The 52534-nt window shown below is 73.4% G+C and carries 49 protein-coding genes; 23 read left to right on the top strand and 26 right to left on the bottom strand.

Going from position 1 to position 52534, the window contains the following annotated elements; genetic code table 11:
* The first annotated feature begins 215 nt into the window (after positions 1-215).
* On the top strand, positions 216-1505 hold the full coding sequence (locus tag ACFUC1_RS05905) for a thymidine phosphorylase (RefSeq protein WP_379117597.1): 1290 nt from the start codon (positions 216-218) through the stop codon (positions 1503-1505).
* Here the strand turns inward: ACFUC1_RS05905 and ACFUC1_RS05900 are convergent.
* Both ACFUC1_RS05900 and ACFUC1_RS05895 read right to left on the bottom strand, forming a co-directional pair.
* The gene (locus ACFUC1_RS05900) at positions 1486-2412 is read right to left on the bottom strand and encodes an alpha/beta fold hydrolase (protein WP_379117595.1); all 927 of its coding nucleotides are present in this window, start codon (positions 2410-2412) and stop codon (positions 1486-1488) included. The genes ACFUC1_RS05905 and ACFUC1_RS05900 overlap by 20 nt on opposite strands.
* 89 nt (positions 2413-2501) lie before the next feature.
* Positions 2502-3101 (bottom strand): TetR/AcrR family transcriptional regulator, encoded by a 600-nt coding sequence (locus ACFUC1_RS05895; RefSeq protein ID WP_379117593.1) that lies wholly within the window; start codon positions 3099-3101, stop codon positions 2502-2504.
* A gap of 66 nt (positions 3102-3167) precedes the next feature.
* On the opposite strand from ACFUC1_RS05895, the gene ACFUC1_RS05890 reads away from it, so the two are divergent.
* Positions 3168-3530 carry a cupin domain-containing protein gene (locus tag ACFUC1_RS05890; protein ID WP_379117591.1) on the top strand — a complete coding sequence of 121 codons (363 nt, stop codon included), beginning with the start codon at positions 3168-3170 and terminating at the stop codon, positions 3528-3530.
* A 74-nt stretch (positions 3531-3604) separates the two neighbouring features.
* Positions 3605-4726: an adenosine deaminase gene (locus ACFUC1_RS05885; protein WP_379117601.1), complete on the top strand. Its 1122-nt coding sequence runs from the start codon at positions 3605-3607 to the stop codon at positions 4724-4726.
* Here the strand turns inward: ACFUC1_RS05885 and ACFUC1_RS05880 are convergent.
* Entirely contained in the window at positions 4705-5604 is a 900-nt protein-coding gene (locus ACFUC1_RS05880) for an RDD family protein (protein ID WP_379117590.1), read from the bottom strand. The two genes, ACFUC1_RS05885 and ACFUC1_RS05880, sit on opposite strands and share 22 nt — an antisense overlap.
* A gap of 41 nt (positions 5605-5645) precedes the next feature.
* Here ACFUC1_RS05880 and ACFUC1_RS05875 point away from each other — a divergent pair, with 41 nt between their 5' ends.
* Together ACFUC1_RS05875 and cysM are read left to right on the top strand one after the other, a co-directional pair.
* Positions 5646-6641: a stage II sporulation protein M gene (locus ACFUC1_RS05875; protein ID WP_379117588.1), complete on the top strand. Its 996-nt coding sequence runs from the start codon at positions 5646-5648 to the stop codon at positions 6639-6641.
* Between the two features lie 139 nt (positions 6642-6780).
* The gene (gene cysM, locus ACFUC1_RS05870) at positions 6781-7668 is read left to right on the top strand and encodes a cysteine synthase CysM (protein WP_379117599.1); all 888 of its coding nucleotides are present in this window, start codon (positions 6781-6783) and stop codon (positions 7666-7668) included.
* 78 nt (positions 7669-7746) lie between these two features.
* Here cysM and ACFUC1_RS05865 read toward each other — a convergent pair whose 3' ends face one another.
* The 11 genes from ACFUC1_RS05865 to ACFUC1_RS05815 form a co-directional block, all read right to left on the bottom strand.
* The gene (locus ACFUC1_RS05865) at positions 7747-9039 is read right to left on the bottom strand and encodes a DUF58 domain-containing protein (protein WP_379117586.1); all 1293 of its coding nucleotides are present in this window, start codon (positions 9037-9039) and stop codon (positions 7747-7749) included.
* 2 nt (positions 9040-9041) lie between these two features.
* Positions 9042-10148 carry an AAA family ATPase gene (locus ACFUC1_RS05860; RefSeq protein ID WP_379117584.1) on the bottom strand — a complete coding sequence of 369 codons (1107 nt, stop codon included), beginning with the start codon at positions 10146-10148 and terminating at the stop codon, positions 9042-9044.
* Entirely contained in the window at positions 10145-11380 is a 1236-nt protein-coding gene (locus ACFUC1_RS05855; RefSeq protein ID WP_379117581.1) for a DUF4350 domain-containing protein, read from the bottom strand. The genes ACFUC1_RS05860 and ACFUC1_RS05855 overlap by 4 nt, the downstream gene beginning before the upstream one ends.
* Complete coding sequence (locus tag ACFUC1_RS05850; protein ID WP_379117578.1) at positions 11377-12051, bottom strand: DUF4129 domain-containing protein; 675 nt, start codon at positions 12049-12051, stop codon at positions 11377-11379. The genes ACFUC1_RS05855 and ACFUC1_RS05850 overlap by 4 nt, the downstream gene beginning before the upstream one ends.
* A complete protein-coding gene (locus ACFUC1_RS05845; protein ID WP_379117576.1) occupies positions 12048-13217 on the bottom strand; it encodes a glycerophosphoryl diester phosphodiesterase membrane domain-containing protein in 1170 nt (389 codons plus the stop codon). The genes ACFUC1_RS05850 and ACFUC1_RS05845 overlap by 4 nt, the downstream gene beginning before the upstream one ends.
* Before the next feature lie 113 nt (positions 13218-13330).
* Positions 13331-13933, bottom strand: coding sequence for a uridine kinase (locus ACFUC1_RS05840; RefSeq protein ID WP_379117574.1), 603 nt, complete (start codon positions 13931-13933; stop codon positions 13331-13333).
* Positions 13930-14850 (bottom strand): aldehyde dehydrogenase family protein, encoded by a 921-nt coding sequence (locus ACFUC1_RS05835; RefSeq protein WP_379117572.1) that lies wholly within the window; start codon positions 14848-14850, stop codon positions 13930-13932. The genes ACFUC1_RS05840 and ACFUC1_RS05835 overlap by 4 nt, the downstream gene beginning before the upstream one ends.
* On the bottom strand, positions 14847-16295 hold the full coding sequence (locus ACFUC1_RS05830) for an aldehyde dehydrogenase family protein (protein ID WP_379117570.1): 1449 nt from the start codon (positions 16293-16295) through the stop codon (positions 14847-14849). Before ACFUC1_RS05830 ends, ACFUC1_RS05835 begins: the two co-directional genes overlap by 4 nt.
* Positions 16296-16372: 77 nt before the next feature.
* Positions 16373-17377, bottom strand: a complete 1005-nt coding sequence (gene deoC, locus ACFUC1_RS05825) for a deoxyribose-phosphate aldolase (protein WP_379117568.1) — start codon at positions 17375-17377, stop codon at positions 16373-16375.
* A 66-nt stretch (positions 17378-17443) separates the two neighbouring features.
* Positions 17444-18727, bottom strand: coding sequence for a S1C family serine protease (locus ACFUC1_RS05820; RefSeq protein ID WP_379117566.1), 1284 nt, complete (start codon positions 18725-18727; stop codon positions 17444-17446).
* 144 nt (positions 18728-18871) lie between these two features.
* Positions 18872-19234 carry a response regulator transcription factor gene (locus tag ACFUC1_RS05815; RefSeq protein WP_379117564.1) on the bottom strand — a complete coding sequence of 121 codons (363 nt, stop codon included), beginning with the start codon at positions 19232-19234 and terminating at the stop codon, positions 18872-18874.
* Between the two features lie 158 nt (positions 19235-19392).
* Between ACFUC1_RS05815 and ACFUC1_RS05810 the strand changes: the two genes are divergently transcribed.
* Complete coding sequence (locus tag ACFUC1_RS05810; RefSeq protein WP_379117562.1) at positions 19393-19884, top strand: hypothetical protein; 492 nt, start codon at positions 19393-19395, stop codon at positions 19882-19884.
* Between the two features lie 82 nt (positions 19885-19966).
* Here ACFUC1_RS05810 and ACFUC1_RS05805 read toward each other — a convergent pair whose 3' ends face one another.
* Positions 19967-21676, bottom strand: a complete 1710-nt coding sequence (locus ACFUC1_RS05805; RefSeq protein ID WP_379117560.1) for a phospho-sugar mutase — start codon at positions 21674-21676, stop codon at positions 19967-19969.
* Positions 21677-21688: 12 nt separating this feature from the next.
* Positions 21689-22540: a purine-nucleoside phosphorylase gene (locus ACFUC1_RS05800; RefSeq protein WP_379117558.1), complete on the bottom strand. Its 852-nt coding sequence runs from the start codon at positions 22538-22540 to the stop codon at positions 21689-21691.
* Positions 22541-22623: 83 nt separating this feature from the next.
* Between ACFUC1_RS05800 and ACFUC1_RS05795 the strand changes: the two genes are divergently transcribed.
* The 5 genes from ACFUC1_RS05795 to ACFUC1_RS05775 all read left to right on the top strand — a co-directional run bounded on the left by ACFUC1_RS05795 (position 22624) and on the right by ACFUC1_RS05775 (position 28691).
* On the top strand, positions 22624-23535 hold the full coding sequence (locus tag ACFUC1_RS05795; protein ID WP_379117556.1) for a polysaccharide deacetylase family protein: 912 nt from the start codon (positions 22624-22626) through the stop codon (positions 23533-23535).
* Positions 23532-24833, top strand: coding sequence for a YncE family protein (locus ACFUC1_RS05790; RefSeq protein WP_379117554.1), 1302 nt, complete (start codon positions 23532-23534; stop codon positions 24831-24833). Before ACFUC1_RS05795 ends, ACFUC1_RS05790 begins: the two co-directional genes overlap by 4 nt.
* 91 nt (positions 24834-24924) lie before the next feature.
* Complete coding sequence (locus tag ACFUC1_RS05785) at positions 24925-26340, top strand: NAD(P)H-quinone dehydrogenase (protein WP_379117552.1); 1416 nt, start codon at positions 24925-24927, stop codon at positions 26338-26340.
* A 188-nt stretch (positions 26341-26528) separates the two neighbouring features.
* Positions 26529-26996 carry an Rv0909 family putative TA system antitoxin gene (locus ACFUC1_RS05780; protein ID WP_379117550.1) on the top strand — a complete coding sequence of 156 codons (468 nt, stop codon included), beginning with the start codon at positions 26529-26531 and terminating at the stop codon, positions 26994-26996.
* Positions 26997-27233: 237 nt separating this feature from the next.
* On the top strand, positions 27234-28691 hold the full coding sequence (locus ACFUC1_RS05775) for a DUF2142 domain-containing protein (protein ID WP_379117547.1): 1458 nt from the start codon (positions 27234-27236) through the stop codon (positions 28689-28691).
* 130 nt (positions 28692-28821) lie between these two features.
* On the opposite strand, the gene ACFUC1_RS05770 is transcribed toward ACFUC1_RS05775, so the two are convergent.
* On the bottom strand, positions 28822-30594 hold the full coding sequence (locus ACFUC1_RS05770; protein WP_379117545.1) for an acetyl/propionyl/methylcrotonyl-CoA carboxylase subunit alpha: 1773 nt from the start codon (positions 30592-30594) through the stop codon (positions 28822-28824).
* A gap of 112 nt (positions 30595-30706) precedes the next feature.
* Here ACFUC1_RS05770 and kynA point away from each other — a divergent pair, with 112 nt between their 5' ends.
* Positions 30707-31564 (top strand): tryptophan 2,3-dioxygenase, encoded by an 858-nt coding sequence (gene kynA / locus ACFUC1_RS05765; RefSeq protein ID WP_379117543.1) that lies wholly within the window; start codon positions 30707-30709, stop codon positions 31562-31564.
* Here kynA and ACFUC1_RS05760 read toward each other — a convergent pair.
* Positions 31561-32310 carry a lysophospholipid acyltransferase family protein gene (locus tag ACFUC1_RS05760; RefSeq protein ID WP_379117541.1) on the bottom strand — a complete coding sequence of 250 codons (750 nt, stop codon included), beginning with the start codon at positions 32308-32310 and terminating at the stop codon, positions 31561-31563. The two genes, kynA and ACFUC1_RS05760, sit on opposite strands and share 4 nt — an antisense overlap.
* 79 nt (positions 32311-32389) lie before the next feature.
* Here ACFUC1_RS05760 and ACFUC1_RS05755 point away from each other — a divergent pair, with 79 nt between their 5' ends.
* Positions 32390-33313, top strand: a complete 924-nt coding sequence (locus ACFUC1_RS05755) for a PfkB family carbohydrate kinase (RefSeq protein ID WP_379117539.1) — start codon at positions 32390-32392, stop codon at positions 33311-33313.
* Between the two features lie 8 nt (positions 33314-33321).
* Here ACFUC1_RS05755 and ACFUC1_RS05750 read toward each other — a convergent pair whose 3' ends face one another.
* Positions 33322-34023, bottom strand: coding sequence for a M50 family metallopeptidase (locus ACFUC1_RS05750; RefSeq protein ID WP_379117537.1), 702 nt, complete (start codon positions 34021-34023; stop codon positions 33322-33324).
* Between the two features lie 167 nt (positions 34024-34190).
* Between ACFUC1_RS05750 and ACFUC1_RS05745 the strand changes: the two genes are divergently transcribed.
* A complete protein-coding gene (locus ACFUC1_RS05745) occupies positions 34191-35120 on the top strand; it encodes a glycosyltransferase (protein WP_379117535.1) in 930 nt (309 codons plus the stop codon).
* 1 nt (position 35121) lies between these two features.
* A complete protein-coding gene (locus ACFUC1_RS05740) occupies positions 35122-36480 on the top strand; it encodes a hypothetical protein (protein WP_379117533.1) in 1359 nt (452 codons plus the stop codon).
* A 30-nt stretch (positions 36481-36510) separates the two neighbouring features.
* On the opposite strand, the gene ACFUC1_RS05735 is transcribed toward ACFUC1_RS05740, so the two are convergent.
* On the bottom strand, positions 36511-36909 hold the full coding sequence (locus ACFUC1_RS05735) for a MerR family DNA-binding transcriptional regulator (protein ID WP_379117531.1): 399 nt from the start codon (positions 36907-36909) through the stop codon (positions 36511-36513).
* A 101-nt stretch (positions 36910-37010) separates the two neighbouring features.
* Here ACFUC1_RS05735 and ACFUC1_RS05730 point away from each other — a divergent pair, with 101 nt between their 5' ends.
* Both ACFUC1_RS05730 and ACFUC1_RS05725 read left to right on the top strand, forming a co-directional pair.
* Positions 37011-38192 carry an acyl-CoA dehydrogenase family protein gene (locus ACFUC1_RS05730; protein ID WP_379117529.1) on the top strand — a complete coding sequence of 394 codons (1182 nt, stop codon included), beginning with the start codon at positions 37011-37013 and terminating at the stop codon, positions 38190-38192.
* 65 nt (positions 38193-38257) lie between these two features.
* The gene (locus ACFUC1_RS05725) at positions 38258-39880 is read left to right on the top strand and encodes an acyl-CoA carboxylase subunit beta (protein WP_379117527.1); all 1623 of its coding nucleotides are present in this window, start codon (positions 38258-38260) and stop codon (positions 39878-39880) included.
* An 18-nt stretch (positions 39881-39898) separates the two neighbouring features.
* Here the strand turns inward: ACFUC1_RS05725 and ACFUC1_RS05720 are convergent, their stop codons facing one another.
* From ACFUC1_RS05720 to ACFUC1_RS05710, 3 genes are all read right to left on the bottom strand, one after another.
* Positions 39899-40570 (bottom strand): Maf family protein, encoded by a 672-nt coding sequence (locus tag ACFUC1_RS05720; protein ID WP_379117525.1) that lies wholly within the window; start codon positions 40568-40570, stop codon positions 39899-39901.
* 31 nt (positions 40571-40601) lie between these two features.
* Positions 40602-42473, bottom strand: coding sequence for a Na+/H+ antiporter (locus ACFUC1_RS05715; RefSeq protein WP_379117524.1), 1872 nt, complete (start codon positions 42471-42473; stop codon positions 40602-40604).
* Positions 42474-42545: 72 nt separating this feature from the next.
* Positions 42546-44252: a DUF885 domain-containing protein gene (locus ACFUC1_RS05710; protein WP_379117522.1), complete on the bottom strand. Its 1707-nt coding sequence runs from the start codon at positions 44250-44252 to the stop codon at positions 42546-42548.
* Positions 44253-44338: 86 nt separating this feature from the next.
* Here ACFUC1_RS05710 and ACFUC1_RS05705 point away from each other — a divergent pair, with 86 nt between their 5' ends.
* Positions 44339-45025: an MOSC domain-containing protein gene (locus ACFUC1_RS05705; protein ID WP_379117520.1), complete on the top strand. Its 687-nt coding sequence runs from the start codon at positions 44339-44341 to the stop codon at positions 45023-45025.
* Between the two features lie 26 nt (positions 45026-45051).
* Here ACFUC1_RS05705 and ACFUC1_RS05700 read toward each other — a convergent pair whose 3' ends face one another.
* The 3 genes from ACFUC1_RS05700 to ACFUC1_RS05690 form a co-directional block, all read right to left on the bottom strand.
* A complete protein-coding gene (locus ACFUC1_RS05700; protein ID WP_379117518.1) occupies positions 45052-45537 on the bottom strand; it encodes a C40 family peptidase in 486 nt (161 codons plus the stop codon).
* Positions 45538-45887: 350 nt separating this feature from the next.
* On the bottom strand, positions 45888-46121 hold the full coding sequence (locus ACFUC1_RS05695; protein ID WP_379117516.1) for an acyl-CoA carboxylase epsilon subunit: 234 nt from the start codon (positions 46119-46121) through the stop codon (positions 45888-45890).
* Positions 46122-46195: 74 nt separating this feature from the next.
* A complete protein-coding gene (locus tag ACFUC1_RS05690) occupies positions 46196-47839 on the bottom strand; it encodes an acyl-CoA carboxylase subunit beta (RefSeq protein WP_379117514.1) in 1644 nt (547 codons plus the stop codon).
* 24 nt (positions 47840-47863) lie between these two features.
* Between ACFUC1_RS05690 and ACFUC1_RS05685 the strand changes: the two genes are divergently transcribed.
* The 5 genes from ACFUC1_RS05685 to ACFUC1_RS05665 are packed head-to-tail and all read left to right on the top strand — an operon-like array spanning position 47864 to position 52407.
* Complete coding sequence (locus ACFUC1_RS05685; protein ID WP_379117512.1) at positions 47864-48646, top strand: biotin--[acetyl-CoA-carboxylase] ligase; 783 nt, start codon at positions 47864-47866, stop codon at positions 48644-48646.
* A 9-nt stretch (positions 48647-48655) separates the two neighbouring features.
* Positions 48656-49876 (top strand): adenylate/guanylate cyclase domain-containing protein, encoded by a 1221-nt coding sequence (locus tag ACFUC1_RS05680; RefSeq protein ID WP_379117510.1) that lies wholly within the window; start codon positions 48656-48658, stop codon positions 49874-49876.
* The gene (locus tag ACFUC1_RS05675) at positions 49873-50664 is read left to right on the top strand and encodes an enoyl-CoA hydratase/isomerase family protein (protein ID WP_379117508.1); all 792 of its coding nucleotides are present in this window, start codon (positions 49873-49875) and stop codon (positions 50662-50664) included. Before ACFUC1_RS05680 ends, ACFUC1_RS05675 begins: the two co-directional genes overlap by 4 nt.
* 30 nt (positions 50665-50694) lie before the next feature.
* The gene (locus ACFUC1_RS05670) at positions 50695-51369 is read left to right on the top strand and encodes a response regulator transcription factor (RefSeq protein ID WP_310149621.1); all 675 of its coding nucleotides are present in this window, start codon (positions 50695-50697) and stop codon (positions 51367-51369) included.
* Between the two features lie 9 nt (positions 51370-51378).
* Positions 51379-52407 carry a sensor histidine kinase gene (locus tag ACFUC1_RS05665; RefSeq protein ID WP_379117506.1) on the top strand — a complete coding sequence of 343 codons (1029 nt, stop codon included), beginning with the start codon at positions 51379-51381 and terminating at the stop codon, positions 52405-52407.
* The last annotated feature ends 127 nt before the right edge of the window (positions 52408-52534 follow it).

Raw genomic sequence — 52534 nt, 5'->3', positions numbered from 1 at the left:
GCGCGGCACACCTCCGCGGTGCTGCCGTCGAGGGCGACTGGTGCCGGAAACGTCACGAGGCGCCCCGGACTCATGCCGCGGCCGGCCATTGCTGCCGGAAACGTCACGAGTCGCCCGAGATGCGGGGGCGGTAGGCGACGGGCGTCGGCGACTTGCCCCGGAGCACGCGTCGGAGCGCGTGTCGGCGGGGGTCGCCGGTCTGACACGATGAGGCCATGAGCGAGTCCTTCGACGCCGTCGACGTCATCATCACCAAGCGCGGCAAGCAGGAGCTGTCGGACGCGCAGATCGACTGGGTGATCGACGCGTACACCCGCGGGGTCGTCGCCGACGAGCAGATGTCCAGCCTGGCCATGGCGATCCTGCTCAACGGCATGAACCGGCGCGAGATCTCCCGGTGGACGGCGGCCATGATCGCGTCCGGCGAGCGGATGGACTTCTCGTCGCTGTCGCGTCCCACCGCCGACAAGCACTCGACCGGCGGCGTCGGCGACAAGATCACCCTGCCGCTGGCCCCCCTCGTGGCGGCCTGCGGCGTCGCGGTGCCGCAGCTGTCGGGCCGGGGCCTCGGCCACACCGGCGGCACCCTCGACAAGCTCGAGTCGGTGCCCGGGTGGCGGGCAGCCCTCAGCAACGACGAGATGATGCGCCAGCTCGAGGACGTCGGTGCAGTGATCTGCGCCGCCGGGGCCGGCCTGGCTCCCGCCGACAAGAAGCTCTACGCGCTGCGCGACGTGACCGGCACGGTCGAGGCGATCCCGCTCATCGCCTCGTCGATCATGAGCAAGAAGATCGCCGAGGGCACGGGCGCGCTGGTCCTCGACGTCAAGGTCGGCAGCGGCGCCTTCATGAAGACGGTCGAGGACGCGCGCGAGCTCGCCCGGACCATGGTCGACCTGGGCACCGACGCAGGCGTGAACACCGTCGCGCTGCTCACGAACATGCAGGTGCCGCTCGGCCTCACGGCGGGCAACGCCCTCGAGGTCCGCGAGTCGGTCGAGGTCCTGGCCGGCGGTGGGCCCGAGGACGTCGGCGAGCTCACCCTGGCGCTGGCTCGCGAGATGCTGGCTGCGGCAGGGCGCGACGACGTGGACCCGGCCGACGCCCTCAAGGACGGCCGCGCGATGGACGCCTGGAAGGCGATGATCCGCGCGCAGGGCGGCGACCTGGATGCCGAGCTGCCCGTCGCGAAGGAGACGCACGAGGTGCTCGCGCCGGCCGACGGTGTGCTCACCGAGCTCGACGCCCTCAAGGTGGGTGTCGCGGCCTGGCGCCTCGGCGCCGGTCGGGCCCGCAAGGAGGACCCGGTGCAGGCCGGCGCAGGCGTGGAGATGCACGCCAAGCCCGGAGCGGTCGTCCGCGGTGGGGAGAAGCTGCTGACGCTGCACACCGACACCCCGGAGCGGTTCGAGCGGGCCCTGGAGGCGCTCGACGGCGCGTTCACGATCGCACCCGAGGGCTCGCGCCCCGACCTGCTGCCACTGGTCATCGAGCGGATCGCCTGACCTCCTCGGCGGCCTCACCCGCAAGCCCGGCGACGCGGGCGACCACGTCCGGGTGCCACATGACCCGGTGGTGACCGAGGTCGTCCGTGATGACCAGCCTCGCGCCGTGCCAGGCGGTGACGAGCTCGACTGCGCCCGCCAGGGGCGCCTCGCGGTCGCGGCGGTCGTGCACCACGAGCAGCCGGGGGAGGGAGCGCTGGCGTGAGGCGAGGTCGACGAGGTCCAGGGCCTGCATCGGCAGGCCCACGCGGCGCTCGGCGCGCTCGCGCATGACCCGCTCGGAGCGCGGGCCGACCCCCAGCGACGTCGCGACCAGGCGCTGGATCGGGTCGACCGAGACCGGTGGCGCGATCAGGGCCAGCGCCCCGACGTCGAGCCCGCCGTCGATCGCCAGCAGCGACGCCATCGACCCGGCGGAGTGCGCGACCACGACGGCGGGACGGCCGAAGTCGGCGGCGACCGCCGCCAGCGCCTCGCCCATCTCGACGAACGTGGTCGACCGGCTGCCGAAGCGGCCGGCGTCCGAGCCGCCGTGGCTGGGCGCGTCGAACGCGACGACGCACAGCCCGCGGTCGAGCAGCGGCTGGACGTGCGCGGACAGCTGCTGCCACCAGCCGCCCCAGCCGTGGACGAGGTATGCCGTGGGCAGCCCCCAGTCGCCGTAGACCCGTCCGCGGACGACGCCCTCGGACCACTCGGTCTCGAACGGCTCACCGCCCGGTGGGGTCCGGCGCTCGCGCTCGGCCGCGGAGGGCGGTGCGGGAAGGCGGAACCAGAGCCGCTCGGCGAGCCAGCCGCCGACCGCGGGCGTGCGCTCGAGCCGGTCGAACGCCAGGCGCAGCAGCGGGGGCGTGGCCGGCGGCGGGGTCCGCCGTGCGCGTTGCCTGGGCACGGCCGGCGCGGGCACGCGCGCGGGGATCGCAGCCGAGATACTGAAACGATCGATCGTGCTTTTTTCTGCCGACATGGCAGCTCCTCGGGACGGTGACCGGCAGGTCAGGCGCGGATGTGGTCGACCAGGCGGTCGAAGGCCGCCCGGGCACGCGCGGCGGCTGCGTCGTCGCGCAGCAGCCGCGCGGAGAAGTTGTAGCCGAGGACGATCGCCAGCATGTCCTGGGCGAACGCGCCGGCGTCGGTGTCCGTCGCGAACTGGCCCTCGGCGACACCGCCGCGCACGATGGTCTCGATGGTGTCGAGGAGGTCGCGCTCGGTGGTCACGACCTTGTCCCGGACGGGTGTGTCGGGTTCGTCGTCGAACTCGCTCGCGACGGAGACGAAGATGCAGCCGCCGGGCAGGGCGTAGTCGCTGTACCCGCCCCAGCCGAGCCAGCGCTCGAAGAGCATGCGCAGGCGGGGCTCGCCCCGCGGCTCGCGCAGCGCGGGCCGGATGACGAGGCGGGCGAAGTGGTCCGCAGCGAACTCGAGGACCGCGGTCTGCAGTCCCTCCTTGGAGCCGAAGTGCGAGAACAGCCCGCTCTTGGACATGCCCATCGCGTCGGCGAGGCCGCCGATGGTGATCCCCCGCAGGCCGACCCGGCTCGACTGCGCCAGCGCCTCGGCCAGCACCGCCTCCCGCGTCTCCTCGCCCTTGCTCACCCGCTCATAAAAGCACGACCGTTCGCATACGACAAGTCCCTGGAGGCCACGCACTAGGGTGGGCTCGTGCCAGAGCTGATCGCGTCCCCCACCACCATCCCCGTCCCCGGCGGTAAGGTCATCGACGAACACGTGGGTCGGGTGAACACCGGCTCCGAGGGCGTCTCGATCGCCCACATGAAGGCCCCGGCGGACTGGACCGAGCCGTTCCAGGCGCCGGCCTTCGACGAGTACACCCTGGTCCTGGCCGGAGCGGTCCTCGTCGACCACGACGGTGGCCGGCTGCGGGTCGAGGCAGGGCAGAGCGTCCTGACCCGGGCGGGGGAGCGGATCCGCTACTCCACCGGCCCGGAGGGCGCCGAGTACGTCGCTGTCTGCCTGCCGGCGTTCTCGCCGGAGACGGTCAACCGCGAGGAGGAGGGCGCGTGATCTTCGGTCGCAGGGACGGCAGGGACGGCACTGGCGACGAGTACGCCGAGGGCGCCGAGGGCGGGACCGCCGCGCTGACGACCGAGGAGCTCATCGCCCGCGCCCCCAAGGCGCTGCTGCACGACCACCTCGACGGAGGCCTGCGCCCGCAGACCATCCTCGAGATCGCCGACGAGGTCGGCTACACCGGCCTCCCGGCGGGGGACGCCGAGGCGCTGGGCGACTGGTTCCGCGAGAGCGCGGACTCCGGCTCGCTGGTGCGCTACCTCGAGACCTTCGACCACACCCTGGCGGTGATGCAGACCGCCGACGGCCTGCGCCGGGTCGCGCGCGAGTGCGTCGTCGACCTCGCCGCCGACGGGGTCGTGTATGCCGAGAGCCGCTACGCGCCCGAGCAGCACCTGACCCAGGGCCTCGAGCTCGAGGACGTCGTCGAGGCGGTCAACGCCGGCTTCCGCGAGGGCGAGGAAGAGGCGGCGAAGGCCGGCAACCCCATCCGTGTCACCGCCCTCCTCACCGCCATGCGGCACGCCGCCAAGAGCACCGAGATCGCCGAGCTGGCCGTGCGCTACCGGGACCGCGGGGTCGCCGGGTTCGACATCGCCGGGGCAGAGGCCGGGTTCCCACCCACGCGGCACCTCGACGCGTTCGAGTACCTGCGCCGCGAGAACGCCCACTTCACCATCCACGCCGGCGAGGCGTTCGGCCTGCCGAGCATCTGGGAGGCGATCCAGTGGTGTGGCGCCGACCGTCTCGGGCACGGTGTGCGCATCGTCGACGACCTCGTGGTCAAGGGCCGTCCCTTCGGCGACGACGTCGCGGCGGCGATCGCCGCGGACCCGGCCGACGTGCACCTCGGCCGGCTCGCGGCATACGTCAGGGACATGCGCATCCCGCTCGAGATGTGCCCGAGCAGCAACGTCCAGACGGGGGCAGCGGAATCCATTGCGCTGCACCCGATCTCGCTGCTCAAGCGACTGCGGTTCCGGGTCACGGTCAACACCGACAACCGGCTCATGAGCGGCACGTCGATGAGTCGGGAGATGGGGCTGCTCGTGCAGGAGGCCGGCTGGTCGCTGGAGGACCTGCGCTGGGTCACGATCAACGCGATGAAGTCGGCGTTCATCCCGTTCGACGAGCGGCTCGCCATCATCGACGAGGTCGTGAAGCCGGGTTACGCCGAGCTGCTGGCCTGAGTCGACGTGCCGCCGGGGCCCGTCCCGGCAGCGGGTGCGGGCGCCTGCGGCCGGGAGGGGAGGGAGCCCGCTGGGTCGGGCGGCAGGAGCCGCTCGCGCAGCCGGGCCTCGCGGGCCAGCCGGTCGGCGTCACGGGTGCGGCGCTCGGCGAGCATCGCCATGAGGACGTACTCGGCGTGGTGGCCGGGCGGCGGTGCCGGTGCGACGTAGGGGCGCGCCTCCTCCAGCAGGCGCGAGCCGAGCTGCTCGCGCACGGGCGGCGCGAAGGTGTGCGCCCGCGCGAGGAACTGGCGGACGGCGACGGCCAGCGGGTCGGGCAGCGGTGGGAGGTCTGCGGTGGCCGCCCAGCCGGCGAGCTGCTGCGGCATCTGGGTGGGACTCGGCAGCTTGATCCGCTGCCGGTCCCGCACGACGTAGGTGCCGGCCAGCAGGTCCCCGAGGCGCTTGCCCCGCGAGGACACGGCCGCGCACACCAGCGCGGGGACGCCGCTGCACCCGTACACCTCGACCACCCCGAGCATCGCCCGGGTGAGGGCCTGCCGGAAGCCGATGGGGCCCGCGTCGTCGCGCACGGTCCGCAGCCCGAGCGCCAGGTGTCCCAGGGTCTTTCCGCGGGTGAGGGTCTCGAACGTCGTGGGCAGGGCCACGAGCGCCGCGATGGTCGCGAGGGTCGTCATCGCCAGGGCCAGCGCCGTGTCCACGCCACCGAAGACGGCGTCGGCGCCGATCTGCAGCGCGATGAGGACGAGGATGCCGACGACGTAGTCGATGAGGCCCGAGACGATGCGCAGGCCGATGCCCGCGCTCGGCAGGTCCAGGGCGACGGCCTCACCCGTCACCAGGTCGTCCGCACCGACCCCCACGGTGCTGCTGCTCATGTCGGCCACTGTAACGGCGGCCGGCGGCTAGGGTGGCCGATGTGGACCTGGACGCCTTCGTGGCCGCCCACCGGGGGGAATGGGAACGGCTCGACGAGCTGACCAGGCAGCGACGGCTGACCGGGGCGGACGCCGACGAGATCCTCGACCGATACCAGCGCGTCGCGACGCACCTGTCGATGATCCGCTCGACCGCGCCCGACGCCTCGCTCGTCGGCTACCTGTCGATGCTGCTGGCCCGTGCCCGCTCGCGGTCGGCCGGCACGCGGACGCTGTCGTGGTCGGACGCCGGTCGGTTCGCCGCCGTGTCGTTCCCCGCCGCCCTGTACCGGATGCGCTGGTGGTGGCTCACCGTCCTGGTGGTCGACGTCGTCCTCGCGTTCGTCATCGGCTGGTGGCTGCTCGACCACCCCCGCGTGGAGAGCTCGTTCGCCACCCCGCAGGAGATCGACCAGCTCGTCAACAACGACTTCGCCAGCTACTACAGCGAGTACGCCGCGACGTCGTTCGCGCTGCACGTGTGGACCAACAACTTCTGGCTCGCCGCGCTGTGCATCGCCCTCGGCGTGTTCTGCCTGCCCGTGGTGTTCCTGCTCGTCACGAACGTGCTCAACGTCGCGGTCGTCGGCTCGATCATGGTGCGCCACGGCCGGGGGGACCTGTTCTTCGGCCTGATCCTGCCGCACGGGATGCTCGAGCTCACCTGTGTCTTCGTGGCGGCCGGGGTGGGGCTGCGGCTGTTCTGGGCATGGGTGTCGCCGGGTCCGCGGTCGCGGGTGCGGGCGCTGGCGGAGGAGGGCCGGGCCGCCCTGGGGGTGTCCCTCGGGCTCGTCGTGCTGCTGCTCGTGTCCGGGCTGATCGAGGCGTTCGTGACGCCGTCCGGCCTGCCCACCTGGGCGCGTATCGGCATCGGCCTGCTCGCAGAGGGCGCGTTCCTGACCTACGTCTTCACCCTCGGCCGGTGGGCGCACCACCGGGGCGAGACCGGCGACCTCGCCGAGTCCGAGCGCGGCTTCGACGTCCCTGTCGCCGGCTGACGCCGCGCCCTTCCGCTGAAGCCGGCTCGCGGACCGGTTCGTGCTCGGTGGACAGGGGGTGGTCGAGGACTCGGCTGCGGCTACCCGGTGGCCGCCGCCGTAGACTCCGGCGGTGAGCAATCCTGCGCCCTACCCCACGATGGAAGACGTCATCGGCGACACCCCGCTCGTGCGTCTGCAGCGTCTGCCGGGGCCGGAGAACGAACGCCGCGGCAACGTGCTGCTCGCCAAGCTCGAGGGGAACAACCCGGCCGGCTCGGTGAAGGACCGGCCCGCGATCAGCATGATCCGGGGTGCCGAGGCGCGAGGGGAGATCTCCCCGGGCGACACGCTCCTGGAAGCCACGTCCGGGAACACGGGCATCGGGTTGGCGATGGCGGCGGCGATCAGCGGGTACCCGCTGGTCATCGTGATGCCCGAGGACGCCTCCACCGAGCGGATCCAGACGATGAAGGCGTACGGAGCCCAGCTGGTCCTCACCTCGGCGGAGGGCGGGATGGAAGAGGCCCGCGACGTCGTGACCCGGATGGAGCGGGAGGGTCGCGGCCGGGTCCTTGACCAGTTCGGCAACCCGGACAACCCCCGGGCCCACGAGGAGGGGACCGGCCCGGAGCTGTGGCGCCAGACCGACGGTCGGATCACGCACTTCGTCTCGGCGATGGGCACGACCGGCACGATCACCGGGGTCTCGCGGTTCCTGAAGTCGCGCAACCCCGGCGTCCAGGTCGTCGGGGCGCAGCCCGCGGAGGGATCCAAGATCCCCGGCATCCGCGCCTGGCCACCGGAGTACGTGCCGAGGATCTTCGACCCGTCGGCCGTGGACCGGACCATGGAGGTCACGCAGGCCGACGCCGAGGAGACGGCCCGCCAGCTGGCCCGCCAGGAGGGCATCTTCGGCGGTGTCTCCGCGGCCGGCGCCTGCTGGGCTGCCCTCCAGGTGGCCCGGGAGGTCGAGGGAGCGACGATCGTCTTCGTGGTCTGCGACCGCGGGGACCGGTACCTCTCCAGCGGTGTGTTCCCCGCCTGAGCGCTGCGGCTGACGCCGCTGGAGAACGAGGAGCACGGCCTCGCCCAGACTGGTCCCTCCGTGGCCGGCACGGTCCCCTCAGAGCAGGCCGCGGGACTTCAGCAACAGGTAGTGGTCGGCCAGGGCGACGGGCAGCTGCTCGGGGTCGGCGTCGAGGACGTCCACCCCCAGCCGCCCGAGGGCGGCCCCGGTGCGCTCGCGCAGCGCGATCGTCCGCGCTGCAGCCGCGGCGTCGTAGGCCGTGCGGCCGTCGTCGTGCGCCTCCACCATCGCCGTGAGCGCCGGGTCCGACACCGACGCGAGCACCACGCGGTGGCGCTGGGCGAGGACGGACAGCGGCGCGAGCAGCGACTCCTCGACGGCGGACGGCTCGAGCGGCGTCAGCAGCACCACGAGCCCGCGCTGGCGGCTCACCCGCGAGACCTCCGAGACGAGCAGGGGCCAGTCCGCCTCGACGAGGGCCGGCTCGAGCGGGGCCATCGCGGTGACGAGGTCCGGGAGCAGCTCGGTACGGCTGGCCCCGACCACCTTGCGGTGCACCCGGCGGTCACCGGCGACGAGGTCCACCCGGTCGCCCGCCCGGGAGGCCAGGGCAGCGAGCAGCAGCGCGGCGTCCATGGCCGAGTCGAGGCGCGGGACGTCGCCGACCCTGCCCGCCGACGTCCGTGACGTGTCGAGCACGAGGATGATGTGGCGGTCCTTCTCGGGCTGCCAGGTGCGCACGACCGTGGTGCGGCGCCGGGCCGTGGCGCGCCAGTCGATGCTGCGGACGTCGTCGCCGTCGACGTAGTCGCGCAGCGAGTCGAACTCCGTGCCCTGGCCGCGGGTGCGCACGGCCGAGCGGCCGTCGAGCTGGCGCAGCCGGGCCAGCCGGGACGGCAGGTGCTTGCGGGAGTGGAACGGCGGCAGCGCGCGGACGTGGCCGGGGACGGCGAACGACGCCTGCCGGCCGACGAGGCCGAGCGGGCCGAGCCGGCGGACCGTCACGCGGTCCGCCAGCCGGTCGCCCCGCCGGGTGGGCAGCAGCGACGTGGTCACCTGCCTGCGCTCGCCGCCGGGCACCGCGAGGCGGTGGCGCGTCCCCGTGGCGCCGGCCGACGGCTGCCACGCGTCGCGCAGCGAGCCACGGAACCGCCGGTTGCCCGGGTTGTCGACGAGCAGGGTCGTCGACGTGCCCTCGCCGAGGCGCACGGGCGCGACCGGCACACGGTCGACCCGCAGCGCGCGCGGCGACCCGGTGAGCGCCAGGTCGAGCGCGGCCGCGACGAGGCACACCCCGACCCAGGCCCACACGGTGGTGGTGTCCGGGCGCACGAGGACGGGCACGGCTCCGAGGAGCACGAGCGCGAGGAGGCGGCCGGTGACGAACACGGTCAGCGGGGCACCGGCACCGAGCCGATGGCGGCGTCGAGCACGGCCGACACCGCGACACCCTCCAGCTCGGCCTCGGGGCGCAGCGAGAGACGGTGCGCGAGCGTCGCCTGCGCGAGCGACTTCACGTCGTCCGGCGTGACGAAGGTGCGGCCGTTGAGCCACGCCCAGGCGCGGCTCGTGGCCAGCAGTGCGGTGGCTCCGCGCGGGCTCACCCCGAGGGAGAGGGACGGTGAGGTCCGCGTCGCCCGGGCGATGTCCACGATGTATGCCGCGACCTCCGGGCTCACCTGGACGTGCCGGACCCGGGCGGCGCCGGCCTCGACGTCATCGGCGCTCGCGACCGCGCGCAGGCCGGCTGCCGCGAGGTCGCGGGGGTCGAAGCCGGCCGCGTGGCGGCTGATCACCGAGATCTCGTCCTCGCGGGGCGGCAGCGGCAGGACCGCCTTGAGCAGGAACCGGTCGAGCTGCGCCTCGGGCAACGGGTAGGTGCCCTCGTACTCGACGGGGTTCTGGGTGGCGGCCACGAGGAACGGCGTCGGCAGCCGGCGCGGGCTGCCGTCGACGGAGACCTGGCGCTCCTCCATCGCCTCGAGCAGGGAGGCCTGCGTCTTGGGCGGTGTCCGGTTGATCTCGTCCGCCAGCAGCAGGTTGGTGAAGACCGGTCCCTCGCGGAACGAGAACTCCGAGGTGGCGTTGTCATAGACCAGGGACCCGGTGACGTCGCCCGGCATGAGGTCGGGGGTGAACTGCACCCGCTTCGTCTGCACGTCCAGGGCCGCGGCGACGCTGCGCACGAGCAGGGTCTTGGCCACGCCGGGCACCCCCTCGAGCAGGATGTGCCCGCGGCACAGCAGCGCGATGAGGATGCCTGCGACGGCGGCGTCCTGGCCCACGACGGCCTTGCCGACCTCGGTGCGCACCGCCATGAGGGCGGCGCGGGCGTGCTCGTCCCGCTCGTCGCGGGCCCCCGAGGGCGTGTGCACTGCGCCTGCCGGGACGCTGCCTGCCGGGACGCTGCCTGCGGGGACGGCGCCGGCGGCTGCGGCACCGGCTGGTGCCGCAGCGGTCCCGGTGGGCGGGGCGGGGGTGGTCGGGTGGTCGGTCATGCGCGGCGCACATCCTTCTCGAGTTGCGACAGGTCGTGGGCGAGGTCGACCAGGGCCGACTCCGAGGTGGGGGGAGGCCCGGCCAGCGTGGCCGAGACGTGGGCCGCGTCCTGGCCGGTGGCCTCGGCCGCGGCCCGGGCCACGGCCGCCGCGGACGCGCCCGCGGGCAGGCCGAGCCGGGCGGCGAGGCGGCGGACGGTCCGGGCGCGCAGGGCCTCGCCGGCGCGACCGGCGTCACCCGCCTTGCGGTAGAGGCGGCCGCGGCTCTGGGTCGTCTCGATCGCCTTCACGACGGCGGGCAGCGGCTCGGTCACCAGCGGCCCGAAGCGACGACCGCGCCAGACCATCAGCACCAGCAGCGCCCACAGTGCCAGGAACACCAGCGGTCCGATCGCCTTCGGGACCGGAGAGGTGGCCGTGGTGTCACTGCTCGTGACGTCGAGGAACGACGGGACGTACCAGACCACCGAGTCGCCACGGGTGAGCAGCCGGACGGCCACACCCGCGGCGTCGAGGCGGGTGACCGAGTCGTTCCGCAGCAGGCGGGTGTCGCCGAGGACCACGACCTCGGGGTGGCCGCCGGACGGCGGCAGGGAGACCAGCCCGGAGCCGTCGCCGACGGTGAAGCACGGGGTGGCTCCGGGGGCCTCGGACGAGTACAGGTCGGCGCCCCCCGCCACCGTGTCGGTCGGGGAGAGGCCGTCGAGGTTGCACCCCGCCCGCACCGCGCGTGGACCGGTCGCCGGCGCGACGGGCACGACCGGCAGCGCGAGCTCGGTCAGCAGGAACCGGCTGGGGGCGACGAGCACGAGCCGCCGCGCGCCGCGGGCGTGGTCGAGCATCGAGCGTGCCGTCTCGGCGGACAGCGCGTCGGTGCGGGTCACGACCACCGTGGTGCGGCCGTCGACCTCGGCGCCGTCGAGCGCGCCCTCGCTCCGGACGACCCGCACCCGCGTGCCCTTGTCGTCCACGACGCGGGCCACGGCACGCGCCCCCTCGGGGCCGGTGTTCTGCGGGTCCAGCTCCTGGCCGCGGTGGGCCGACCGGGCCAGCCCCACCTGGACCGCGAGCGCGACCAGGGCGAGCGCCACCAGCACCGCCCCGGCCCAGAGCAGCCGCCCGCGCGCGCGTCGCCGGCCGCGAGCCGGTGCCCCGCCAGCACTCGGCGCGCCCGAGGAGGCGTCCAGCGTAGCCTCGCGCGCGGCCGCGCGCTCCCAGACCTGCAGCGTCACGGCAGCACCACCGCACCGGCGGGTTCGGGCTCGACGCGCACCGGACGGGTCGCGGACACCGACCGCTCCAGCCGCAGCAGCTCCTCCGCCTCCTGGCGGGACGCGGGCTGCTCGCCGTAGGCCACGGCGTCGAAGAGGTCGGCCGCAGAGCGCAGCCCGGTCGCGTGCTGAGGGAAGACCGGTCCGAGTCGCGCGGCGATCTCGCGGGCCGTGAGCGACGGCGCGTCCTGCAGGAGCGTCCGCTCGACGGCCCCGGCCGCGACGGCGCGCACGGCGTCGAGGACGCACGCGGCATACCCGCCCTCCTCCAGCGCGCGGGTGGCGCGGGCGCGGTACTCGGCCGCGGTGAGGGCCTCGGTGCCCAGCACCGGCAGGGGGCTGTCGTCGGCCCGTCGGGCGGTGCGGCGCACGTACCGCAGGGCAACGATCCCGAGCACCAGCAGCAGCACCGCGACGAGGCCGGCGACCACCGACGGCAGTGGCGTCGACGGCCCGTGGACCCCGCTGAGCAGGTCCGACAGCCACCGGCCGAACGCGTCGAGCGCGCGCTGGAGCGGGTCGCGGGTGTCGCGGTATGCCGGGTCGGACAGCTCCTGGCGCAGCCACGCGCGGGCCTCGTCGTTGCCGGGGTCGAGCCGCGCGGGCAGCGCGGCGAGGGCCGACAGCGTCACAGACCCACCGGGGCGCCGGAGACCGCGCGGGCCAGGGCGAGGTCGAAGCCCTCGGCCCGGATGCGCGCGTCGGTGTAGAGCAGGGCGGAGACCGCCGCCGAGAACGGCTGGGTGAGCAGGGCCGCCAGGCCGGCACCGAGCACGGAGGTGCCGACGGTGGCGAGCGCGAAGAGCGGTCCGTTGGGGTCGCCGTGCGTCGTCGACACCAAGCCGAACCCGAGTGCCATCCCGGCGAACTGGAAGCCGAAACCGAGCACCTGCTGGACGATCCCGACGAGCAGCCCGGTCACAACGAGGACGCCGAGGGTCCGCCAGAACCGCCCCTCGGTCAGCCGCCACGAGCGCTTGAGCGACGCCACGACGCCGAGGTCCTCGAGCACCAGCGCCGGCGTGGCCAGCACCACGCGGATCGTCAGGTAAGCGGTGAGCCCCACGGCCACGAGCACCGCAAGCAGCGCCACCACCCCGCCGGCGTCCGACCCGCGGCTGAACGCGAGGACGACCAGGGCGACGAGGCCGCCGAAGACGACGACGACGGGGACGAGCATCAGCAGGCAGAGCCCCGTCAGCCGGGGGATCATCCGTCGCGTGTGCCGCCACACCTCGCCGGTGGTCGGCTTGCGGCCCAGGACCGCCTCGCCGACGGGGTAGGACAGCATGCCGGTGAGGACGACGCCGGTGACGGCGGTGAGCACGTAGAGCAGGCTGAGGCCACCGACGGCACCCACTGCGAGCACGGCGTCGCTGGCGGAGCCGCCGAACGTCGTCGCGGCGAGGTAGCCGAGGGCGCCGAGGGTGCCGAGCAGGACGACGACGGCGAGGGTCACGAGCAGCGCGAGCCCGAAGAAGGTGCGCGGGTTGCGCCGCATCGCCGCGAAGCCGCCCTCGATCATGTCGCCGAGCCCCAGGGGCCGCAGCGGGATGATGCCCGGCTTGTGCGCGGTGAGGGCCGAGGACCAGTGGGCCGGCGGGAGCGCCGTGCCGGGCGCACCGCTGCCGGCGTATGCCGGGGGCTGCGGCGGGGCGTACTGCGCCTGCGGGGGGACGGGGGACCCAGGCGGGGCGGCGGCTCCGGGCGCGACCGGCGCCTCGGGAGGGGTGGGGGACCCGGGCGCGGACCAGCCGGGCGTCGCGGCACTCCCGTTGCCGCCCGCGGGTTGCGTCATCCGACCTGCCCCCTCCTGCTCCACCCCGTGCGTGGTGCGAACCTACCAACTCCGCGGGCGTTCCCGGAGCCGTTCGGGGACCTCGTCAGGGAGGTTCCGGCAGGTGCGTCCCGTCAGCGGGCCAGGGCGGACAGCAGCGGCTCGAGCTCGCTGGCCCGGGCCGGGCGGGCACCCAGGGCCTCCTGGCGGGCGACGACGCGTGGCTCGTCGCGCATGAGCGCGAGCCCGCGGCGGACCAGCGTCCACGGCGGCTTGCGGCGCTCGGACAGGTCCCGCAGGAGGCGGTAGGCGAAGGTCAGCAACCGGTGGTGGTGGACGCAGTACGCCCCGGCGAGCAGGCCGCGCTCGCTCAGGTCGGCGATGATCTCGGCGGCGAAGATGCCCTCGGTGAGGACGAGGTCGTCAGGCCCGGCGCTGACCACCGTGGTGCCGACGGCCCGGCTGAGGCCGATGTCGTAGACCGGGGTCGCGGCAGACCCCGTGGAGACCAGCGTGGCCAGCGCCTCCACGGCGGCCTCGCGGTTCCACGAGTCGGGGTGGTCCCAGTCGACGATGCCGAGCTCGGCCGACCGCGGCATCGCCGGGTCGTCCTCGTCGCGGTAGAAGTCGTCCAGCCGAACGATGGGCCACCCGTGGGCGTCGTGGAGCCGCGCGGCGAGGCGCGACTTGCCGGCCCCGCTGGGGCCGGCGAGGACGACGACGCGGGCCGAGGTCAACGGCCCTTGGGGTGCCAGACCGTCTTGGTCTCGAGGAAGGCGGTGACGCGGGACAGGTCGGGCTCGCGGGTCCAGTCCGGCTCGACGGCCTCGGCACCGTCACCGGCGGGTCGCACGACCCGCTTGAGGTTCTCGGCCGCGGCGAGCTCGAGGTCGCCCCAGCTCACGCCGTCGGCGTCGGCCGCGCCGGCGAGGTCGATCGCGTTGACGTCGCGGTGCGAGGCGATCCACGGCGCCACCTCGGCGGTGCGCCCGGTGACGATGTTGACGACCCCACCGGGGACGTCGGAGGTCGCCAGGGCCTCGGACAGCGTGATCGCCGGCAGCGGTCGCTGCTCGCTCGTGAGCACGACGGCGGTGTTGCCGGAGACGATGACAGGGGCGAGGACCGACACGAGGCCGAGCAGCGAGGACCGTTGCGGGGCGAGCGCGCCCACGACGCCGGTCGGCTCGGGGGCGGAGATGTCGAAGTACGGCCCGGCCACGGGGTTGAGCCCGCCGAGGACCTGCGCGAGCTTGTCGGCCCACCCGGCATACCAGACCCAGCGGTCGATGGACGCGCTGACGAGCGCCTCCGCGCGGCGCTCGGTGACGCCCTCGCCGGCACGCACCTCGGCGACGAACTGGGCGCGACGTCCCTCCATCACCTCGGCGATGCGGTAGAGGACCTGGCCGCGGTTGTATGCCGTGGCGCCGGCCCAGCCGGCGAACGCGCCGCGGGCCGCGACGACGGCGTCCCGGGCGTCCTTGCGTGAGCCCTGCGCCGCGTTGGCGAGGAACCGGCCGCGGGAGTCGACGACCTCGTAGGAGCGGCCGGACTCCGAGCGGGGGAACTTGCCGCCGATGTAGAGCTTGTAGGTCTTGCGGACGTCCAGGCGGGTGTCCGCGGCGGCGGACCTCTGGGCGGTGGGGCTCACTTGGCGTCTCCCGTCGTGACGTAGGCGGACAGGCCGTGGCGCCCGCCCTCACGGCCGTAGCCGGACTCCTTGTAGCCGCCGAAGGGGCTGGTCGGGTCGAACTTGTTGAACGTGTTGGCCCACACGACGCCGGCCCGGAGCTGGTCGGCCATCCACAGGATGCGCGAGCCCTTCTCGGTCCAGATGCCGGCGGACAGGCCGTACGGGGTGTTGTTCGCCTTGGCGACCGCCTCGTGGGGGGTGCGGAAGGTCAGCACCGACAGCACCGGCCCGAAGATCTCCTCCTGGGCGATCCGGTGCGTCTGGCTGACGCCGGTGAAGACGGTCGGGCGGAACCAGAAGCCCTTGCTCGGCAGCTCGCAGCCGTTGTCCCAGCGCTCGGCACCCTCGGCCTCGCCGACGGCGGTCAGCTCGGTGATGCGGTCGAGCTGGGCGCGGGAGTTGATCGCGCCCACGTCGGTGTTCTTGTCGAGCGGGTCGCCGACGCGCAGGGTGGCCAGGCGCCGCTTGAGCCGCTTGTCGACCTCGTCGGCGATGGACTCCTGGACGAGCAGGCGGGAGCCGGCGCAGCAGACGTGGCCCTGGTTGAAGAAGATGCCGTTGACGATGCCCTCGACCGCCTGGTCGATGGGGGCGTCGTCGAAGATGATGTTCGCGGCCTTGCCCCCGAGCTCGAGGGTGGCCTTCTTGCGGGTGCCGGCGATCGAGCGGGCGATCATCTTGCCGACGCCGGTCGAGCCGGTGAACGCGAGCTTGTCGATGCCCGGGTGGTCGACGATGGCCTGGCCGGTCGCGCCGGCGCCGGTGACGATGTTGACCACGCCCGCCGGGAGCTCGGCCTGCTGGAGCACCTCGGCGAACAGCAGCGCCGACAGCGGCGTGGTCTCGGCCGGCTTGATGACGACGGTGTTGCCGGTGGCCAGCGCGGGTGCGATTTTCCACGCGAGCATGAGGAGCGGGAAGTTCCACGGGATGACCTGGCCGACGACGCCGTGCGGTCGCGGGTTCGTGCCGAGGCCGGCGTAGTCGAGCTTGTCGGCCCAGCCCGCGTGGTAGAAGAAGTGCGCCGCCGCGAGCGGGACGTCGACGTCGCGGCTCTCCTTGATCGGCTTGCCGTTGTCGAGGCTCTCGAGCACCGCGAACTCTCGCGCGCGCTCCTGCAGGATGCGGGCGATGCGGAAGAGGTACTTGCCGCGGTCGGCACCGGACATCCGGCTCCAGACGCGGTCGTACGCCCGCCGGGCCGCGGCGACCGCGCGGTCGACGTCGGCCTCGCTCGCCTCGGTGACCTCGGCGAGCACCTCCTCGGTGGCGGGGTTGGTCGACTTGAACGCCGAGCCGCCCTGGGACTGCGTGAACTCGCCGTCGATGAACAGCCCGTAGGAGGGCTGGAGGTCGACGACGGCACGCGACTCGGGTGCCGGTGCGTACTCGAAGGTGGCCATCGGGTTCGTGTCCTCGGTTCGGTGCGGATGGAGGATGGACGGGCGGGGGCCGCGGCCGGTGGGCGCGGCGGGGGACGTCAGTACAGGCTGGGGGAGTCGTCGGTGACGTAGTCGGAGCCCGAGTAGGCGCCGATCCGCATGCGCTGGCGCTGCAGCAGCAGGTCGTTGAGCAGGCTGGAGGCGCCGAAGCGGAACCAGTGGTTGTCGAGCCAGTCCTCGCCCGCGACCTCGTTGACGGTGACGAGGAACTTGAGCGCGTCCTTGCTGGTGCGGATGCCACCGGCGGGCTTGACCCCGACCATCTCGCCGGTGAGGTCGCGCCAGTCGCGCACCGCCTCGAGCATGACGAGCGTGACGGGCAGGGTCGCCGCGGGCGAGACCTTGCCCGTGGAGGTCTTGATGAAGTCGCCGCCGGCCAGCATCGACAGCCAGGAGGCGCGGCGGACGTTGTCGTACGTCACGAGCTCGCCGGTCTCCATGATGACCTTGAGCCGCGCCGAGCCGCAGGCCTCCTTCACGGCCGCGATCTCGCGGAACACCGTGAGGTAGTCGCCCGACAGGAACGCCCCCCGGTCGATCACCATGTCGATCTCGTCGGCGCCCGCGTCGACCGCCGCGGCGGTGTCGGCGAGCTTGACGGGCATGATCGCCCGCCCGCTCGGGAAGGCGGTTGCGACCGCCGCGACCTTGACGCCGCTGTCGGCGCCGAGGGCCTGCTTGGCGGTCGCGACCATGTCGCCGTAGACGCACACGGCCGCGGGGCGCGGGGTCGTCATGTCGGTGGCGTCCGGGTTCAGCGCCTTGGACGCCAGGCCGCGGACCTTGCCGGGGGTGTCGGCGCCCTCGAGCGTGGTCAGGTCGATCATCGAGATCGCGGTGTCGATGCCCCACGCCTTCGACGTCGTCTTGATCGAGCGCGTGCCCAGGGACGCGGCGCGGGCCTCGCAGCCGACCTGGTCGACGCCGGGCAGGCCGTGCAGCCAGCTCGTCAGGGCGCTGTTCGACAGGCGCGAGACGCCGAGGAGGTCACGGGCGCGCGCCGTCGCGTCGACGACGGGGGCCGCGGCGGGGGAGGTGCTCACCGACCAATCCTAGCCGGGCCGCAGGGGTCCCCCGGCCGGGCCGGCGCACCCCCGCCGGGTCGGGCGTCAGTCCGCCGGCCCGGAGCCGAGGGTCACGGTTGCGTGGTGGGCCACACCCGCGGCGTCGACCCAGTCGACGACGACCCGGTCGCCGGGCGAGCGCCGCGACAGCACGGCGGTGAGCCCGGTCTGGGACGAGACGGCGGTCCCGCCCACCCGGGTGATGGTGTCCCCGGCCTGCAGCCCGGCGCCCTGGGCGGCGGAGCCGCTCACCACGCCGAGGACGGGCACGCCCGCCACGGACGACCCGGCATACGTGCCCGAGTCGCCGGTCTGCACGCCGAGGAAGGCAGGCACGCCCTGGTGGTAGGTCGCGTCGTCGGTGCCGGAGAGGATGGCGGCCGCGACGTCGAGGGCGTGGTCGATCGGGATGGCGTAGCCGGCGACGGTCTGGCCGCCGTAGCCGCTCGTCTCGGCCGCCGTGTCGATGCCGACCACCTTGCCCGCGCTGTCGAGCAGGGGTCCGCCGGAGTCGCCGGCCTGGATCGGCGCGCTCGTGCGGACGAGGCCGGTGACGGTCTCGCTCGTGCCGTCGCCGTCGCTCGCCGTGACCTGCTGGTCGAGGGCAGTGACCGTGCCGCTGGCCGCGGAGGTGCCGGGGTCGTTGCCGGCGTTGCCCACGCCGGTGACTGCCTGCCCGACGGCGAGGGACGCCGACGTGCCCATCGGTGCCGTGGTGAGGCCGCTGGCGCCGCGCAGGCGCAGGACCGCGAGGTCGTTGGCGGGACTCGTGCCGACGACCGTGGCGCCGTAGCTGCGACCCGTCGACAGGACGGTCACGGTGATGGTGGTGGCGCCGTCGACGACGTGGTTGTTCGTGAGCACCTCGCCGCTGGAGGTGAGGACGATGCCGGTGCCGGCGGCCTGGGACTGGCCGTAGTCGACCGTCGTGACGATGTCGACGACACCCCGGACCTGCCCCGCGGTCGCCTCGGTGGTCGTGCCGGTGGCCGTCGCGGTCCCGGCGCTGCCGGTGGCACCAGCGGTGCCACCGCTCCCGGTGCCACCGGTGGTGCCGCCGTTGCCCGTGCCGGCGCCCAGCGAGCCGTCGCCCAGCGAGGCATCGCCGCCCGAGCCCGACCAGCCGTCGCCGTCCCACGCGCCACCGGCATACCAGCGGCCACCCCAGCGCGCCGGCTCGGTGCCGGCGCTCGTGCCGCCCACCGCGACCGCGCTGCCGGAGGAGCGGAGGGCGCTCTCGAGCTGGTAGCCCCCGTAGCCCACGGCTCCCGCGGCCAGGGCGGCGGCAGTGACGAGGGAGAGGGCGACGGGGCGGCGGAGGGTCGGCATCGGGGTCACCTGCGGTTCGGGTCGGGGATCGATGGACCCCACGACACACCGCACGGGTGGACCCCGGCTGTACCGAGCCTGAGCGGGCGCTGTGGGTGCGGCCCCTCGACGTGCGACCGGGCCCCGGCCCCTTCAGGTGTGCCGTCAGCGGGTCGCGAGGTCCCGGACCCGGCTGACCAGCTCGCGCCCGCGGAAGGGCTTGACCATGTAGTCGTCGGCTCCCGCCGCGAACGCCTGGTCGATGTCGGCCTCCTGCGCCTTGGAGGTGAGCATCAGGACGGGGACGTCCTGCGTGCGTGGGTCGGCACGAAGCGCGCGGCAGACCTCGACCCCGCTCATGCCCGGCATCATCCAGTCGAGGACCACGAGGTCGGGCGACTGCGCCAGCGCGGCGGCCAGGCCGGCCCAGCCCTCCGCCTCGGCGACCACGGTGTGGCCGTCGCGGCTGAGCAGGGTGACGACGAGGTCCTGGATGTCCAGGTCGTCCTCGACCACGAGAACCTTCATCGCTGGTCCTTCCCGAGCGCCGTCACGGCCGGGAGGGTCGGCCGGAAACCTCACCCCGAACCCTATGGTGCGGCGGCCCGGATCCGGTCGGATCGGGGGGACGCACCGCGAGGTGGCCGCCGTTGCCGTTTCCGCCCAGGTCGGGCACGCTCGCCCGCGTGGACCGTGCGGAATTCATGCAGCTGCGCGAGGCGGTGACCACCAACCTGCCGCCCGCCTCCGGCGCGCCGCTGGCCGACGCTGCCGCCCGGTTGCGTCGCCGGCTCGTCGCGAGCGTCATGTTCGCCCAGGTGGAGGTGGAGGTCACCGACGACCCCGAGCGGCTGCTGGTCGCCCTGGTCCGCTACCGGCCGGGCACGCGGCCGCGCCAGGTGTCGAGCTTCCTCGAGGCGGTGTGGATCACCGAGCTGCGCCTGTCGGCCCTGGACGCCTTCACCTTCCTCGTCGAGGAGGGCCAGGTGGAGCTCGAGGCGGTCACGGGGGACCAGGGGGCCGGCTACTTCGTCAGCCTGCTGCTCGTCGCCCTCGAGGGTGGGGCCCAGGACTTCGAGGGCGAGGGGCGAGCGGTGGACGACGCCGACGTCGGCACGCCGTCCCCCGACCCGGCCGACGCGTCGCCGGTCCGGAAGCGGTTCTGGCGGAAGTCCTAGCCGGGCGCGCGTCTGATCCCGGGCGCGAGTCCCAGCCGAACGGAAAGCCCAGCCGGGCGGAGGGCCCCGCCGGTCCCAGGGCTCAGGCGGCGGTGAGGGCCGCCATCGCCTCGCGCAGGGCCGCCAGGCGCCCCGCGGCGACGGCCTTGGCCTCGCCGAGGGCGTCCTCGTCGGCGACCGGCTCGACCACCTCGAGGTAGACCTTGAGCTTGGGCTCGGTGCCGGACGGCCGGACGATGACCCGGCTGCCGTCCTCGAGGTGGTAGCGCAGGCCGTCGGTCGGCGGCAGCGACTCGCTGCCCTCGGCCAGGTCGTCGGCACGCGCGACGGTGGTCCCGCCGATGTCGGTCGGGGGCTGCTCGCGCAGCCGCGCCATCACCGTGCCGATGAGCGACAGGTCCGCCACCCGCACCGAGAACGAGTCGGTGGCGTGCACGCCGTGCTTCACCGCGAGCTCGTCGAGCAGGTCGGTGAGGCTGCGACCCTCCGCCTTGAGGGTGGCGGCGAGCTCGGCCATGAGCAGGCAGGCGCTCACGCCGTCCTTGTCGCGCACCGTCGCGGGGTCGACGCAGTAGCCCAGCGCCTCCTCGTAGCCGTAGCGCAGCCACTCCACCCGCGAGATCCACTTGAAGCCGGTGAGCGTCTCCTCGTGGCGGATGCCGGCGTCCTTCGCCATCGCCGCGAGCAGCCGCGAGGAGACGATCGAGTTGGCGAACACGGCGTCCTGGGGCACGCCCCGGGCCAGCAGGTGCGCGCCGAGCAGGGCCCCCACCTCGTCCCCTCGCAGCATGTGCCACTTCCCGCCGTCGGGGACGGCGACGGCGCACCGGTCGGCGTCGGGGTCGTTGGCCAGGACGATGTCGGGCCGGACCTCCTCCGCGAGGGCGAGCGCCGCATCGATGGCGCCCGGCTCCTCCGGGTTGGGGAAGGTGACGGTGGGGAAGGCTGCGTCCGGGTGCTGCTGGCTGGCCACCGGCGTGGGCGCGGGGAAACCGGCCCGCTCGAAGACCTGCATGAGGGTGTCGCTCCCGACGCCGTGCAGGGCGGTGTGCACCACCGACAGGTCGCGCGGGCTGTCGGGGGAGACCACTCGCGCGGTCGCGTCGAGGTAGGCCTCGAGCACGTCGTCGCCGAGGGTCTCCCAGCCGTCGTCGGCGAGCGGCACGTCGGCAACCTGCTCGACCCGTGCGATGTGCCCGGCGATCCGGCTGTCGGACGGCGGGACGATCTGCGACCCGTCGCCGAGGTAGACCTTGTACCCGTTGTCCTGGGGCGGGTTGTGGCTCGCGGTGACCATCACGCCGGCGTCGGCGCCGAGGTGGCGGATGGCGAAGGCGAGCACGGGGGTCGGCAGCACGTGCGGCAGGACCGCGGCCCGGCCGCCCGCCCCGACGACGACCGCCGCGGTGTCACGGGCGAAGACGTCGGACTTGGTCCGAGCGTCGTAGCCGATCACCAGGAAGGGCTCGGCGTCGGTCTCCTTGAGGTATGCCGTGAGCCCGGCTGCCGCACGGATGACCACGGCGCGGTTCATCCGGTTGGGCCCGGCGCCGAGGGCGCCGCGCAGCCCGGCGGTCCCGAACTCGAGCATCCCGGCGAACCGGTCCGAGAGGTCGGCCAGCGCCTCCTCGTCGCCCTGCTTGGCGCGCCCGAGGACCTCGCCGAGCTCGACGCGGGTGTCGTGGTCGGGGTCGTCGTCGATCCAGTGCTGGGCGGCCTCGACGAGCTCGTCCTCGTGACCGTGGGCCTCGGGCGTGGACCCGTCGCGACCGTGGCGCGCGGCATACGTCATGGGGTGCTCCTCTCAGATCCGGCCGACGACGGCGGCGAGCAGCCGACCGCACCGTTCCGCGGCGGCCCGGCCCGCCTCGAGGACCTCCTCGTGCGAGAGGGGCTGGTCGCTGATGCCGGCGGCGAGGTTCGTCACGAGCGAGATGCCGAGCACCTCGAGCCCGCTCTGGCGGGCCGCGATCGCCTCGAGGGTGGTCGACATGCCGACGAGGTCGCCGCCGATCACCTTGGCCATCTGCACCTCGGCCGGGGTCTCGTAGTGCGGGCCCCGGAACTGCACGTAGACGCCCTCGTCGAGGTCGGGGTCGACGGTGCGCGCGAGCTCGCGCAGGCGCGGCGAGTAGAGGTCGGTCAGGTCGACGAAGTTCGCGCCCTCGACCGGGGAGTGCGCCGTGAGGTTGATGTGGTCGCGGATGAGGACCGGGGTGCCGGGCCGCCAGGCGGGGTTGAGCCCGCCGCAGCCGTTGGTCAGGACGATGGTCGAGCAGCCCGCGGCGGCAGCGGTGCGCACGGCGTGGACCACGGAGCGCACGCCCCGGCCCTCGTAGAAGTGGGTGCGGGTGCCGTAGACGAGCGCTCGCCTGCCGGTGTCGCCGATCGCGACCGAGCGCATGGTGCCCGAGTGGCCGGCGACGGCTGCCCGTCCGAAGCCGGGGACGTCCTCGTTGTCGATCGTCGCCAGCGTCTCCCCGACGAGGTCCCCGGTCTGGCCCCAGCCGGAGCCCAGGACGAGGGCCACGTCGTGGCGCCGGGCGCCGGTCCGCTCGGCGATGACAGCGGCCGCGGCACGCGCCACCTCGAAGGGGTCCGTGTCCGGGTCGGCCAGGTCAGGGGTGCCCGACGACGGGCGGCTCTGCTCGCTCACCCGGGAAGCGTAGCCACGGGTGGGGCGGGGCGCGTGGGCGCGTCTTGATCGACTTCCCAATTTGCCCTGCGACCATGTCCGGCGTGAACAGCACCGATGCCGAGGCCGTCCAGCCCGATCCCGGAGCGGAGGGCGCGGCACCCGCGCCCTCAGGGGGTGCGGCACCCGCGCCGACGCGCAGGGCCGTGCTCGGGGCAGCGGCGGTCGCCCTCACCGCGGCCGCCTGCTCCGCCCCCGATTCGGGCGCCGGCGCGACCGGCTCGGCGAGCGGCGCACCGAGCTCGCCGACCGGCTCCAGCCGGGCACCGAGCGCCCCGGCCTCCGGGACTGCGTCGACCAGTGCCACCGGGAGCACGGGGCTCGTCCGCCCGAGGATCGCCTCGACCCCCGGGGACGACATCGTCAACGGCCCGCGTGACCGCTCGGAGGTCGCGCTCACCTTCCACGGGCAGGGCCCCGCCTCCCTGACCCGCCAGGTGCTGGCCGAGTGCGCCTCCGCCGGTGCCCACATCACCGTGTTCGCGGTGGGGACCTGGGTGCAGGCGGCGCCGGAGCTCGCACGCGCCGTCCTCGCCGGCGGGCACGAGCTGGGCAACCACACCTGGAGCCACCAGCAGATGAAGACCCTAGACGCCGCGACGGCTGCGTCGGAGGTGGCCCGAGGCGTCAAGGCGCTCGAGCAGGCCGTCGGGACGGCGGGCTGGTGGTTCCGCCCGAGCGGCACGCTCCACAGCACGGCGCGCATCCGCGACGCAGCCCGCGCCGCCGGTTACGCTCGCTGCGTGTCGTACGACGTCGATCCGCAGGACTTCCTCGACCCCGGCGCTGCCGCGGTCCGCCAGCGCACCCGCGCCCAGGTCAGGGCTGGCTCCATCGTGAGCCTGCACCTGGGCCACGCAGGGACGGTGGAGGCCCTTCCCGGGATCCTCACCGACCTGTCGCGGATGGGGCTGCGCCCCGTCGGCCTCAGCACCCTCCTTCGAGACGCCGCATGAGCGCAGCGCGCACGCGGGTGCCCCGTCGGGGGCCACGCGCCACGTCGGTCGGCCGTGCCTCGACCCGTACCCTCGCCGTCCTTGCCACGGTCACCGCCGCCGCCCTCGCCCTGGGGGCATGCAGCTCGTCGGTGGACGACACGGCGGGGACGCCCACGAAGGGGCGCCCCACCGCGAGCTCGGCCACGCGGTCCACCCCGCCCACGACGACCACGTCGGCCACGACGAACGTCTACCAGCACGACGCCGCCGGCATGCTCGCCCCGGCCGCAGCTGCGGCCCGTCGGCTCGTCTACGTGCCCAACACGATGTCCAACACCGTGCAGGTCATCGACCCCAAGACCTACACGGTCATCCGACGCTTCAGCACCGGGCGCGAGCCGCAGCACGTCGTGCCGTCCTGGGACCTCAAGACGCTCTGGGTCAACGACGACCTCGGCAACGACCTCATCCCGATCGACCCGACGACGGGCCGTCAGGGCAAGCGGGTCCCGGTCGTCGACCCGTACAACCTGTACTTCACCCCCAACGGCAAGCACGCCCTCGTCATGGCCGAGCGGCTGCGCCGGATCGACGTCCGCGACCCGCAGACCATGGCGCTGCAGCGCTCGCTCCCGGTGCCGTGCCACGGCGTCAACCACGCGGACTTCAGCGCCGACCAGAGCTTCTTCGTGGCCAGCTGCGAGTTCAGCGGCAAGCTCCTGGTCATCGACGCCGACGCCACCAAGGTCCGGCAGGTCATCGACCTCAACGCCATCACGACTCCCGGGGCGACGTCGCCGCACGAGGCGATGAACATGCCCGGCAGCCCGAAGCAGGGCCTCATGCCCGGCGCCTCCGCGATGCCGCAGGACGTCCGGCTCAGCCCGGACGGCCGGTGGTTCCTCGCTGCGGACATGCTGCGCAACGGCGTGTGGGTCATCGACGCCAAGACGCTGAAGTTCTCCCGGTTCATCCAGACCGGGATGGGCGCACACGGCATCTACCCCTCGCGCGACGCCACCCGCCTCTACGTCTCCAACCGCGACGCGGGGACCATCACGGTGCTCGACAGCCGCACCCTGGCCAAGGTGGCGCTGTGGACCATCCCCGGTGGCGGCAGCCCCGACATGGGTGGGGTCTCGGCCGACGGCAAGGAGCTGTGGATGAGCGGCCGGTACAACGGCGTCGTCTACGTCTTCGACACCACGACCGGTCAGGTCACCCACAAGATCAAGGTCGACAGCGGCCCGCACGGCCTGTGCGTCTGGCCACAGCCCGGCAGGTACTCGCTGGGTCACACGGGCAACATGCGCTGACGGTGCTCCGTCCCCCCGGGGAGGCGGGCCCGGCGCGGTGCCTGGGCGGCCGCGTGACGCGGTGCCGGGGCCTCCGTGGCGCAGTGGTTGGATGGGGGCCGTGAACGCGCCCCAGCCCTCCGTCGTGATCCTCGGTGGCGGTCCCGGCGGGTACGAGGCCGCCCTCGTCGCCGCCCAGCTCGGCGCGTCCGTGACGGTCGTGGACCGTGACGGCCTCGGGGGCGCGGCGGTGCTGACCGACTGCGTGCCGTCCAAGGCGCTCATCTCCACGGCCGACTTCCGCTCCCAGTTCGAGACCGCCTCCGACCTCGGCCTGCACCTCGAGGACCACGAGGGCGACGAGGTGTCCGACTCGGTCGCCGAGCTCCTCGCCGTGAACCGCCGCGTCATGGCGCTCGCCGCCGCGCAGTCCCGTGACATCGGTGAGCGCCTGGCGTCCGACGGCGTCGAGGTCCTGCGGGGGACTGGCCGGCTGCTGTCGCCCTCCCGCGTCGAGGCCACGCTCGAGGACGGCTCGACCCGCGCCCTGGACGCGGACGTGGTGCTCGTCGCCACCGGCGCCACGCCGCGCGTCATGGACACCGCGCGGCCCGACGGGGAGCGCATCCTCACCTGGCAGCAGATCTACGAGCTGCCGGAGCTGCCCGAGCACCTGGTCGTCGTCGGTTCGGGGGTCACGGGCGCAGAGCTGGCGCAGGCCTACCTCGGACTCGGCGCCCGGGTGACCCTCGTGTCGTCGCGCGACCGGGTCCTGCCCGGTGAGGACGCCGACGCCGCCACGGTCATCGAGGACGTCTTCCGCAAGCGCGGCATGGAGGTCCTCGGTCGCTCTCGGATGGAGTCCGTCCGGCGCACCGACGACGGCGTCGTGGTGCGGCTCGTCGACGGCCGCCAGGTCGAGGGCTCGCACGCCCTGCTCGCCGTGGGCTCGGTCCCGCAGACCTCCGGGCTCGGCCTCGAGGAGGTCGGGGTCGCCCTGAGCGAGTCCGGCCACGTCGTCACCGACCGGGTCTCGCGCACGTCCGTGCGAGGCGTGTACGCCGCGGGCGACTGCACCGGGGTGCTGCCGCTGGCGTCGGTGGCTGCCATGCAGGGGCGGATCGCCATGGCCCACGCCCTCGGCGACGCGGTGGCCCCACTCAACCTGCGCGGCGTCTCGGCCAACATCTTCACCGACCCCGAGATCGCCACGGTCGGCTACTCGCAGAAGGACGTCGACGACGACACCGTCGACGCGACCTGCGTGATGCTGCCGCTCGCGACCAACCCGCGCGCCAAGATGCAGGGGATCACCGACGGCTTCGTCAAGCTCTTCGCCCGCCGCGGGGTCGGCACCGTCGTCGGTGGGGTGGTCGTGGCGCCGAAGGCGTCCGAGCTCATCTACCCGGTCACGATCGCGGTCCAGCACGGGCTGACGGTGGACCAGCTCGCGGGCACCTTCACGGTGTACCCGTCGCTCTCCGGCTCGATCGCCGAGGCCGCACGCCAGCTCCACCCCCGCGGCTGACCCGTCTCCGACCTCCTCTTGTTGCCACCTCGTGGTCACGAAGGCGTCCAGCGGCCGTGCCGGTGACGACCACGTGGCAACAAGTGGGTTTGCAGGACGGGCCGGGTCGGCCGGGCGTCGGTAGGGTCGGGTCGCACGGCGGGTGCCGCCCGGTACCCGGCACGACCCGTTCCAACCGGAGGCAGACGATGGCTGGCGAGTGGCTCGACAAGATCAAGGACTTCGCGAAGGGGAACCCCGACAAGGCCGACTCGGCGATCGAGAAGGTCGAGGACCTCATCGACCAGCGCACGGGCGGTCGGTACGCCGACCAGGTGGACAAGGGTGGCGACATCCTGCGCGACAAGCTCGGGCTGCCGCCGCAGGGCCTCCCGGCCGACCCCGAGCCGGGCCCCGGGTCGTCGCCGGAGCCGCCGCCGGCGTCGCAGGACAGCCCGGTGCCGGCGCCCAACCCCAGCCCGGGCACCGGCGACCCCGAGTTTGCGCGGCCCGTCGACGCCGGGTCGCCCGCGGACGTGCCCACCACCCCGGAGCCCACGGACCCGGACGCCGACCCGTTGCCGCAGGGCGGCCCGACCCAGCAGGGCGAGCCGCAGCCCGTCGAGCCGGCCCCCGGTGGGGACCAGCCGGACAGCGGTGGTCCGGTCCGGTCCTGACCGGCACCCGACGAACCCCGACGTAGCGCGACCTGCCGGGCAGCGCGCGCCGCCTGCTCCCGGCGGCTCGGGCTCGTATACCGTGGACCGGACCACAGGGCCTGACATCGTTGTCGTGGTGGAAGGAACTTCCGTGAGGAGGCGGCAACGGTGTCGGTGAGCACGCGTGGTGCTGAGGCGGGTTACGTGCGGCAGCAAGGGCTGTCGGGACGTCTCGTGACGCGCCTGGATCCCACGGTGGTCACGGTCGCCGCCCTGTCCCTGCTCTTCGGCACGTTCTTCGCGATCGCGGTGCCCGTGGGTTGGGGGCCCGACGAGGCTGCCCAGTTCGATCGGGCCTACCAGGTGGCGTCCGGGCACTTCGCGCCCGTGCGGCTGCCGGACGTGGATGGTTCCAGGGTCTACGGCGGGGCGGTCCCCAGCAGTGCGGTGGCGCTCAACAGCTTCGCCGGACCCCCGGGCCGCGCCCCCGCAGGGGGACGCCCCCTCTTCGTGTCGAGCGCCGCGCGGGACGCTGCCCTGGCGCGGCCCGTCAACGCCGAGCCGGTCGTCACGTGGTTCCCGAACACCGCCGCCTACTCGCCCGTGCCGTACGTCCCGGCCGCGGTGGGGGTCAGGCTGGCACGGCTCCTCGACCTCGACATCGGAACCGCGTGGCGGGTGATGCGTCTCGCCCAGGTGCTGGCCTACACGCTGGTCGTCTCCCTGGGGATGCTGGCCCTGCGGGCGTTCCGCCTGCGGTGGCCGGCCATGGCGCTGGCTCTGCTTCCGACGGCCCTTTACCAGACCGGCGTGGTCTCCGCAGATGCCCTGACGAATGCGGTGGCCTTCACCTTCGTCGCGCTCGTGACCAAGGCGGCCGTGCTCCTCCCGAGGGACGAGGGGCGCACCCTCTCCCGCTGGGAGGCCGCCGCGATGTACGGCGCGGCCGTCGCCCTGCCGTTGATGAAGCCGACCTACGTCATCCTCTCGCTGCTGTTGCTGGTCGTGCCCCGACCTGCAGGCCCGTCCCCGGCCCGGTCGCGGGGAGCGCGGCTGCTCCGCGCCTGGCCGGCTGCGGGCGCGCTCCTGCTGGCGGTGGGCGGACTGCTCTGGTGGAGCTCCCTGTCGGCCGGGACGGCCGACGCCATGGGGTGGCTCCGCGGGCCGGCCCAGCGCCACCTGGTCCAGCCGGCCGAACAGCTGTCCTACGTCCTCGGCCACCCCTTGGCGCTGCCGGGGATCGCGGTGCGGACCCTGGCGATCAACGACTGGATCTACCTCACCAGCTTCCTCGGGCAGATGGGCTACGGGCTCAGCACCAACGTGGTCACCAGCGTGGCCGGGGCGACGTGCACGGTGGTGGCGCTCGGAGTCGGTCTCGCGCACGCGGGTGTCGGACGCGCCGGACGGGTGAGGCTGACGGCCATGGCGCTGGTGTGGCTCGCGAGCGTGCTCGCCATCTTCGGGACCCTCTACCTCGCGTTCACCCCCTTGCGGGCGTCCTTCGTCACGGGGGTCCAGGGCCGGTACTTCGTCCCCCTGGGCCTCTTGGGGGTGTCCGTGGCCGCGCAGCTCGTGCGACGCCGCTCCCCGGTCGCCCCGACCACGGCTCGCCGCCTGCAGCGGACGATTCCGCTCCTGTGTCTGGCCGCGCTCGTCCTGGCCGCCCTGAAGTACGTCGCGGTGATGTACCTGCCGTGGTTCCACGCCTGACCGCCGGCGCCCACCGAGCCCGGCACCCTCCGAGCCCGGCACCCACCGAGCCCGGGCATGCCGCGGCCACCGAGCCCGGCCCAGCAGGCGCGGGAACGATGGCCGCCCCGCGCTGAAGGCGGTGGGTCGGTCAGTCCCTGATCTCGGCCAGGACCGCGCCGTTGGTGACCGTCTGGCCCACCTCGGCGGTCAGGCCGGTGATCGTGCCGGCCTTGTGGGCGTTGATCGGCTGCTCCATCTTCATCGCCTCGAGGACCACGACGAGCTCGCCCGCCTCGACCTGCTGGCCCTCCTCGACGGCGATCTTGACGATGGTGCCCTGCATGGGGGCGGTGAGGGAGTCACCGGATGCCGCGCCGCCACCCTTGGCAGCCGAGGAGCGCCGGGGCGCCTTCTTCTTGGCGGCGGTGCCGCCGCCCCCACCGAGGGAGAGCCCACCCGGCAGCACGACCTCGAGCCGCTTGCCGCCGACCTCGACGACGACGGTCTGGCGCTCGCCGGCGTCCTCGGGCGCATCGGCGACCGGGCCGGCATACGGCTGGATCTGGTTGTCGAACTCGGTCTCGATCCACCGCGTGTGCACGGTGAACGGCTTGTCGCCCTCCGGCGCGAAGGCGGGGTCCTCGACCACCACGCGATGGAACGGCAGCACCGTGGGCATGCCCTCGATGACGAACTCGGCAAGCGCCCGGCGCGCGCGCTCGAGGGCCTGCCGGCGGTCGCGTCCGGTGACGATGAGCTTGGCCAGCATCGAGTCGAACGCCCCGGCGACGACGTCGCCCGAGACGACCCCGGAGTCCAGCCGCACGCCCGGGCCCGACGGCGGCTCGAACACCGACACGGTGCCCGGTGCGGGCAGGAAGCCACGGCCGGCGTCCTCGCCGTTGATGCGGAACTCGATCGAGTGGCGCACCGGCTCGGGGTCGTCGTAGCCGAGCTCCTCGCCGTCCGCGATCCGGAACTGCTCGCGGACGAGGTCGATGCCGGTGACCTCCTCGGTGACCGGGTGCTCGACCTGCAGGCGGGTGTTCACCTCGAGGAAGGAGATGCGGCCGTCCTGGGCGACCAGGAACTCGCAGGTGCCGGCGCCGACGTACCCGGCCTCGGACAGGATCGCCTTGGACGCGCGCCGCAGCTCGGCGTTCTGCTCGTCGGTGAGGAACGGGGCGGGCGCCTCCTCCACGAGCTTCTGGTGCCGGCGCTGCAGCGAGCAGTCGCGGGTGGAGACGACCACGACGTTCCCGTGCTGGTCGGCCAGGCACTGGGTCTCGACGTGGCGCGGCTTGTCGAGGTACTGCTCCACGAAGCACTCGCCCCGTCCGAAGGCGGCGACCGCCTCGCGGACCGCGGAGTCGTACAGGTCCGGGATCTCCTCGATGGTCCGGGCGACCTTGAGGCCCCGACCGCCGCCGCCGTAGGCCGCCTTGATGGCCACCGGCAGTCCGTGCTCGTTGGCGAAGCCCACGACCTCGTCGGCGTCCGCCACGGGGTCGGCGGTGCCCGCCACGAGCGGGGCGTTGGCGCGGGCGGCGATGTGCCGGGCCTTGACCTTGTCGCCGAGGGAGTCGATGGCGTGCGGCGGCGGCCCGATCCAGGTCAGCCCGGCGTCCATCACGGCCTGGGCGAAGGAGGCGTTCTCGGAGAGGAACCCGTAGCCGGGGTGCACCGCGTCGGCGCCCGCCTTCTTCGCCACCTCGATTAGCTTCTCCTGCACGAGGTAGGAGTCACCGGGGGTGGTCCCACCGAGGGCGTAGGCCTCGTCGGCCACGCGCACGTGCAGGGCGTCCCGGTCCGGCTCGGCATACACGGCCACCGAGGTGAGGCCGCTGTCGGCGCAGGCACGGGCGACGCGGACGGCGATCTCGCCGCGGTTGGCAATGAGGACCTTGGAGATGGGCGCCATGTCGCGGAGCCTAGCCGTTTCCGCCACGGCACCCACGGCGACGGGGGTGTGGCATCGGCGACAGTGGCGCAGCGCGCGTCCGCATGCTCGGGCGGGCCCTATCGTGTGCCCCATGAGCTCCGCCGACGACGCCCGCGCACTGCGCCACCTCGAGGAGACGGTCGAGCGCGACTTCTCCCGCGCGATGTCCTACGGCGACTACCTCGACCTCGACCGGCTGCTGTCGGCGCAGCACCCGCGCAGCGTCCCCGCCCAGCACGACGAGCTGCTGTTCATCATCCAGCACCAGACGTCCGAGCTGTGGCTCAAGCTCATGCTGCACGAGCTGCGCTCGGCGCGGGACCTGCTCGCCGCCGACGACCTCGCGCCGGCCCTCAAGCGCCTCGCCCGGGTCAAGCACATCCAGGTCGTCCTCACCGGTCAGTGGTCGGTGCTGGCCACCCTGACGCCGAGCGAGTACGCCCTGATCCGGCCGTTCCTCGCGACGAGCTCGGGCTTCCAGTCGTGGCAGTACCGCGCGGTGGAGTTCCTCCTCGGCAACAAGAACGCCGAGATGCTCCAGGTCTTCGAGCACGACGAGGAGGCCCGGTCGATGCTCGCCGAGCTGCTGCACCAGCCGAGCCTCTACGACGAGTTCCTGCGCTACCTGTCCAGGGCCGGGTATGCCGTGCCGCAGGGCCTGCTCGAGCGCGACTGGTCCCAGCCCTACCGGGCCGACGAGGAGCTCGTCGACACCTTCGCGAAGGTGTACGCCGCGCCGCACGACCACTGGGGCGTCTACGAGACCTGCGAGGAGCTCGTCGACATCGAGGACAACTTCCAGCAGTGGCGATTCCGCCACCTGCAGGTCGTCACCCGCACCATCGGCCACAAGCGGGGGACCGGCGGCTCGTCCGGCGTCGACTTCCTGCGCCGCGCCCTCGACCTCACCTTCTTCCCCGAGCTCTACGCCGTCCGCACCCGCGTCTAGGTTCGGCGCGCTGCCCGGCGGACCTTCTCCTCGGCGTCGAGCCGGGCGGCCTCCTCGGGGGTGGGCGCCGAGCCGCCGAGCCGTGCGGGGAGCCACCACGACCCCTCTGGCTGCTCGCCCGCCGGGTGCGCGGCGATCGCCTCCTCGAGCATCCGGCCCATCGCCGCGCGCAGGTCGGCGGTGTCGGCGACCGGGTCGGTCGCGGCATACGTCCTCGGGGCGCCGACCCGGATGGTGACGGTGCGCCCCCGCGTCAGGTCGCGCGGGTGGTCCTTGGTGAGCACCCGCTGCGTGCCCCACAGCACGACCGGCACGACGGGCACGCCCGCCGCCGCGGCGATGCGCACGGCGCCGGTCTTGAACTCCTTGAGCTCCATCGACCGCGAGATGGTCGCCTCGGGGAAGATGCCGACGGCCTCGCCGGCGCGCAGGTACTCGACCGCGGTCTCCAGCGACTTCCCTCCCTCGGCCCGGTCGACCTCGATGTGGTGCACGCCCCTCATCACCGGGCCGATCCACCGGTGCTCGAACAGCTCGCGCTTGGACAGGAACCGCACCAGCCGTCCCGACGGGTCGGCGGCCAGGCCGCCGTAGACGGGGTCGAGGTAGCCGAGGTGGTTGAGCGCGAGCACGACGCCGCCGTGCCTCGGGACGTTCTCGGCGCCGGCCAGCTCGACCCGCTGGCCGAGCAGCCGCAGGCCGACCTTGGCCGCGACCACGATCGGCGGGTACACCAGGTCGCGCACGTCCCCTCCTGCACTGCCCGGGCCGGAGGGCTCCCCGGCCTCCCTGCCGACGGTAGCGGGCACCGGCATACTTCCGGGCATGACGCGGGTCATCCACACGGCACAGGCCCTCGTCGACGTGGTCATGGAGGTGGACGCGCTGCCGCGGCGTGGCGGGAACGCGGTGGCCCGCAGCTACGAGCGGTATGCCGGGGGAGCCGTCAACATCCTCGTCGCCGCCGCCCGCTCGGGGGCCGAGGCCGTGCTCGCCGGCGCGGTGGGCGAGGGGCCGAACGGCGACCTCGTGCGCTCGGCGCTGGCGGCCGAGGGGGTCGCGGTGTCGAGCCCGGTGGTCGACGGACTCGACACCGGGATCTGCGTCGTCATGGTGGAGCCGAGCGCCGAGCGCACGTTCGTGACGACCCAGGGGGCCGAGCGGCGGATCAGCGCGGCCAGCCTGGCCACGAGCAGCCCGGTCGCCGGGGACCTCGTCTGCGTGAGCGGGTTCTCGCTCGTGGGGCGGACCCGCGACCCGCTGCTGGAGTGGCTCGACGACCTCGCCGACGGCGTGCTGGTCGTGCTCGACCCGGGCGCGGCGTTCGGGGAGCTGGGGGCCCCGCTGCAGCAGCGGGTCCTCGACCGGACGGCGGTCTGGACCAGCAACGCGGAGGAGGCCGAGCAGCTCACGCGATTTGCCGACCCGGCGAAGTCCGTCGCGGCGGTCGCCGAGCGGCTCGCCGACGGCACGGTCGCGGTCGTGCGGGACGGCGCACGCGGGTGCCACCTGCGGCTGGACGGCCGCACGGAGGCGCTGCCCGGGTACCCGCAGGAGGCCGTCGACACCAACGGCGCGGGTGACACCCACACCGGCGTGCTGGTCGCCGAGGTCTCGCGGGGGACCGACTGGGTGACGGCGGCCCGGCGGGCCAACGCCGCCGGGGCGATCACGGTGACGCGTCGCGGACCGGCGACGGCGCCGACTGCCGCCGAGATCGACGCCTTCCTGGCCGCCCGGGCGTCCTGACCCGCAGGTCAGCGCACGAGGTCGAGCAGCACGCGACCGGCCCACGCGGTCGCTGCGGCGCAGACCAGCACGAAGGTCGCCGTCCACGCCCCGCGCGGCACGCGGGTCAGCGCGGCGAGCACCGCCGGGTCGCTGCCGCGCTCGCGGCTTCCCGCGACCGCCCCCAGGTGCCGCCACGCCCCGACGACGAGGACCACCCCCAACGCGACGAGCACGGTCGCCTGCAGCCGGTCGTCCCGCCACCACCACAGGGCCCCGTTCGCCGCCAGGACCAGGACCATGACCAGGGCGGTGAGCGCCGACCGCACGCGCAGCAGGGCGACCACGAGGACGACGAGACCGGCGGTGACCATGGGGGCCGACCATCCGCGCGCGGCGGCCCAGACCATCACGGCCCCCAGGAGGGCAGGGGCCGGGTAGCCCGCCCAGGTCGTGAGCACGCGCCCGGCTCCGCGCGAGGGGCCGACGGTCACCGCCTGGCCGGACATGTCGCCCCGCAGCACGAAGCCGGTGAACCGGCGGCCGACGGCGATGCCGACCAGGGCATGGCCCAGCTCGTGCACGAGCGTCACGACGACGCGCAGCGCCTGCCAGACCGGGGCGGCGCCGACCACGACCAGCGCGGCGGCGAGCGCGGTCAGCACCACAGACGGAGCGAGTGCGATGCCGGTGGTGGGCACGACGCGTGCGCCGACCACGTCCCAGTCCACGGTGCCACGGTAGTCGAGGGTCGCCGGCAGGACGCACGCGCTGCTGCGCCGCGTGGGCGGCTGTCCCGCTGCTGCACGGTTGGGGGGACGGGGTCGGCTAGGCTCCCCCGGCAGCGGCAGACCCGGCACCGGGGTGCCATCGCGAACCGGAGGGTAGGACTGTTGGCATGACGCCCACCATTGCGGCCGTCGTCCCGTGCTTCAACGAGGAGGCCGCCGTCGGCAAGGTCGTCTCCGACCTGCGCGAAGCGGTCCCAGGGATCGTGGTCTACGTCTACGACAACGCCAGCACGGACCGGACGGCCGCCGTCGCCCGCGAGGCCGGGGCCGTGGTCCGCCACGAGACGCTCAAGGGCAAGGGGAACGTCATCCGGCGCGCCCTCGCCGACGTCGACGCCGACATCTACCTCATGATCGACGGGGACGACACCTACGACGCCTTCGCGGCGCCCGGCATGATCGAGGCGCTCCTCGCCGGCCCCTACGACCACGTGACTGGCGTCCGCTCGCCGGAGGACCCCACGGCATACCGCCAGGGGCACGAGAGCGGGAACCGCTTCTTCAACAGGGTGGTCTCGACCATCTTCGGGTACCCGGTCAACGACATGCTCAGCGGTTACCGCGTCTTCTCGCGCCGTTTCGTCAAGTCGTTCCCGGCCGTGTCGAGGGCCTTCGAGATCGAGACGGAGCTGACCGTCCACGCGATCAACAACCGCGTGCCCCAGCTCGAGGTCCCGGTGGGCTTCCGGGATCGACCGCCGGGTTCGGAGAGCAAGCTGCGGACGTACCACGACGGCTTCCGGATCCTGCGCATGATCGCCCGACTGCTCCACCACGAGCGACCGATGGCCCTGTACTCCGTGCTGTCGGTCCTGCTGGTCCTCGTCGGCGCCGCGCTGGGCCTGCCGGTCGTGGTCGAGTACGCCCGGACGGGACTCGTGCCCCGGTTCCCGACCGCCTTCCTGGCCTCGTCGGTCATGGTCCTCGCACTGCTGACGGCGGTCATCGGGATCCTCCTCGACGGGCTGCGCAAGATTCGTCAGGAGACGACGCGCATCGCGTACATGGCGCTGCCCGGCCCCCCGCAGGCGTCCTGACATGCGCCGCTCCCTGCGCGTGGTGGCCCTCGCGGTCGCCGGCTTCGTGGGGCTCCAGCTGCTGTTCTTCGCCCTGCTGGTCGGTGCCGAGGCGGTCCCCGACAGGGCCATAGCGAACCAGCTGGTCCTGGACGTGCGCCACGGCACGTTCGGCCCCCCCGGGGTGCCGGACCGCATGGGTGGCACCGCGGACACGTTCACCGAGTGCGTGGTCGCGGTGACCGGGGTGGGCGGTGGTGAGACGAGCTCCCTGCGCCGGGCGGGCGTCATGCCGCGCCTGCCGAGCTGCCCCACGGGGGCGACGGGCCTCCAGCGCGTGGCCGAAGGGCTGCCGTCCGGCCAGGACGGGTACTACTTCAGGTACTGGGCCGGTTACGCACCGCTGACGCGCCCGCTGCTCGCCGCCTACGGCATGGATGGCGTCCGTGTCGTCTCCGGCGCGCTGCTCCTGGGCGCGCTCGTCCTCGCAGGTTCGGTGGTGGGTCGTTCCACCACGCGCCTTGCGGCGCTGGGCCTGTTCGCCCCACTCGTCCTGTCCACCAACCTCGCGTCCACACCCTCGACCTCGTCCTCCCAGGCGCTGGCCATCGCCACCTACCTGTCCGGCGCAGCCCTGGTCGCCTGGGCGGCCCGGCGCTCGGTGGGGGCAGGCCTCGTCGCGGTGGCGCTCGCAGCCGCGCTGTTCTGCTACGTCGACCTGCTCACGACCCCCTCCATCGGGTGGGCTCTCTCGTCGGCCGTGCTGGCGGGCACCACGTGGACCCGCACGCGTGCCCTGCGCCCCGCACTGCTGGGCGTCCTGGGTGCGGGGCTAGTGTGGCCCGTCTCCTTCGCCCTCACCTGGGTGAGCCGCTGGGTGCTCGCCGTCCCCTTCGTGGGGTACGACAACGTCGTCAACGAAGTGCGCCAGGTCATCTCGTTCCGCACCCAGGGGACGTACAAGGGGGTGGGGACGCAGCTCGGGGCCGCGTCGCGGACCAACTGGCACTACTGGCTCGACCACATCCCCACCGCGCACGCCGTCCTCTGGACCGGAGTGCTGGTCGTCGCCGTGGGTGCGCTGTTGTCCCTGCGCCGAGGGGTCCGCGGCCTCCTCGGCACCGGCATCGTCGCGCTCCCCGCGCTGTGCGTCCCCTTCTGGTACGAGGTGCTCCGCAACCACTCCCAGATCCATGCGTTCTTCGTCTACCGGTGCGTGCCGGCGGCTCTCGGTGTCCTGCTGTTCGCGTCCCTGCTCGGGGCGGGGGTTGCGCTGCAGCGAGGGGGCGGCCGGGACCCCGGGCGCCTCAGCCCCGGCTCGCCCCGCGGGCGCGACGTCGCCGGGGCCGACCCGTCGTCGACGGAACCGGTGCCGGCCTAGGTGGAGTTCCCCGTGACGTCGTGACCGCGGTCAGCGGAGCCGGTCGAGGTCCTCGCGGCAGCGGCGCTCGAACTCGTCGAGCTCGGTGAGGGCGTCCTCGAGGTCGCGGCGGCGCTGCTCGAGGTCGCTGCGCCGCTCGTCGATCTGCCCCAGGACGTACTCGAGCTGGCTGGCCCTGCCCCGCGGCCGGTCGTAGAGGTCGATGATCGTGCGGATCTCCTCGAGCGGGAAGCCGAGGCGCCGGCCACGGAGGATCAGGGCGAGCCGGGTGCGGTCCCGGCGGTGGTAGACCCGCTGGGTGCCGCGACGCTCGGGGGAGATGAGCCCGAGGTCCTCGTAGTGCCGGACCGTGCGGTGGGTGACCCCGAACTCCTCGGCCACCTCGCGGATCGTCCAGGTCCGCTGCTCGGTCACGGTGGGGCTTGGCATACCCGCGAGTATTGCTTTACGTTTACGTCAACGTCAAGCAATGACACGGATGCCGCGCGGCCGGGCGACCCCCGAAGGCGCATGCCACGAAGGAGTGAGCGATGTTCGAGCTGAGCAAGGAGCACGAGGACTTCCGCAAGGTCGTGCGGGAGTTCGCGCAGGCCGAGGTCGAGCCGCACATCGCCCAGTGGGACAAGGACCACCACTTCCCGTCCGACCTCGTGCCCAAGATGGGCGAGCTCGGGCTCTTCGGCCTCGTCGTGCCGGAGGAGTTCGGCGGCATGGGCGACGACGGCGACTTCACCTCGCTCTGCGTCGCGATCGAGGAGCTCGGCCGGGTCGACCAGTCGATCGGCATCACCCTGTCGGCCGGCGTGGGCCTGGGCATCAACCCGATCCTCACCTACGGCACGCAGGAGCAGAAGGAGCGCTTCCTGCCCGACCTGGTCGCCGGCCGCGCGCTCGCCGGCTTCGGCCTCACCGAGCCCGACGCGGGGTCCGACGCCGGCGCCACCCGCACCCGGGCCGTCCGCGAGGGCGATGAGTGGGTCGTCAACGGCGCCAAGGCGTTCATCACCAACTCCGGCACCGACATCACCTCCGTCGTGACCGTCACCGCCCGCACCGGCACGGCCGACGACGGGTCCGCCCAGATCTCGGCCATCATGATCCCTTCCGGCACAACGGGATTCACGGTCGAGCCGGCATACGACAAGCTCGGCTGGCACGCCTCCGACACCCACGGGCTCACCTTCGAGGACTGCCGCGTCCCCGCCTCGAACCTGCTCGGCAACGAGGGCGACGGCTTCAAGCAGTTCCTCAAGACGCTCGACGACGGCCGGATCGCCATCTCGGCGCTCGCGGTCGGGATGAGCCAGCGGATGCTCGAGGAGACGACGCAGTACGCGAAGACCCGCACGGCGTTCGGCAAGCCGATTGGGGTCAACCAGGGCGTGTCGTTCCAGATCGCCGACCTCGCCGTCATGGTCGAGGCGTCGCGCCAGCTCACGTACAAGGCCGCGTGGCTCAAGGACGAGCTCGAGCGCGGCCGCCGCTCGGTGAAGGAGGTCAAGCAGGCCGCCGCGATCTGCAAGCTGTACTCCACCGAGGCGGCCGTCACGGCGACCCGCATCGCCACGCAGGTCTTCGGGGGCAACGGCTTCATGGAGGAGTACCCCGTCGCGCGCTTCTACCGCGACGCCAAGATCCTCGAGATCGGCGAGGGCACCTCCGAGGTCCAGCGCATGGTCATCGCGCGGCACCTCGGCCTGCCGACTGCCTGAGCCCGCTGCGCCGCAACGCCCTGCCCCACAACGCAATCCGTTCGTCCACCGAAGTTCGAGAGGGTATGCCGGTGACCTCCACCCCAGCGTCGTCCACCCGTCCCGGGTCCGCCCCGTTCGCGGTCGGCGGTGACTCGGGCTCCGACCCCAAGGTGACCGACGTCCGCGAGCGGCTCGCCGCGGCACACGAGGCCTCCGCCTCGGCGCCGGAGAAGGCCCGGGCCAAGCTCGACAGCCAGGGCAAGCTCTACGTCCGCGACCGGATCGCGCTGCTCTTCGACGAGGGCTCGTTCGTCGAGGACGGCCGCTACGCCAACGCGACCGCGTCCGGCCTGCCGGCCGACGGAGTCGTCACCGGCCGCGGGACGGTCGACGGGCGCCCCGCGATCGTCATCGCCAACGACCCGACCGTCAAGGCCGGCTCGTGGGGTGCGCGCACGGTGGAGAAGATCGTCCGGGCGACCGAGATGGCGCTGCGTGAGGAGCTGCCGGTCTTCTGGTTCGTCGACTCCGCCGGCGCTCGGATCACCGACCAGGTCGAGATGTTCCCCGGCCGGCGGGGCGCCGGCCACATCTTCCACAACCAGGTCGCGCTGTCCGGCAAGGTGCCGCAGGTCTGCTGCCTGTTCGGGCCGAGCGCGGCGGGCGGGGCGTACATCCCGTCGTTCACCGACCTCGTGATCATGGTCGAGGGCAACGCCTCGATGTACCTCGGCAGCCCGCGCATGGCCGAGATGGTCGTCGGGGAGAAGGTGTCGCTGGAGGAGATGGGTGGCGCCCGGATGCACTGCACCGTCTCCGGCGTGGGCGACCTCCTCGTCTCTGACGACGCCGAGGCGATCGAGATGGCCCGGCTCTACTTCTCCTACCTGCCGGCCTCCTGGCGCTCGGAGCTGCCGACGTACGCGCCCGAGGAGCCGTCGCGTCCGCTGACCCGGCACACGGTGCCCGAGCGCGAGAGCCAGCCGTTCGACATCCACGAGGTGATCGACGGCCTCGTCGACGACGAGTCGTTCTTCGAGGTCAAGCCGCTGTTCGCGCCCGAGCTGGTCGTCGGCTTCGGCCGGATGGCCGGTGAGACGGTCGGCATCGTCGCGAACAACTCCGCGGTCAAGGGCGGGGTGCTGTTCACCGACAGCGCCGACAAGGCCGCCCGGTTCATCTGGCTGTGCGACGCGTACTCGATCCCGCTCGTCTACCTCGCCGACGTGCCGGGCTTCATGATCGGCTCCGAGGTGGAGCGCGGCGGCATCATCCGCCACGGCGCCAAGATGGTCTCGGCCGTCTCCTCGGCGACCGTCCCGCAGTTCTGCGTCATCGTGCGCAAGGCCTACGGCGCCGGGCTCTACGCGATGGGCGGCCCGGGGTTCGCGCCCGACGCGACGATCGCGCTGCCGACCGCGCGGATCGCGGTCATGGGTCCCGAGGCGGCGGTCAACGCGGTCTACGCCAACCGGATCGCGGCCATCGAGGCCGAGGAGGGCGTCGAGGCCAAGGACGCGTTCGTCCAGCAGATGCGGCGCGAGTACGAGCAGGACGTCGACCTCGAGCGCCTTGCCGCCGACCTCGTCCTCGACCAGGTCATCGAGGCCGACGCGCTGCGCTCCGAGCTGCTCCTGCGCCTGCGCTACGCGAGGAACCGCGAGCGCCACTTCGCCACCAAGCGCCGCGACATCCCCCCGGTCTGACCGCGGCGCGGCGGCGGGTCAGGCGCCGCGCTCGCCCTGGGCGCCCCGGAAGGCGGCGGCGCGCAGCTCGCGCCACGGCACGCCGACCTCGGCGAGCAGCTCGCGCAGCAGGGGCAGCGAGAGCCCGACGACGTTGCTCGGGTCGCCCTCGATGCCGGCGACGTACGGCGCGCCGAGCCCGTCGAGGGTGAACGCGCCGGCCACGCGCAGCGGCTCGCCGGTGGCGACGTACGCCTCGACCTCCTCGGCCTCGAGGCGCGCGAAGTGGACGGTGGTGGCCGCCGTCGCACCGAGGGTCGCGCCGGTGCCGCCCTCGTCCGCGTCGCGGGTGTCGACGACCCAGTGCCCGGTGTGCAGCACGCCGGAGCGGCCGCTCATCCGCGACCAGCGCGAGATGGCCTCTGCGGCCGACGCGGGCTTGCCGTGGACCTCCCCGTCGAGCTCCAGCACCGAGTCGCATCCCAGGACGAGCGCGCCGTCGACCTGCGCGGCGACGTCCTCGGCCTTGGCGCGGGCGAGCAGCAGGGCGACGTCCTCGGCCCCCAGCTCGTCGCCGTGGATGTGCCGGGCGTCGCGCACGGCCGCGTCCTCGTCGACCTCGCTGACGACGACGCTCGCCTCGACGCCGGCGGCGACGAGGAGCTTCTTGCGGGCGGGGGAGGCGGAGGCGAGGACGAGGTGCGGGGTCACGCGCACAACCTAGCCGGTGCCGCCGGGCCGCTCAGCCGACCTGCTCGTCGACGAAGCACCAGCGCCACGCCTCGCCCGGCTCGAAGCTGCGCATCACCGGGTGGCCGGTCTCCTCGAAGTGCTTGTTCGCGTGCTTGTTCTTCGAGGAGTCGCAGCAGCCGACGTGGCCGCAGTCCAGGCACAGCCGCAGGTGCACCCACGTGTCGCCGAGCTCGAGGCACTCCTGGCAGCCGTGCGGCGTGAGCGGCGGCACGAACCGGTCGTGGTGGGCGGCGAGGTGCTCGCACTCGTCGACCGCCCGCTCAGGGGGCAGCAGCGGGTCCTCGCGCAGCTCGTCGGTGCGCTCCTCGATCCGGTCGAGCATGGACTCCTCGAGGTCGAGCTGGGCCAGCACGTGGACGAGGACCTCCTGGTCGACGTTGCCCGCGTCGCGGATCTTCAGCAGCTCCTCACGCTCGGCGCTGAGCATGTGCATGCGCAGGCGCCGGTATGCCGCGCTGGGGGTCTCGCTCCCGTCCTCCCGGCCCTGCCCGAGCCGCTCCCAGACGATGTTGGTCCGGTTCTCGGCGCGACGACGGAGCTGTTCGATGGTGCCCTCGTCCGCCTCGTCGTGCTCCTCGAGCGCCCTGAGGCCGGCGGCGACGGACGCCTGGAGGATGGTGGCCTCCTGGAGCGCGTCCTCGCGCGGGTCCGGGCCGCGCACCCCGAGGCGTCGGGCCAGCCAGGGCAGCGTGAGGCCCTGGAGCAGCAGGGTGCCCACGGTGACGGACATGGCAGCGAGCACCAGCACCGGCCGCTCCGGCGTCTGCTCGGGGAGCGCGAACGCAGCCGCGAGGGTCACCACGCCGCGCATCCCGGCCCAGGAGATGACGGCGCTGTTGGACGCCCGGAACTGCGGGCCCCCGCCCTTGAGCTTGGACTCGACCCACTTGAACGGGAAGACGTAGACGGGCCGCAGGACCACGACGGTGACGACCACGAGGGTGCAGATGCCGATGAGCCGCCCGAGCCCCACACCCGAGTCGAGGGCGTCCTTGACCAGCCGGCGCATCTGCATGCCGAGCATGAGGAAGACGACGTTCTCGAGGATGAACTGGATGGTCCGCCAGTTGATCCGCTCGCTGAGGCGCGACGACGCGTTCTGCACGACGGGCGACTTGTGGCCCAGGACGAGGCCGGCGACCACGACGGCCAGCACGCCGGACCCGTGGAAGTGCTCGGCCGGCAGGTAGGCGACGTAGGGCACCATGAACGAGATCGAGGTGTCGATCACCGGGTCGGTGACCTTGCGCCGCACGAACGCCACCCCGAAGGCCACGAGCGCCCCGAAGCCGATGCCGAGCACGACCGCCCGGCCGAAGTCCACGGCGGTGGACGCGAAGGTCACGCTCCCCGCGGCGATGATCGCCGCCGACGCGGTCCGCAGCGACACCAGCGCGGTCGCGTCGTTGAGCAGCGACTCGCCCTCGAGGATGGTCACGATCCGGCGGGGGAGGCCGATCCGCCGCGCGACGGCGGTCGCCGCCACGGCGTCCGGCGGGGCGACGACGGCGCCGAGGGCGAAGGCCACCACGAACGGCACACCGAGCATCCACCACGTGACGAGCCCCACGCCGACCGCGGTGAACAGGACCAGCCCCACGGACAGGGCCAGGATCGGGCTGGCGTTCGCCCGGAAGTCCACGAGCGAGGTGCGGATCGCGGCCGCGTACAGCAGCGGGGGCAGCAGGCCCACGAGGACGAGCTCGGAGCTCAGCGCCGGCTCGGGGATGACCGGCACGAAGCTGATGCCGACCCCCACGACGAGCAGGGCCAGGGGGGCCAGGAACCCGAACCGCTGGGCGAGCCCCGCGACGACGACGACCGTGGCGATGATGGCGACGATCACCGTTGCTGATTCCACGGGGGGAATCCTCGCACCCGCCGGGGCGCCCCGCCGACTCCCGTCTCACGGGAGCCGGCAGCCCCCGGGGCGTCAGCCGAGCTCGCCGAGCACGGCCTCCCGCAGCGTGTCGAGGCCGACGCCGCCGATGTCGAGCGCCCGGCGGTGGAAGTCCTTGAGCGAGAACGACTCGCCCTCGCGCTCGCGGACCTGGTCGCGCAGCTGCATCCACAGCCGCTCGCCGATCTTGTACGAAGGCGCCTGGCCCGGCCACCCGAGGTAGCGGTCGAGCTCGAACCGCAGCCACGCCTCGCCCTGGTTGGCGTGCGCCGTGAGGTACTGCCACGCCTTGTCGTAGGTCCACTCGCCGCCGCCGACCTCCTGCGGCGCCTCGAACCCGCAGTGGACGCCGATGTCGATGACGACCCGCGCCGCGCGCAGCGACTGGCTGTCCAGCAGGCCCATGAGGTTGCCGGGGTCGTCCATGTACCCGAGCTCGTCCATGAGCCGCTCGGCATACAGCGCCCAGCCCTCGCCGTGGCCGGAGGTCCACGCGGCCATGCGCCGCCAGGAGTTGAGCAGCTCGGAGCGGAAGACCGTCTGGGCGACCTGGAGGTGGTGGCCCGGGACGCCCTCGTGGTAGACGGTCGTGAGCTCCTTCCAGGTGCCGAACTCGGTGACGCCCTTGGGCACCGACCACCACATGCGGCCCGGCCGGGAGAAGTCCTCCGACGGCCCGGTGTAGTAGATGCCGCCGGTCTGGGTCGGGGCGATGAGGCACTCGATCGTGCGCACCGGGTCGGGGATGTCGAAGTGGGTGCCGGCGAGGTTCGCGATGACCTCGTCGGCGCGCTCCTGCATCCACGCCTTGAGCGCGTCGGTGCCGTGCAGCTGGTATGCCGGGTCGGCGTCGAGGGCCGCGATCGCCTCCTTGACGGTGGCGCCGGGCCTGATCCGCTCGGCGACCTCCTCCATCCGGGCGGTGATCTGCGCGACCTCCTCCTGGCCCCAGCGGTAGGTCTCCTCGAGGTCGACGGTGGCGCCGAGGAAGGACCGCGACAGGAGCTGGTAGCGCTCGCGCCCGCACGCGTCGGCCTCGGGGGCGCGGTCGAGCAGGTTCTCGCGCAGCCAGGTCCCGAGCTCGCCGTATGCCGCGGACGCCGCCCGTGTCGCCTCGCCGAGGCCCGCGCGGGTTCCCTCCGAGAGCTCGCCGTCGTCCTCGCCGTCGGAGAGCCGCGCGTCCTTCACCAGGGTCGCGAAGTAGCCGTCGCCCGCGGTGAGGTCGGCGCACTGCTGGATGCACGCCTCGACCTGGCGGCGGGGTGCGACGTTCCCCTTCTCCGCGGCGGAGAGCAGGCTCTGCTTCCACTGCTGGAGCGCGGCGGGCACCTTCTCCATGCGCCGGCTGATGACGCCCCAGTCCTCATCCGTGGCGGTGGCCATGAGGTCGAAACAGCCGCGGACCTCCTGCAGGGGCGAGGCGATGACGTTGAGCGCCATCTCGTCCAGCCCGGCAGCGTGCGTCTCCTCGGCGAGGCCCAGCCGCTCCCGCATGGCGGCCAGGGTGACGCGGTCGATGTCGTCGACGGGGGACGCGGCCTCGAGCCGGGACAGGGTCTCCCGCCGCAGCTCCGAGTGCGCCTCGTGACCCGCGGGGGAGAAGTCGTCGAGCTCCTCCTCGTGGCCCGGGATGCCGAGGTACGTCGCCGTGATCGGGCTCAGGGTCACCACGGCCGAGAGGTACTCGTCGGCGATCCGGTCGATGTCGGTTGCTGGGCGGGGAGTCGTCTCGGTCGTCACAAGGGGCGAACGTACCCCAGGGTTCCGGGAGGAGGCATCGGCAATATCCGGGCGATTCCGGCTGCCGCGGCTCGTAGGGTGGCGCCATGAGCGCCTCAGTCCTGTCCCTCAACGTCGGGGCGCCGCAGCCCAACACCGCCAAGAAGGTCGGCACCACCGGGATCGGCAAGGTCCCGGTCGAGTCCGTCGAGGTGCGCGCGCCCGGGCCCAAGCACGGCGGCCTCGGCAGCGGGCTGGTCGGCGACTTCCTCGGCGACACCCGGCACCACGGTGGCGACACCCAAGCGGTCTACGCCTTCGCCCGAGAGGAGCTCGACTGGTGGGCCGCCGAGCTCGGCCGCGACCTGCCCAGCGGGATGTTCGGCGAGAACCTCACGACCACCGGGCTGGACGTGGACGGCGCCCTCGTCGGCGAGGTGTGGGAGGTCGGCGACGAGGTCGTGCTCGAGGTGTGCGGCCCGCGGATCCCGTGCTCCACCTTCACGGCACGGATGGGCGAGAGCGGCTGGGCCAAGCGGTTCGCCGCGCGGGGCCGCACCGGGGCATACCTCTCCGTCGTCGCGCCGGGCACGGTCCGCAGCGGCGACGCGGTGGTGGTGCGCTCGCGACCCGACCACGACATCACGGTGCCGGTGACGTTCCGTGCGTTCATGGGCGACCTCGACGCGGCGCGCCGGGTGCTCGACTCCGGCTGCCTCGTGGAGGCCGAGGCGGCCGAGCTGCGCGACATGGTCGAGCGACGCACCCCCGCGGGGGTCGAGCTCGACGCCTGACGTGACGGGTTGACCGACGCCGCCCGTCAGCGGACGCGGCCGTAGGTGACGGCGGTGGTCCAGAGGCGGACCTTGGCGACCCGCTTGCCCGGCTTGGGGGCGTGCCAGATCCAGCCGGAGCCGGCGTAGACGGCGACGTGGTAGACCGTGCCGCCGTTGTGGAAGAACACGAGGTCCCCCGGGCGGGCGCTGCGGGCGCTGATCCGGGTCGACGCGGCGTACTGCTGCTGCGCCGTCCGCGGCAGGCGCTTGCCGGCGCGGCCGTAGGCGTAGAGCGTCAGGCCGGAGCAGTCGAACCCGGTGCTCGGGCTCGTGCCGCCGTACCGGTACGGCACACCGACCTGGGCGGCGGCGACGCGGGCCGCGGACGACACGGTGCCGAGGGACACCGCGGCGTGGGCCTCCGGGGTGGCGACGGGGCTCGCGACGAGCCCGAGGCCGAGGAGGAGGGCGAGGAGGTAGGCCGAGCGGGACGAGGGCAGGGCACGGCGCAGCGTCGTGTTAAGGGACATGGGGAGGGGCCAATCTTCGGACCGCCTGCGAAGAGTGACCTGTCGGGTTCGGGCTACCGAACTGCCCGGCCCTGGCTGCGTGCCAGCGGCTTCACCCCGAGGAAGCGCTCGTACCGCTCCCGTCCTGCTGGGTTCTCCGTCCCCGACACTCTCGGCAAGACTTGTCTTGCCGTCCGCACGGGTGTCGGGGCTCGGCGACCGGGCGGACCGCCCCACCCTGGCTGGCGGGGACTGGCTTCCACGGTAGGTCGGGCCCCCGTCAGGACCTAGCCGCACGCCGGATCCGGGCCGAACGGCCCATGCGGCCTCGGGGTCGTTGGTACTAGTGCGTCAGGGGGGTCCCGGCTGGGCTACCGGGGCCAGCCGGAGGCGCGCCAGGCACCCTGCCCGGGTGCCAGCGGCCGGCGCACGGCGCGCTCCCGCGAGGCCCACCGGGACACCGGCCGTGGCGCCGGCGGAGGGTCGTCCGCCCCGGCGGCCGCGGACAGCACCGCGAGCAGCGCGGCGACCTCCTCGGGGGTCGCGTCGCCGCGCACGAGCCGCAGCGGCGTCCTCTCGGGGCCGTTGGCAGGTTCGTCGCCCACGACCTGCTCGTTCGCCTCCGCGCTCGCTCCGGGCCTCGCTCGTCCCTCGCTCGGGTCCTCGCTTCGCTGTCGGCTCACAGCGGGATGTTCCCGTGCTTCTTGGGCGGCAGCGTCTCGCGCTTGGTGCGCAGCGCCCGCAGCGCCTTGGTGACGTTCATCCGGGTGTTGCTCGGGGTGATCACCGTGTCGATGTAGCCGCGCTCGGCTGCGACGTACGGGTTCGCGAGGGTGTCCTCGTACTCGGTGATGAACCGCTGGCGCACGTCGTCGACGTTCTCGCCCGCCTCCTGCGCCGCCGCGAGCTGGCGCCGGTAGAGGATGTTGACCGCGCCCTGCGCGCCCATGACCGCGATCTGCGCGGTGGGCCAGGCGAGGTTGATGTCGGCACCGAGGTGCTTGGAGCCCATGACGTCGTACGCGCCGCCGTACGCCTTGCGGGTGATGACGGTGACGAGCGGGACGGTGGCCTCGGCATACGCGTAGATGAGCTTGGCACCGCGGCGGATGATGCCGTCCCACTCCTGGTCGGTGCCCGGCAGGAAGCCCGGCACGTCGACGAAGGTGAGCACCGGGATGTTGAACGCGTCGCAGGTGCGCACGAACCGGGCGGCCTTCTCGGAGGCGTCGATGTCGAGCGTGCCGGCGAACTGCATCGGCTGGTTGGCCACGACGCCGACCGAGCGGCCCTCGACCCTGCCGAAGCCGCAGACGATGTTGGGCGCGAACAGCGGGTGCACCTCGAGGAACTCGCCGTCGTCGAGCACGTGGTCGATGACCGTCTTCATGTCGTACGGCTGGTTCGCGCTGTCCGGGATGAGGGTGTCGAGCTCGCGGTCGTGGTCGGTGACCTCGAGGTCCGCCTCCTCCTCGAACGCGGGCGGGTCCTCGAGGTTGTTGCTCGGCAGGTAGGAGATGAGCGCCTTGACGTAGTCGATGGCGTCCTGCTCGTCGCTGCCCATGTAGTGGGCGACGCCGGACCTGGTGTTGTGCGCCTTCGCGCCGCCGAGCTCCTCGAAGGACACGTCCTCGCCGGTGACCGTCTTGATGACCTCGGGGCCGGTGATGAACATGTGCGAGGTCTGGTCGACCATCACGGTGAAGTCGGTGACCGCGGGTGAGTAGACGGCACCGCCGGCGCACGGGCCCATGATGAGCGAGATCTGCGGGATGACGCCGGACGCGTGCACGTTACGACGGAAGATCTCGCCGTAGAGCCCGAGCGAGACCACGCCCTCCTGGATGCGGGCGCCGCCGGAGTCGTTGAGCCCGATGACGGGGCAGCCGACCTTCATGGCGAAGTCCATGACCTTGCAGATCTTCTCGCCGAACACCTCGCCGAGGGACCCGCCGAAGACGGTGAAGTCCTGCGCGAAGACCGCGACGGTGCGCCCGTCGACCGTGCCGTAGCCCGTGACGACCCCGTCGCCGTAGGGGCGGTTCTGGTCTTGGCCGAACGCCGTCGAGCGGTGCCGCGCGTACTTGTCCATCTCGACGAACGAGCCCTCGTCGAGCAGCATCTCGAGCCGCTCGCGTGCCGTCTTCTTGCCGCGCGCGTGCTGCTTCTCGACGGCCCGCTCGGAACCGGCGTGGGCGACCTCGGCGACCCTGCGCCTGAGGTCCTTGAGCTTGCCCGCTGTGGTGTGGACGTCGATGTCGTCCGGGACGTCCGTGCCGCCCGTCGTGGTGAAGCTGTCGAGGGGATCGGTGGTCGAGGCCATGGCGGCGAGCCTAGCCTTGGAGCCATGCGCGGACCGCTCGACAGTGAGGCATTGCACGAGGCGTTGGTCACGTCGGGGACGCCGTGGACCGGCGTCGACGTCCACCCCACGCTCGGCTCCACCAACGCCGAGGCGGCGCGGCTCGCCCGCCCGTTCCACGTCGTGGTGACCGACCACCAGCAGGCCGGCCGAGGGCGCCTCGGCCGCACGTGGGAGACGCCGGCCTCGACCTCGGTGACCATGTCGGTCCTGCTGCCCGCCCCGGACGCGGGCCGCGGGTGGATGCCGCTGGTCACCGGCCTCGCCGTCCGTGACGCCGTCGCCGAGGTGACCGGCCTGCAGGCGGACCTCAAGTGGCCCAACGACGTGCTCCTGCCGGCCGACGACGAGCGCAAGGTCTGCGGCATCCTCTGCGAGCTGCAGCCCGGCGGTGTCGTGGTGGGCCTGGGGATCAACGTCGACCAGTCGCGCGAGGAGCTGCCCGTCGACACCGCGACGTCCCTGCGGCTCGCCGGTGCCGCAGACGTGCGGCGCGAGGACCTCGTGGTGGCCGTGCTCGAACGGCTGGCCCACTGGCACGCCCTGCTCTCCTCGGGCCCGCAGGGACGCGCCGAGGTCCACACGGCATACCGGAGGGCCTGCGTCACGATCGGGCGCGAGGTGGACCTGCACGTCACCGGGGGCGACGTCCGGCGCGTGCGCGCGGTCGGTGTGGACGACGACGGGCGCCTCGTGGTGACCGGCGCGTCGGGGGAGTATGCCGTGGCGGCGGGTGACGTGGTCCACGTGCGGTCCGCTGCTGGCTAGGGTGGCGGCGTGACGGACGCCGGTCGACACCGCATCGTGCGGCCCGAGGACCTGGCGGGGCTGAGCCCCGACGACCTCGAGGCGCGCCTGCTGGGCCGACCGGCGACGATGGGGCGCCGGGACGTCAGCCGCGGGGCCGAGGTGTCGCTGTTGTCGGCCCGCAAGTTCTGGCACGCCCTCGGGTTCCCGATCGTCGAGGACGAGGACGCCATGTTCACCGAGGCGGACCTCATGGCGCTCAAGGCCGTCGCCCGGCTCGTGCGCGACCAGGAGCTCGACGAGGCGACCGCGCTGGCGATGACCCGGGCCTTCGCGCGCACCGCAGACCGGCTGGCGGTCTGGCAGACCCAGCTCATGGCCGAGGCCCTGGCCGCCCCGGACACCGAGGCCGCCCTGGACGAGGCCGATGCCCGCGCGGTCCCGGACCTGGCGGCCGCCCGCGCCTCCGCCCTCAAGCTCGCCGACATGGCCGACGAGCTCGAGCCGCTGCTCGTCTACGCGTGGCGCCGCCACCTCACCGCGGCGATCTCGCGCATGCTCGCCGACGCCGACCCGCAGTCCTCCTCCGAGGGCGTCGTGCGGGTCGTGGGCTTCGCCGACCTCGTCAACTTCACCTCGCTGGTGCGCCGGATGACCGAGCGGCAGCTCGCCGTCATGGTGCAGCGGTTCGAGGCCCTGGCCACCGACGTCGTGACGGCCCACGGGGGGCGGGTTATCAAGACGGTGGGCGACGAGGTGCTGTTCGTGCACATCGAGCCCTCGCCCGCGGCCGCCATCGCACTCGACCTCGTCGACCTCATGGGTGAGGACGAGCTGCTGCCCGACGTGCGCGTCGGCATGGCGTTCGGGCCGGTGCTGTCCCGCCTCGGCGACGTCTTCGGGACGACGGTCAACCGGGCCAGCCGGCTCACGAGCGTCGCGCCGGGTGGTGGCGTGCTCGTCGACGACGCGCTCGCGACCGCCCTCGCCAGCCTGTCCGGCTTCCAGACCACCCCGCAGCGACGCCGCACCCTGCGCGGCATCGGCCAGGTCACGCCGAGCGCCCTGCGCCGCTCCGCCGGCGGACGGTCGTCGGTCCTGGCCGACCTCGACCTGGTCGGTGCGCCGGTGGGACTCGCCTCGCTGCCGACCGGCCCGGGAGACGGTCAGGGCGCGGAACCGGTGGACGAGGACGGGGCCGGGCTCGCGGCGACGACGTGGAACCCGACGACGAGAGGAACGACCTCATGACGACCGACCTGGTCCGGATCGAGCGGCACGGGGAGGGTGGGCACGTCGCCGAGCTCGTGCTCGACCGGCCCGAGGCGATGAACGCCGTCTCCACCGAGATGGCGCACGCGCTCGGCCGCGCGACCCGCGAGGTCGCGGGCGACCCCACCGTGCGGGCCGTCGTCGTCAGCTCCACCCACCCCAGGGCGTTCTGCGTCGGTGCCGACCTCAAGGAGCGCAACTCCTTCACCGACGAGCAGCTGCGGGCCCAGCGCCCGCTGGCCCAGGCGGCATACCGGGGGGTCCTCGACCTGCCCGTCCCGGTGGTGGCAGCGGTGGACGGGTTCGCCCTCGGCGGCGGCTTCGAGATCGCGCTGTCCTGCGACGTGGTGGTGTGCGGCGAGGGCGCGGTCGTCGGGCTGCCCGAGGTGTCGGTCGGCGTCATCCCCGGCGGCGGGGGCACCCAGCTCCTCACCCGGCGGGTCGGCTGGAGCCGCGCCGCCCGGATGGTCTTCACCGCCCAGCGGTTCACGGCGCAGGAGGCCCACGCGCTCGGCGCCGTCGACGAGGTCGTGCCGGCCGGGACCGCGCGGGAGCGGGCGCTCGAGCTGGCCACGGTGGTCGCGGGCAACTCCCCGGTCGGAGTCCGCAACGCCAAGGCGGCCATGCGCCGGGGCTTCGACACCGACCTGGACGCCGGGCTGAGGATCGAGGACGAGATGTGGGCGGCCACGGCGTTCTCCGCGGACCGGGCCGAGGGAGTGGCTGCGTTCAACGAGAAACGCCGACCACAGTGGCCCGGTCGCTGAAGACGCGTCGCTTTGCCTACGATTCCCCCCATGACCCGAGTGCTCCTCGCTGAGGACGACCCCGCCATCTCCGAGCCGCTCGCCCGCGCGCTGCGCCGGGAGGGCTACGACGTCGACGTGCGCGCCGACGGACGGGCAGCGCTCGAGGCCTCCGCGGAGAACCCCGACCTGGTCGTTCTCGACCTCGGCCTCCCGTACGTCGACGGCCTGGAGGTGTGCCGCCGGATCCGCGCCGAGGGTCGCACCGTGCCCGTCCTCATCCTCACCGCCCGGGCCGACGAGGTGGACACCGTGGTGGGCCTCGACGCCGGCGCGGACGACTACGTGACCAAGCCGTTCCGGCTGGCCGAGCTGCTCGCCCGTGTCCGGGCGCTCATGCGCCGCAACCCCTCCGACGCCCCGGCGGCGCACGAGCTGGTGCGGATCGACCCCGAGGGCCGGCGCGCGTGGTTCAAGGACGAGGAGCTGCAGCTCACCGCCAAGGAGTTCGACCTGCTGCGGGTGCTCGTGCGCGAGCAGGGCAAGGTCGTCTCGCGCGAGCAGCTCATGCGGGAGATCTGGGAGACGGCGTGGTTCGGGTCGACCAAGACCCTCGACATGCACATCTCCGTCCTGCGCCGCAAGCTCGGTGACGACGCCGCGCAGCCGCGCTACATCGCCACCGTCCGCGGTGTCGGGTTCAGGTTCGAGCGCGACGACGTCTGACCCGCCCCGATGCGTCAGCAGCTGATCCGGTCGACGGTGCTCGCGGTCGGCCTCGCCATCGTCATCACGATGGCACCGGTCGGGTTCGCGATCTGGAACGCGAGCGTCGGCGACGGGCGGGGGGTCGTCGGCCGCTGGCTGGCGGCGGGCACACCACCCGAGACGTCGATGCGCCTCGTCGGCGTCGTGGTCGCCCTGGCCGCCCTCGCGCTCGCGGCCGGGGTCTTCGTGGCCATCCGGCAGGCGCACAAGATGTCACAGCCCATGCGGGCGCTCGCCGACCGGGCCGAGCGGCTCGGTGCGGGTGAGTCCCGCATCCAGCCGCTGCACTCCGGCATCGCCGAGCTGGACCAGGTGTCCGAGGTGCTGTCCCGCAGCGCCCAGCGGCTGACCAAGTCGTTGGCGTCCGAGCGCGACTTCGCCGCCGACGCCTCGCACCAGCTGCGCACGCCGCTCACGGCGCTGCTCATGCGGCTGGAGGAGATCTCCGTGACCGACGACCTGGACGTCGTGCAGGAGGAGGCCACGATCGCCATCGCGCAGGTCGAGCGCCTCACCCGGGTCGTCGACGACCTCATGGCGCGCACCCGGCGCGGCGGCGACGAGCCCAAGGCGAAGGTCTCGCTCGACTCGGTCATCGCCGCCCTTCAGCGGGAGTGGCAGCCGGCCTTCGAGCAGGCCCGCCGCAGCGTGCACGTCCACGGCGAGCGCGGCCTCGTGGTCCAGGCCAAGCCGGTGGACCTGTCCCAGGTGCTGTCGACCCTGCTCGAGAACGCGCTGGCGCACGGCCGCGGGACGGTCGACGTCCACGCCCGGCGCAGCGGGCCGTCGGTCGTGGTCGAGGTCAGCGACCAGGGCGAGGGCGTGCCCTCGACGATCGCACCGCACATCTTCGAGCGGTCGGTCACCACCACGGGCACCGGGCTCGGCCTCGCCCTCGCCCGCGACCTCGCCGAGTCCAACGGCGGCCGGCTCGAGCTGATCCAGGCCCAGCCAGCGATCTTCGCCCTCTTCCTCAGCGAGTCCGAGGCCGCCTGACCGCCCGCGCCCACCCGCTCCAAACCGCCGGCTGCCCGGCATCCCCGCGCCCCCGGCATACCCGCGCACCTGCCCGTCGTCCCCGCAAAACGGCAGTTGCTGGCATGAAACGGCACTTCAGAAGTGC

Origin of the sequence: Pedococcus sp. NPDC057267 (assembly GCF_042668795.1) — a bacterium.
Lineage (GTDB): Bacteria > Actinomycetota > Actinomycetes > Actinomycetales > Dermatophilaceae > Pedococcus.
The sequence above is the reverse complement of the archived record's forward strand: the minus strand, read 5'-3'. Positions and strand labels throughout refer to the sequence as shown.

Excerpts from the sequence above, each read along its gene's own strand:
- cysM (WP_379117599.1), top strand. The coding sequence starts at position 6,781 with ATGGAAGACGTCATCGGCGACACCCCGCTCGTGCGTCTGCAGCGTCTG.
- ACFUC1_RS05785 (WP_379117552.1), top strand. The coding sequence starts at position 24,925 with ATGGGGGCCGTGAACGCGCCCCAGCCCTCCGTCGTGATCCTCGGTGGC.
- ACFUC1_RS05705 (WP_379117520.1), top strand. The coding sequence starts at position 44,339 with ATGAGCGCCTCAGTCCTGTCCCTCAACGTCGGGGCGCCGCAGCCCAAC.
- ACFUC1_RS05745 (WP_379117535.1), top strand. The coding sequence starts at position 34,191 with ATGACGCCCACCATTGCGGCCGTCGTCCCGTGCTTCAACGAGGAGGCC.
- ACFUC1_RS05755 (WP_379117539.1), top strand. The coding sequence starts at position 32,390 with ATGACGCGGGTCATCCACACGGCACAGGCCCTCGTCGACGTGGTCATG.
- ACFUC1_RS05790 (WP_379117554.1), top strand. The coding sequence starts at position 23,532 with ATGAGCGCAGCGCGCACGCGGGTGCCCCGTCGGGGGCCACGCGCCACG.
- ACFUC1_RS05740 (WP_379117533.1), top strand. The coding sequence starts at position 35,122 with ATGCGCCGCTCCCTGCGCGTGGTGGCCCTCGCGGTCGCCGGCTTCGTG.
- ACFUC1_RS05830 (WP_379117570.1), bottom strand. The coding sequence starts at position 16,295 with ATGGCCACCTTCGAGTACGCACCGGCACCCGAGTCGCGTGCCGTCGTC.
- ACFUC1_RS05845 (WP_379117576.1), bottom strand. The coding sequence starts at position 13,217 with ATGACGCAACCCGCGGGCGGCAACGGGAGTGCCGCGACGCCCGGCTGG.
- ACFUC1_RS05770 (WP_379117545.1), bottom strand. The coding sequence starts at position 30,594 with ATGGCGCCCATCTCCAAGGTCCTCATTGCCAACCGCGGCGAGATCGCC.
- ACFUC1_RS05805 (WP_379117560.1), bottom strand. The coding sequence starts at position 21,676 with ATGACGTATGCCGCGCGCCACGGTCGCGACGGGTCCACGCCCGAGGCC.
- ACFUC1_RS05685 (WP_379117512.1), top strand. The coding sequence starts at position 47,864 with ATGCGCGGACCGCTCGACAGTGAGGCATTGCACGAGGCGTTGGTCACG.
- ACFUC1_RS05670 (WP_310149621.1), top strand. The coding sequence starts at position 50,695 with ATGACCCGAGTGCTCCTCGCTGAGGACGACCCCGCCATCTCCGAGCCG.
- kynA (WP_379117543.1), top strand. The coding sequence starts at position 30,707 with ATGAGCTCCGCCGACGACGCCCGCGCACTGCGCCACCTCGAGGAGACG.
- ACFUC1_RS05690 (WP_379117514.1), bottom strand. The coding sequence starts at position 47,839 with ATGGCCTCGACCACCGATCCCCTCGACAGCTTCACCACGACGGGCGGC.
- ACFUC1_RS05725 (WP_379117527.1), top strand. The coding sequence starts at position 38,258 with ATGCCGGTGACCTCCACCCCAGCGTCGTCCACCCGTCCCGGGTCCGCC.
- ACFUC1_RS05700 (WP_379117518.1), bottom strand. The coding sequence starts at position 45,537 with ATGTCCCTTAACACGACGCTGCGCCGTGCCCTGCCCTCGTCCCGCTCG.
- ACFUC1_RS05730 (WP_379117529.1), top strand. The coding sequence starts at position 37,011 with ATGTTCGAGCTGAGCAAGGAGCACGAGGACTTCCGCAAGGTCGTGCGG.
- ACFUC1_RS05665 (WP_379117506.1), top strand. The coding sequence starts at position 51,379 with ATGCGTCAGCAGCTGATCCGGTCGACGGTGCTCGCGGTCGGCCTCGCC.
- ACFUC1_RS05815 (WP_379117564.1), bottom strand. The coding sequence starts at position 19,234 with ATGAAGGTTCTCGTGGTCGAGGACGACCTGGACATCCAGGACCTCGTC.
- ACFUC1_RS05675 (WP_379117508.1), top strand. The coding sequence starts at position 49,873 with ATGACGACCGACCTGGTCCGGATCGAGCGGCACGGGGAGGGTGGGCAC.
- ACFUC1_RS05820 (WP_379117566.1), bottom strand. The coding sequence starts at position 18,727 with ATGCCGACCCTCCGCCGCCCCGTCGCCCTCTCCCTCGTCACTGCCGCC.
- ACFUC1_RS05905 (WP_379117597.1), top strand. The coding sequence starts at position 216 with ATGAGCGAGTCCTTCGACGCCGTCGACGTCATCATCACCAAGCGCGGC.
- ACFUC1_RS05860 (WP_379117584.1), bottom strand. The coding sequence starts at position 10,148 with ATGACCGACCACCCGACCACCCCCGCCCCGCCCACCGGGACCGCTGCG.
- ACFUC1_RS05735 (WP_379117531.1), bottom strand. The coding sequence starts at position 36,909 with ATGCCAAGCCCCACCGTGACCGAGCAGCGGACCTGGACGATCCGCGAG.
- ACFUC1_RS05880 (WP_379117590.1), bottom strand. The coding sequence starts at position 5,604 with ATGAGCAGCAGCACCGTGGGGGTCGGTGCGGACGACCTGGTGACGGGT.
- ACFUC1_RS05780 (WP_379117550.1), top strand. The coding sequence starts at position 26,529 with ATGGCTGGCGAGTGGCTCGACAAGATCAAGGACTTCGCGAAGGGGAAC.